Origin of the sequence: Pseudorhodobacter ferrugineus DSM 5888 (genome assembly GCF_000420745.1) — a bacterium.
GTDB classification, from domain to species: domain Bacteria; phylum Pseudomonadota; class Alphaproteobacteria; order Rhodobacterales; family Rhodobacteraceae; genus Pseudorhodobacter; species Pseudorhodobacter ferrugineus.
This window is the reverse complement of record NZ_ATVN01000022.1, coordinates 1-51,603: the sequence shown is the minus strand read 5'-3', so window position 1 is coordinate 51,603 and position 51,603 is coordinate 1. Positions and strand designations below refer to the sequence as shown.

Sequence of the window (51,603 nt, the reverse complement as noted above, 5' to 3'; positions counted from 1 at the left end):
CACGCATCAAGATGTCCCTTGGTGGTCGAAGCCCAATCGAATACGTAAAAGCCTCGGCCTAATGCCGTGAAAACAGTCCAAGTTTTTGTCCGCACACCCACTGGGTCACTTCTAAGTGGAAATAAACAGCCGTAACAGTCTTTTCGCGCATGCCGACTTGCGCGCCAGTTAACAGATCAACATTATGTTCGGCCATCTGAAAGATTGATGTTTACGCGCTCCGATAGGTGCATGAGAGGATATGGTTCTGCCAGCCACGCCGCTCCATGAAATGTTCAACATCTCCGGCGGCACAGACGGCAACCAAAAAAAGATCAAGCTGACACTTCGTCCCAACTGGAACAGATTGCCGCAAATTTTTGTGGTTGTAGCGTCCTAACCACCACTCAGGCCCAGCTTGTCGCGTTTGATGCTGAAGGCCGCGGGTTCTTGCCGAAAAGAAAGCCGTCGGCTAGGCGTTCGTGTCGAGCCAGATCGTGACTGGGCCTGCGTTGGTTAGGCTCACATCCATGTCGGCGCCAAATTCACCAGTGGCGGTTGTGATGCCTAGCGCGATCACGGCTTGGATGAAGTATTCGTACAAGCGCCGCCCGTGTTCTTGGCTGGCGGCAGGTGAAAAGCCGGGTCGGTTGCCGCGTGACGTGTCAGCGGCAAGGGTGAACTGGCTGACGATCAAGGCACTGCCACCACTGTCTTTCAGGGACAGGTTCATTTTGCCAGAATCATCCTTGAAAATCCGCAGCTTGGCGATTTTGGCGGCCAGTTGGTCTGCCGTGGCCGTGGTGTCGCCTTGCATGGCACAGATCAGGATCAGCAGGCCGGGGCCTATGTCGCCAATCTTTTTGCCATCCACCACGACCGATGCGTGATGGACCCGTTGCAGCAGGGCCCTCACAGCTCATGCGCCCAAGGTGGGTTTGCGCCTGCCCGCGACACAGTAATTGCAGCCGCTCGGTTTCCCAGCGCAAGAGCCGCATCAAGGATTTCATCGGACAAGGATGCAAGGGCGGTTTTGGACAAAGCATCTGCCGCCTGCAATGCGGCCAAGGCGCCTGCGTTAAACGTGTCACCTGCGCCAACAGTGTCGGCAACAGTGACCTTTTGCCCTGCGACAAAGCGGTTTTGCGTGGCCGTGATCGCCCGCGCGCCGCTTGCTCCTTCGGTCAGGAAAACCAGCTTGGGGCCGCGTGCTAAAAGCCTGCGCGCAAGAGCTTCCAGATCGCCAGCGCCTTCCAGCCAGTGCAGATCCTCATCACTGATTTTGATGATGTCGGCATGGGTCAGCATTGCGTTCATGCGCGCGCGGTAGCTGGCCTGATCGGTGATGAAACTGGGGCGGATGTTCGGGTCAATCATGGTCACGCGCCCCCCCGCCTCACGCGATTGCAGCGCTGCATAGGCTGAGGCTGCTGGGTCATTGACCAGTGAGATGCCGCCAAAAAACAGTGTAGTGATGTGGTTGGGCAGCGGAGGGAGGTCTTGGACCGTCAGCAATCGCCCAGCGGTGTTTTCATCGTAAAACGCATAGGTCGCTTGTCCGTTCACCAGCTTTACAAAGGCCAGGGTTGTGGGGCGGTTGGACCGTGCGGCAAAGTTTGTCTCTACATTTGATGCGGCCAATGTATCAGCCAGAATCTCGCCAAACAGATCGGTGGACAAGCCCGAGAAAAAGCTGGTTTTCACACCAAGCCGCCCAAGGGCAATTGCTGTGTTGAATACCGCCCCGCCAGCGCAAGGGGTGAAAGCGGGTTCATCGGCCAGTGTACGGCGCGGCAGCATGTCGATCAAGGCTTCGCCACAACAAAGGATCATCTGGGAAGTCCTGTTTGAAAATTTGCAGCAGTATAGCTTTGGGTTGGCGTTAGCGCAAACAGCTTTGCATGTCAGGAAAAATAGGGTGCAAGATTCGCGCGCACCCGATCCAGCGGTGTGGCGCCAGAGGTGTCGGGAACAAAGGATTGGCCTGTGATGGCCTCATAAGCGCTAATATAGGTTTGGGCCGTGGCTGCGATCATTTCGGCGGGGATTTCGGGGATGGTATCACCGTAGGGGTCACAACGAGTGGCGACCCAAGCACGGATTACGTCCTTGTCAAAAGATGGGGGGCGGGTGCCGTTTGTCAGGGCCTCTTGAAAGCCGTCAGCCAGCCAATAGCGTGAACTGTCGGGCGTATGGATTTCATCGGCGAGAAAAATGTTGCCAGCGGTATCTGTGCCAAATTCGTATTTTGTGTCGACAAGTATCAGGCCCCGTTTGGCTGCCATTTCCTGACCACGGGCAAAAAGGGCAAGGGCTATGGCCGAAACTTGGTCCCATTGGGATTGGGTGAGGAGGTTTTGGGCCACGATTTCAGCAACGGTGAGGGGTTCATCATGGCCCCCATCGAAGGCTTTTGACGTTGGCGTGATGATCGGCGCCGCCAGGACCTGATTATCGCGCAGTCCATCGGGGAGGGTGTGGCCATACATCATTCGCTGGCCCTTTTTGTAAAGGGTCAGGATAGAGGTTCCGGTCGTGCCTGCAAGATAGCCGCGCACGACGATTTCAACAGGAAGGATGGTCAGTTTTTTCCCGATCACAACGTTCGAATCCGGATAGGACAGCACGTGATTGGGGCAAATATCGGCGGTATGATCGAACCAGAATCGCGCCGTTTGGGTCAGGACCTGCCCTTTGAAAGGGATCACCGCGAGGATGCGGTCAAAGGCCGAAATCCGGTCCGAAGAAATCAGGATCCGGCGATTATCGGGCAGGTCATAGCAATCGCGGACCTTGCCGAAATAGGGGTTCGGAAGCTCGGGGATATGGGCGTGATCGAGGGTGCGGGTCAGGTCGGTCATCTGGGCCTCCTATCGGTTGGCGTCCTTTTAGGCGGGGTGGGGCGAGAGTCAATCTATGGCGTGAAATGCCCGCAGGATGTCCGCGTGCGAACATTTGTGCAAGATATTGATTTATAATAATTTTGGTATTTTTGTTAAGGAAATATCAATCTTTGCCGCAGGTGTCGCGGGGCAAAAACTGGTGCGTAAATAACGGGTCTTGGGCATGGGCGGCAGATGGCGGATGGATATTTGGACCTGATAGAAAGCAGGACGGCAGGTCTAAAGTCCATCGTGCCAAGGCCCTGCTAGCAAGGTTATGGTCAACCCCGAAAGCCGCAGCCCAAGCCGTGCGAGAGGGGGCTCGATGCCCCCCGAGCGCGGGGCCGCTGGTGCGTTTGGTCTATTGGGTTTGGCCCAAATACAGCACCACGCCAGCCAACAGGGACAGGCCTATCACCGCAAAGGCGATTTTCCATGCGGAATAGGGGCGTTCGCCTTGGACCTTGCCAGTTTGGCCGTTGACCACAAAACGAAAGGTTTTGCCGTTGTATTTATAGGCGGCCATCCAGATCGGCAGCAGGATATGCTTGAACGTCTCATCCCGATGATCCGTGCTGATTTGGCTTATGCGCTGTTCATCGCCGCCGATATCACGGCGCACATCGCGGGCGATCACTTGGGCCATTTTCTCATGCGCATCGGCATTGCCAGCGGCCAGACCCACGGTATAACCCTCGGCCACAAAGCCTGCCAGATAATCGGGGCGGTAGGGTTGCAGCGCGTTCAGATCCCACGGCTCTAACCCTTCGGTATAGCTGCGCGGCAGGCTTTGGGACGCCAGCACCAGCACGTCGTCAAAGAAGCGTGCGACGCGGCCAGACACCGATTGCCAGCGGGTTTTGCGGACCTGTTCCTGGCGTTGCTGGCGCTTGCCGTCCACCATCACCGTGACGGTCTGCGTCTCGTAATAGTAGGTGCCGCGTTGGCCGGAATAGGCGGATTGGGTTTGTGCGTCAAAGGTCCAATAGGGCACATAGATGCCCGAGAGCGCGCGCCCCTTGCGGGCGTATTCGACCAGCCCGTTCGGGGCAAACCACAAGCGGCCCAGCCATTGTGCCATCGCCGCGCGGGCGGTGCGTTCATCCAGCTGGAACGGCAAGAGGCCTTGGGGTTTTATCTGGCGGTTGGTGCCGGTGCCGATGACCACGGGGGTTGCACAAAACGGACATTGGGCGGCATGCTGTGCCCCCGCAAATTCAACCAAAGCCCCACAATTCGAACATGGCGTGGTTTGCGGTTCTTCCATCGCGGAGTGTGGCAGGTCATCACGCAAGCCGCGCCCAAGGTCGATTTCGCCCAAGGCGGTGACAAGGCTGGCTTGGGCCGCTTGCGGGATTTGCTGCACATTGCCGCAATGATCGCAGACCAATTCCGTTTGGCCCGGTGCAAAGCGCAGGTCGGCCCCGCATTGATCGCAGGGCCAGCGGTGATCGGTGGCTTGGGTCATGCCGGTTCCCGCTTAGGCCCCCGGAGGTGGGGGCGGGGCGACGGTAAACAGTTGCGCCAGTTCGGCAATTTCGCCTGCGGGTTTCCAACCATCTTGGCCCGCGGTCCAAACCAGCGTTTCGCGGGTGAACTGGCCATCGGTGATCATACGGCCAAGGTGGCTGCGCGAAAACGGGCCGTTTGTGGTGCCTGCGGTGGCTGTGTGCCACAGCTTTTCGGGCGGGGGTGGGGCGGGAGGTGTTTGGGCGGCGGCGGCGGGTGCCGCGCCCCATGGGCCTGCTTGGGCTGCGGCCATGTTTTGCGCCATGCCCATGCCCAGACCTGCGCCCATGCCGGCACCCATTGCAGCGCCCATAGCCGAGCCGGGTTGCGCCATGCCTTCGGCGGCGTTGAACTGCATATAGCGGTTCAGATCGCCGACAATGCCCATCGAGGTGCGCTTATCCAGCGCCTTTTCCACCTCTTCGGGTAGGGAGATATTTTCAATGTAGAGTTCGGGCAGCGACAGGCCGTAGTCTGCGATTTGCGGGTTGATTGCGGTGGCGACCAGTTTGCCCAGATCGGCGCTATTCGCGGCCATATCCAGCACAGGGATTTTGGACGCGGCCAAAGCGCGGCTCATTTCCTGCAAGATCACATTGCGGATTTGGAAGCTGATTTCATCGGCGGTGAATTCGCCGTCGGTGCCGACGATTTCGGTCATGAATTTGGCGGGGTCGGTCACGCGCATGGAATAGGTGCCAAAGGCGCGGATGCGGACGGGGCCGAATTCGGGGTCGCGGGTCATGATCGGGTTTTTGGTGCCCCATTTCAGGTCGTTGAAACGGGTGGTGTTGATGAAATAAATCTCGGATTTAAAAGGCGATTGGAACATGTGGTCCCAATGCTGCAGCGCCGTCATGATCGGCATGTTGTTGGTTTCCAACATATAAAGGCCGGGGCCGAACACATCGGCCATCTGCCCTTCATGCACGAACACCGCCGCTTGGCCTTCGCGGACCGTCAGCTTTGCGCCGTATTTGATTTCGTGCCCTTGGCGTTCAAAGCGCCAGACCATCGTGTCGCGGGTGTCATCGGTCCAGTGGATAACGTCGATGAATTGGCCTTTGAGAAAGTCGAAAACCATGTGCAGACTCCTTAACTGTCGCCGCCCACAAGGGCCTCGGCGAGTTGGTCGATGATGGGGCGGGCCTGTGCTGCGGTCATGCCGGGGGACAGGCGGGGATCGTACAGCATTTTCAGCATCATCTCATCCATCGGGGTGAGAAGGGCGAATTCCTGATCGTCGTTAAAGATCGAGGGGCGCGCGGCGGGGCTGTCATTGGGCAGGCCGAGGCCTTGGGTGATTTCTTCGTGCAGGCAGGAGAGGTGCAACAGGTCGGGGTGTTCGGCGCGGATCACGGCAAAGGCGCGTTCGATCAGGTTGGTGCTGTCGTCGATGGAATAGGTAACCTGGCAGTAGGTCGAGGCGGGCATATCGATGATCGAGCGCAGTTCGGCCTCGCCTATCGTGGGGTCGGCGCGGCGGACGGTGGGGGCGATGGCCTTGATCTCATCCGTGTTCAGGATTTGCAGGTGAAAGTTGATGCCTGTGTCGGCCAGTTTGATGGAATGCCCCGTGAGGCGGGAGAGACGCGCGAGGTAGGAGGCAACGCGGGCGCGTTCGATCGGGTGGCGGGCCTTGGGGACCGACGGGCCAAAGGCGAGGCCGACGCGCACGGGTTTATCCCAGCGGCGCAGGGTTTTTTCGGTGGCGCGCGCGACAAGGGTGCCCGAGGAGCTGTCGAATTCATCAAAGAACGCGATGCGGATGAAGTTATTGGCGAGCATGCGGGCGCCAAAGGGGGCATCTTTGGCACCCGTATCCGTACGCATCAGGCCTTGGGATAAAAGTTCGGCTTGGACGCCTGCGTAATAGGCGCGCAGGGCTTCGCTTGCCGCCGAAGGGGGCGTTTGGGCTGCGGGTTGTTCAATGCGGGGTTGGGGCGGAAGGGCTGCACGGCCCGTGACGGCCTGATTGGGCAAGGCACAGCCCGCCAGAAAGGCGGCAGAGGCGGCGATGGACGCCGCCCCTTTCAAGGCTTTGACTGTGGTTTGCAAAGGGCGCTTCACGGTACTTTCCTCGATTTGAATCAGGCTTTTACACCCACCGTTTCGCCCAAACCGTCCTTGCGGGCGCGGGCCGAGGCCAGCGTGTCGCGCAGATCATGTTCCATCTTGACCAGCTCTACTTCGGCCGCGGCACGTTTGGCTTTGCCTTCATCGGCAATCGCAAGGCTTTCGTTGATCGTGGCGATCAGGGTCGCGTTGGCCTTTTTCACCGCTTCGATATCAAACACGCCGCGTTCCATTTCGGTGCGCACGATGCGGTTGGTTTGTTGCAGGTTTTCGGCGTTTGAGGTCAGCAGCTCATTCGTCAGGTCATTGGCCGAACGGATGCTTTCGGCGGCCTCTCGCGACCGCTGAATGGTCACGGCTTGGGCCAACTGGGTTTCCCACAAAGGCACGGTGTTCATCAGGGTCGAGTTGATTTTCGTCACCAGACTTTTGTCGTTTTCCTGCACCAAACGGATCGAGGGCAAGGATTGCATCGTGACCTGACGGGTCAGTTTCAGGTCATGCACGCGGCGTTCCAGATCATCGCGGGCGGCGCGCACATCGCGGAGTTCCTGCGCTTTCATCACTTGCTTTTCCTCTGGCGCAGCTTTGACTTCGGCCTCTTTGGCCGGAATATCGGTCGCATCCAGATCCTTCAGCTTTGCCTCGCCAGCGGCGATATAGAGCGCGAGTTCCTCATAGAAGGTCAGGGTTTTATCATAAAGAACATCCAAGGATTTGACGTCTTTAAGCAGCGTATGTTCATGGCCCAAAAGGGTTTCGGTGATCTTGTCGATCTGGCCTTGGACGTTTTCAAACTTGGCCACAAAATTGGCAAAGGGGGCGGCGCGGCCCAGCAGTTTTTCCCACCATGTCCGCTGACGGCGTACATCAAGTTCAGACACCGAAAACCCGCGAATGGTGCTGACCATGTTGCGCAGGCTGTCACCCGCTGGCCCCACATCCTTATTCTTCACATCGGCCAGCATTTCCTGACTGATGACCTGCAATTCGGCCTGCGCCGACGACCCGAAAGAAATGATCGACTGGGTATTGCCCATATCAATTTCGGCCATGCGTTTTTGAATTTCGGCGGCATGGGCAGGCGGGGCGGCCTCGAGCGTGATCAGCTCACGCCCCGGTTCGGGCAGGACAACGGCGGTGACTTTCTCAATCTCTGCCAAGGCGGCGGCGGCTTTTTGCTGGATCGTGTCGGTCATTTGGCCCTCATCACATTTTTACTGGTTTCTGGTCGCCCCCGTTGCGAGAGCAGCTTGCAATACATCAATAGATATATCCAAAGCGACATTGTTTCTCAATCGAATAGAGTCGGCCTTTTCCTTGTAGGACTGCGCAACCTTGGACAAAAAGCCAATAAATGCCGAGTGCCGCGCGGGATCATGGCGCTGCGTCTGTAGCAGTGCAAAGCGTTGTGCCGTGTCGCAGATCGCGTGCAAATAAACCGTCAGGTGCCTTTGGCAGGTGGCAATGCCCGCTGGATAGAGCGCAAGTCCGTCGAGCAAGGCAAGCGCCTGTGTTTCGACCAGACAGACACCTTGGTCGATGTCGGGGTCGTTCAACGGCAGCAAGGTGGAGCGGATGGTGGCCAGATCAGCCTCGACCTTGGCGGCAAACCCATCGACGCGATCGGCGCTTGCGGCTGACACCAGATCATCCTTGTCTTGGCGCGGGTCCAGACCAAAGGCAAGACCTTGCAAGCCTGCTGCAAGAATGGCTGCGAGCGCTGATTCAAACAGACTGCCGCCGCGTGTGGCATAGGTCAGGCCAACGGCAAGGCCCATCAAAAGGGCGGCCAGTGTTTTTAACGGCAGTCGTGGCGCGCGGGCGGCGGGGCGGGCGTTATAGTCATCTTCGGCCCGAAGACCCTCGCCCAGCAGCCAAAGCGCCGAGATGAAGATGCCAAAAAGCCCGACACTGATCGCGATAGAGGTCACATCGGAAAGGCCGCCAGTCAACAGCACCGCCATCGATGCCATTTGCAGGCCCATCCGTTCGCGCGCGCCCCGCTGGGACGGGGTGGAGCGATGTGAAAATAAGCCCTTTTGCGGTAAAATGCGCTGGGCGATGTCGGACCGATTATGTGCCATTTAAAGACCCCCAAAGGCGGCAATAACGATTAAAATCATCAGCATGAATGAGGCGAGCAAGGGCAACAAGCCACCCGAGATGGGACCGTGTTGCATGGATTGCTGCATGGCCTGCGCAAATTTCATGCGCTCGGGCGCAATGAAGGCGGAGACCTTTCGGGTTAAGCCCCAAAATATCAGGGCCATCGACATGAAGCTGAACAAGATCATGCCGAAAACCGGCGATATGGTCGAGAGCAGGACGGCGAAGGCAAATAGGGCGACCACCAAAATCGTGAAGCCAAGAGACAGTGTACGCATGTGAAGAGCCCCAGGTTGTGGCGTGTTTTCACATCTCTCGCCGAAGAATGCGGCGGAAAAAGGGAGGAATTACGCCTCGAACTTCAATCGTTCGCGCAAGACTTCGATTTCGACATTCAGGTCGGTGTGATTGTCGGACAAAAGGGCGGTGGTGCGGCTGGCGAAATTGGTTTCCAGATCGATCAGCAGCGCCTCGTAATCGGTGCGGATTTTGGGGTCGCGGTTTTGGACGTACAGGTCGACGAATTTCACAGTGGCATCGCGGGCACCCTGCAAATAGACGCCGAGATATTTGCGCGCCGCCGTCAGGTCGCGCGGGTCGCCTTCGACGGTGCGGAAAAGCTGGCGGGCGGTGTTGGCAAAACGATCGACGCGGGTTTCAAGCTGGCGGTCGCGGGCGCGCAGAATGGCGTCTCGCATGGCCGTCAGATGGCCTTCGGCCACGTCGATTGCCTTGGCCACGCGGTCGGTTTGAAAGGCATCAATGCCTTCCGTGCCTTTATCGGCCATCGGGTCGAACCCGAAAGCGCCGAGGTGCAGAAAAGCGGCAATTGTGGATAGGACGGTTGCGATGATCGTGCCTTGGCCTGACATCAGCGCGCCGCAGCCGATGCCCGCGCCGATCAGAATGGCGCCGATCACCTTGCGCGGCAGGGCGGGGCGGCGGGCGATGGTGCGGGCCTCATATGCCTCTTGGGCGAACAGGCCTTGGCGGGTCAGCCATGCGCCCAGCAGCATCAGGCCCGCGCCGACAAGCCCGAGGATCAGGGTGATGGGATCGCCCTGAAAAGCGTTCCAGATGAAGGGGACCGGCAGAAAAAATAAAAGGTTAGAGCGAAGCCCCGCCTTTGTGGGGCGTTTGGTTTGAAAGCTGTTCTGGGCGGGTTGGGGGTCTTTGGTTGGGCCATCTGAAGGGCTGAATTTGCCGCCGAACCGTTGTGCCATCAGACCGACCCCAACCCTGCGACGTAAAACGTCAGCGCCACCAAAAGCACGAAGGACACTGTTTTTAAACTGTTTGACGACATGCAGCACCCCCGTTTTGCGCGTGATCCACCTGTGTTTGCCCCTGCGGGCGGGGAACAGGCCGATCGGCACCTTTGCGCTTAACTATAGGCAGCGCGCCCCCCGCATACCAGTGCGATATACGGGGAATGCGTGGGTTTATTCCCCCTTTGGGCGGCGGTTTGCCGGTTTGGCGCCTGTGGGCGCACGTTTGCCCGAAGGGGCTGCGTTGCGGCTGGCCGTGGGTTTGGGCGCGGATTTGGCCCAAGATTTGGTATTGGGTTTCGCGCCCAGTTTAAGGGCCGGTTTCGCAGATGGGCGCTCTGTTGCGGCGGCTGCGGCGCGAAGCGCGAATTTCGGGGCCGGTTTGGCCGCAGTATCTGGTTTGCTAGTGCCATTGCCATTGCCATTGCCATTGCCTGTGCGGCGCATGGGTTTGCCGCGTGGCATATCATCCAACGAGGTGCCGAGGTTTGGCCCACGCTTTGCTGCCGGTTTGGCGCCTGGTTTGACGGGGCGTGCGACACGCGGACCTTTGGCCCCAGCGCCTTTGGTGCGTGGCGCGGGGGCCACGGCGTCTTCGGGCAATTCGCGCTGGCCCAACTGGTCACGCAGCACGCGGCCTTTGACCTCGGTTACTTCGCCCGGGGTCAGGTCGCCAAGGCGAAACGGGCCATAGCTGACGCGGATCAGGCGGTTCACGGTTAGGTTGATCGCGGTCATGGCGCGGCGGATTTCGCGGTTTTTGCCTTCGCGCAGGCCGACGGTCAGCCAAGCGTTTGCGCCTTGGATACGGTCGAGGACGACGATCATTGGTTGGAAACGCTCACCTTCAACGGTGATGCCTTTGCGCAAGGGAGCAAGATCGGGATCGGTCGGGTTGCCGTTGACGCGGACGCGGTATTTGCGCAACCAGCCCGTTGAGGGCAGTTCAAGCTGGCGTTTGAGGCCGCCGTCATTGGTCAGCAGCAGCAGACCTTCGGAATTCAGATCGAGGCGGCCGATGGACATGACGCGGGGCAGATCTTCGGGGAGGTGATCAAAGATCGTGTCGCGGCCCTTTTCGTCGCTGTTCGAGGTCACGAGGCCATCGGGTTTGTAGTAAAGCCACAGGCGCGCCGCTTCGGGTTGGCCGACGGTGTGGCCATCGACGGTGATGCGGTCGCGGTCGGTGACGTTCAGCGCAGGGCTGGTGATGACCTTGCCGTTGACGGTGACTTGGCCAAGTTCGATCATCCGTTCGGCTTCGCGGCGCGAGGCCACGCCAGCACGGGAGAGAACTTTGGCGATGCGGTCGCCTGAGGGTGTGTTTGGGGTATCGGACATGGGTTTGGCCTTTCTGGGCGGCGTCATCGCGACGTGGCTAAGCGCCGGGGGTTTTACACCTCCGGACCCCCGTAAGGTATTTGGTCCAAGATGAAGGGGCAAGGGGAGAGTGAAATTTGGATGGGTCAGTTTGAACTATCTTTTTTGCGGAGCTTATAAGGGCCGCGAACGTCCGAGGCGGCTACGGTCTCTGCCTTTTCCACCAGCGCGACGATATCTGACACTTCTCAAGGGCGAGACACAAGGCAAGCCGCCATTGCTGGGGGCCTGCGCAGCGTTTTGTAAGAGCGGAAAAAGATGTAGTACATGAAGTGCAAGAAAACCGCATCAGCGTGGTTCTCGGCCTTCTTTGCGAAAACGTTGGTCAGGCGGGTGAAGTGGCGCATACCCATCCGCATTGTGAGGTTTTGGCGTTCAATATGGTTGGTGCCTACCTGATCCATGTCTGGCTCGCCAAAGATTGCCTCTTTCTTTGCGCACGTGCATTCGTCAGGGCTATACTTACGCGCATGGCCTTTTGGGCCCGTGAGGTCGCCGTATTGCTTGATCCGCGGGGCGTTCTATATCGCCGGAGACTGCATCAGTGATTGCTTTTAAAGAGCAGCCACGCCCGTCAGTCGTCAGTTATATGGGGCCAAGACGTCGGTGAGGTGCGTGCGTAGCGGATCATTGCTGCCGCAGGGGGACCGTTTCACCATCGCTTCTATGAGCGTGTGGTTCCGTAGGCTGGCAGGTGTTTGCCAGCAAACACCGAGAGGTGGGCCATTGGTCAACGGATAGTTTGGCTTGGTCAGGCGATGCTCAATCCCGATCGCCACGCAGATCATGTCGAACGGCATTCGCCGTGGCTATGCGATGTCCGATTGCGGGAATGCGGTCTGGGACGGTCTTAAGCAGATGTTCGAGGAACTCCCACGCGGTCTTACGCTCTGCCTTGTCCATGAGTTGGGTGACTGCGAACTTGGCTGACCGGTCAATGCCCACAAAGAGGTAAGGCCAATCGTCTGGAAAATAATTGACTGGGCTTTTGTCTGGCGCTCCTCGGAGCTCCGTCCTCTGAACTTCGGCGATGTCGATATGAAAAACGCACCCTCTTGTCTTATGGCTTTTGGTGTCTCGTGAGGCAAAAGGGCGTCACGGCCTTGTACGTCATTCATGGCGGGCAGTGGTGGTGGGGTCTGGTCATTGCCCTCTTGGTCATATTTGACCGTTCCCGAGTAAGGTCGCCCCAGCCTTTTCTTATGAGCTGAACGGATACTTGGGCTTCGGACCCGCATGACAAGACAAGGTGAGAAAAAAATGATTGATACCATTGGCATCGATATCATCCAAAGATGAACTCGATGTTCATCGCTTGGCGGATGGACAACACATACAAGTTTTAAATGGAATGAGAGGGTTTGCGGAGCTTTTCAGCTGGATTGGATCGCAACCGACAGCGCACATCATTTTTGAAGCGACCGGCCCGTATCATCGGCAATTATAACAGGCACTTGGTGCCAGCGGTATGCCGTTTATCAAAGTGAACCCAAAACAGGCGCGTAGATTTGTCCAAGCCACTGGAAAATTGGCAAAGACAGATCGTGTTTATTGCGAGATGTTGGCAAAGATGGGTGCCGCCCTGCAACTAATGCCAAAGGCAGGCAACGCAGAAAACCTGTATGATCTGAGGGATGTACTGGCTGCGCGGCGGGCGCCAATCAAAGATCGAACAGCGGCCAAGGTCCGCAACGCCACGGTGACGCCTGCTCTCGTAAAGCGGCAACTAGAAAGGCACCTAAGCCAGACTGAATCTGATATCGTTAAAATAGATGCTGCGATGTTGGAGATGACCCGCCAGGACAAGCGCATGAGCGAAAGGCTGGAAGTTATGTCCAGCATTCCAAGGATTGGGGAAACTACAGCACTCATAGTGCTCGTGGAAATGCCGGAAATAGGCACCTTAGATAGCAAACAGGTCGACAGCCTTGCCGGGTGCGCCCCTATGTCGCAAAGGTCAGGGAAATGGCAAGGAAAGGCGCGGATTCTGGGCGGGTGCCAAAATTTGGGACATGCCGTCTTCATGCCAGCGCTGGTCACAATCCGATTCAATGCGGAGCTGAAAGCAAAATACGATCAACTCATCGCGGCCGAGAAAGAGAAAAAGTCGCCATCACGGCGGTACTGCGAAAGCTGTTTGTCCTCGAAAACGCACTCCTGCGCGATCAACGAAAGTGGAGCGAAAAACGGGGTTGATCGAGACGGATACTCGGGACCTTGCTGCACGATGTCCTGACGGGCAGTGAATTGTGTACTGCTGGTCTGACGCCAAGCGTGCCCTTTTGGAAGATTTGCTTTGCAAAGCGCCTTCTGGGTCACAGGACGTGGCGCTTGTGTGACGAACCTGCCCCGTAAGGCTTCCCTCTATCCCTTCGAAAGGATCGCACCATCAAACTGTGGGATCAAGCAGCGCGTTGGCATCGCCGAGTCTTTTGAGTTTATCTGTCATGCAGTCAATATAAGGGCTAGTTTGCATCCCGACAAATGCTGCCTCGCGTGAGGGATCACTTTCTGATTTCAAACTGACCGACCGCCTTGAAATTTTCGCGGGGGCGAGGCAAAGCTGAGGAATGGTTGGATTTACATCATATATGGCGGTGGCGTTAGAGGAGGCGCGGGCGGCGGGGGCGCGGGGTGAGGTGCCTGTGGGGGCCGTGGTTGTAGGGCCTGACGGGGTGGTGGCACGGGCTGGGAACAAGGTGAGGGAATTATGTGACCCGACGGCTCATGCCGAGGTTCTGGTGATCCGTGAGGCGTGTCGTTTGATCGGGTCCGAGCGGTTGGGCGGGTATGATTTATATGTGACGTTGGAGCCGTGCCCGATGTGTGCGGCCGCGATTTCGGGGGCGCGGATTGGGCGTTTGTATTACGGGGCATCGGACCCGAAATCGGGTGGGGTGGAGGTGGGCGCGCGGGTGTTTTCGCACCCCCAGTGCCATCATGTGCCCGAGGTTTATGACGGGATTGATGCGGTGGAATCGGCCGCCGTTTTGCGGAATTTTTTCGCTGGCAAGCGACGTTAAAGCGCGGGTTTATGTGGATTGACCGCACGCGGTCAATCTTGCAATATGTTGAAAAATATGCGTAATCACATTTTTGTTAACCAAATTTTAATGCGTGCGGATGCAGCCTGCGGCCGCAGACGGTAGCGCGGGGTCAGGGCGTTTTGGGTAATGTTCGCATGGTCCCTGCTTGGCATGGAAACTTTGGACTGCATTGTTTTCGAGATGGTGCCGACGGTTAGATAGCTGGACCCAAGCGTGCGGGCGTGCGCTTGGGCGGCAATCAGCAAGGCCGCCCTTGGGCCTGTGCCGCGACGGGCGGGCCATGTAAACATGAGGCACAAATTCATACAACGCTGGCTGAATTGCATTCGGGCAATGTCGCAACAGGATGTCGCCATCCGCGATCCCTTGAGGCGTCTTTGCAACAAGGGCATGCGCCCATAGGGGTGTGCCAAACAGATCGGGGATGAGTGGAGAGCGGGGTTATGCCATCAAGCAAAGCGGGTCTATCGGCAGGTGTCGTGCCGCGGGTGGTGAGGCCGAGGGATGCCAGTTTGGGATATGGTCACCCAGAAACGCCTTGTGCGCTGCGGACCCTAGTAGGGGCACCACGCAAAAGCGGGCCGCATCAGGGGGGCATGATGGGCAGTGAGGACGGTTTGGCGCCGGACGTGCTGGATCACGGTCAATGTGCCAAGCGCAGACGGTTCCTGTCAGGGCGCGGTCGCAGCCGAGGGGTGGTGTAACCCCTCGGCTGCTTGGTCACATAGCCGACAATCGGCAACGGCGGGGCCAGCCGTGTCCCTTGTGGTTACACCGCCGCAATGTGGTGCGTGGCTTCGAATTTGCGACGACAATTCGGGCGGCGGGGTCCGTCAATGCGCGGGTTTGATAAAGGTGTCGTTGCGCAGATCGGTGAGGGCTTGACGGATTTCGGCCTGCGTGTTCATCACGATGGGGCCATGCCATGCCACGGGTTCGCGGATCGGCGCGCCCGAGATGAGCAGAAACCGCACGCCTTCGTCGCCAGCCTGGACCGTCACCTCATCGCCCGTGCCGAACTGCACCAAGGTACGGTTGCCCGACATATCACGAATGTTGACCTCGACGCCGCGCACCTCTTTTTCCAAGAGAACGCCGCGCGGGCGGCTGGCATCGCGGAAATTCCCCTTACCTTCGAACACATAGGCGAAGGCGGATTTGTGCGTGTCGATTTTGAAAGTCTTTTTGGTGCCTGCGGGGACCGAGATATCAAGGTATTGCGGATCGGCCGCGATACCGTCTACGGGGCCGGATTTGCCCCAGAATTTGCCCACGATGACCCGCACTGTGGTCCCGTCATCATCGGTGATTTCTGGGATGTCTCGGCTGGTGACATCTTGGTAACGCGGCTTTGTCATTTTCAAGTGGCCCGGCAGGTTGGCCCAAAGTTGAAAGCCGTGCATCTGGCCCGTGGCGTTTCCATGCGGCATTTCCTGGTGAAGGATGCCCGAACCGGCGGTCATCCATTGCACGTCGCCTGCGCCCAGTTTGCCAGTGTTGCCCAGGCTGTCGGCATGATCGACGCTGCCTGCCAGCACATAGGTGATGGTTTCAATGCCGCGGTGCGGGTGCCACGGAAAGCCGCGCTGGTACTGGCTGGGATGTTCGTTGCGGAAATCGTCGAACAGCAAAAACGGGTCCATTTGTTCGGGGTTATGAAAGCCGAACGCGCGGTGAAGGTGAACGCCTGCGCCTTCCATTGTGGGTTGGGCGGGGGTTTCGGATGTGACGGGCCGGATGGACATTTGGACCTCCTGTATCTGGTGCTGGGGGCAAGGTAGGCTGCCCGCGGGTTTCGTGCAATTGCACAGACATGCAGGGCGGCTGTGCGCTGTGGCACAGGATGGCTGGCCCTGCGCGCGCAACCTGCTATAGCGGGGAAACGGGATTTTGGGGGATGCAATGAAGAGCAGTAAGGCAAAAGGGAAGGCCGAGCCGGTTTTGGCGCGGTTGGATGTGTCACAGCCACGGCGCGTTATCGGGGTTGCGGTTCAGATTGCGCTGGGCGTGGTGCTGGTTAGTCTTGCGATCAGTTTCCCGCGTGAGCAGATGGCGCTGCGGCTTGCGATGTTGATCCTGGGTGGTTTGATGTTTTTCGCGGCACAATTGACGTGGCGGGCGACGACCGTGGGGTTGGTGCTGACGGCAAGCGGGGTGCGCGATGACAACGGGCGGCTGCTGGCCGAGATGGGCAATGTGCGCGAGGTGTCGCGCGGGGCATTTGCGTTAAAGCCGTCGCACGGGTTTTCGCTGGTGTTGTTTCAGGGCATGGGGTTTGCGTGGGTGCCGGGCTTGTGGTGGCGGATTGGCAAACGGGTGGGGATTGGCGGTGTTACGCCATCACAACCCGCGCGGTATATGGCGGAAACGATTGCGGCGCTGGTGGCGCAGCGGCCCGAGTAATCTGACCCGGTAAAGTCAAACCAAACGCCCGCCGAGGGGGCGGGCGTTTGGGCGTTTTGTTGCCGTCGAGCAGATCAGCACGCAAAATTCTCGTGGCACAGCTTTGGCAAGAAGCGCGGGCGGGTCACGATAAACTGTTCCATCAGATTATGGTCTAGCCCATAGTTAACAGGTGGGACGTAGAAAAATTCGGTTTCCAACAAAATCGCGCTGTCGCCATCTGCCATGATTGGCAGTTGATCTGTCAACGACGCAAGATCGGCGTTGGTGAGGACGGGCATGCCACGGCCAGGAGAGCGGGAAAAGATAACCTCATAGCGATCACGCACCCCGCTCCATGTGTAGGAGGTGAGGCGGATATTGCCCGGATTGCGGGCGTTCAGCATCCTGTTAAAGGTTGTCCGCATGCCTGCGATATAAGCGTCATTAATGCCGTCGCCATCTTGGCTACGCGAGATCAGATCCGCAATCGTGTAAGACGCCTTTTGCACCGCGTTGGTGGCGCGGTAGGCATCCCAATACACGAACATACCCATGTATCCCCACGCGAGCATGGGCATGACAATGACGGCATCGAAGACAAGCGACCCTTTTTCGTCACGGGTAAAGCGGCGCAACAGCGATGAGAGGAACGACATAATGGGATTCCTTAAGGTTCATTCACGAAGGCGGTTGTGGTGGTCAAGGCAAGGCCGCCACTTGCATCTTGCGCGAGCCGGAGGCCGATGCCTGCAAAGGGGAAAATGGCATTCTGGATCACGCAGACGCGCACCATCATGATATCTTGGACCGCGCCAGGGTTGAACGTGGTGGCCGGGCTGATGTTACTGTCGCGGTCAACGCATTCGACAGCGCCAGCGGGGAAGGCCCAATTGGTGGTGCTGACGGGGCGCAGGTCGATCGTTATGTTGGCTTGGCAGTCTTTCACGATAAGGCTGCCATCACAAATCTGGTCCTTCAGAAGCGCCACGGTTGGGTTTGGAATCTGGCCAAGCCGCAATTCGCGCATCACGTTGTCAACCGACCGTTCCAACATGATCAAACGGGTCATGAAGGCGCCAGATTCAATCGATGCCATGAAGATCATCATGATAGCAGGAACGCAGATCACAAATTCGACCGAGGCCGTCCCGACGTCGGACAGGAAGCTGCGTGCAAGCCGTGCCTTGACGCGCCTGAACAGTGACAAAGGCGTGTCCTGTTCAGCGGCGTGGGTGCCAGATGTTTCGGGGTGACGGATCATTGAGTCAACCTCAACTGACTGATGTTGTTGGCAATGGCGCGGAATGCAGACGAGATTTCAAGACCGCGCGCATCAAAATAATGGGCGTTCGAGGTTGCGCAGGCACGGACCTGGTCACGACCATTCGTAGGGGCCTCGAACCCGATCCCGTAGACGATGATATTGTCCGATTTTGCGGCGTTACAGATTTGCTGCAAGCGGGTGTCTTTGTTCCAATACACTTGGGTCATAAAGGTGTCGCGCCAGTTGTTGTAGTTTTGGTTCAGGGCCAAGCCGTAGAAGTGGTAGGCGACATAGGTCACCGAATAGTTTGCCCACACTTGTGGCCAGGTCAGTTGATTATAGTTGCTGTTGCTGCCACCACCATCGCGGCCCGAGTTCCAGGTGTTGGTGCGCGGCCACCACCAGTCATTGCTACCGCTGCGGTTAAAGTACACCGAAACACGGCCGTTGGTTCTGTGTTCATAGATGTTGGAATCGCCGGTGTTATAGGGGTCGTTGATCTTGTATTCGGTCGTGTTTTCACCATCTGTCATAACCACCAGCACCTTGAGCACGTCGGCGGTTGCCGGATCCAGCGGGCGGTTGCCGAATTTGGACTGAACGCGGTTTTGGTTGACCAGATGCTGGATAACAGGGTTTGCACTACGGCTGAGCAAATAGGCCCCCCACTTAACACCCACGTCGATAGAGGTGTTGCCACCCACAGCCAGATTGTTGATCGCTGCGTGCAAAACACCTTGGTTATCGGTCATCGGGGTAACGGTGTTACCGTTTTGAACCATCGGGACCTGTCCGTTGCCGGTGTTGGGCGGGCAGTTGAACAGCATATTGTTCCACCCCGAGGTATAGTTATAGGGGTCGAAATGGGCGTTATGCGTGAACGGCGCCGTGCGTGACATGGTATTCGATGTGAATGTGCTGTCGGGCAGTTCGATACAAGCCGAAGCGCTATGGGTGTTTGTCGTGTTCACGTTGAACGCACTTAGCATCTGTGCGCCGATGTTGACCTGGGCGTTGTAGGGAACAATCGAAATTGACACGCGGCCAGGTTCGGCGGTGCTTAGAACAGAGGTTACAAATTCACGCGCGGCCGGGCGCAGGTTGTTTATACGCGACCCCCCCATCGAGCCGGAGATATCCAGAACCATCGATACTTCGACGTTGGAAATGCGCTGTTCGGCGCCAGATGCGGCCGCAACCGCTAGGTTGTTGATGTCAACGTCGGACTCTTCCAGGAATTTGAAATTGCTGATGAAGAGCGTCGCGAGGTTGGAACTGGCACCAGCGGTGACGATGCGGTAGTTTATACCACGGTCGACGTCGACCCAATCGAGGTTTTCGGCAAGACCGGCTTTTTGAAAATAATCGTTGACCACATCTGCGGGTTCAAGGTTCTGCGTCATGGATGCGGCGGCCAGTACCGAACGGTCGAGTGTTTGTTGCAATGCGGTGCGGCGCTGTTCAAAGCGCATAACATCCACCGCAAGACCGCCCATCGTGACCATCAGCATAAACAGAACAAGGCTGAGGACGATCAAAGAGCCATCCTCGGACGCGGCAAAGCGCGTTTGTGCCAATCGGTGCTGCCTGAGGCGATTGACCAGCCTGTCAGAGCCAGATGAGCGCGCCGAAGTTTCTTTGAACTCGATTTCCATCTTCGTTTCCTTGTTCACCTGCGCCCGGAAGTCATTCAGGCGATCACATCGCCCAAAAGGTTAAGGTCCGGACACAGCACACCTTTTCCCAGAGCTTCACTTGGCCTGTCTTGTGGGGCGAAAGTGTGGCGCTTTTCGCCAGATTTGGGGATTATTCGACCGCATTGGAAACGCTGGCAGCATTAACGGCGGATTGTTAACGCAGCGCAGACAAAGACACCTGATTTGTTCATCGCGCCCGGTGAAAAATTGACTGTTGGTTAACCTATTGGGGCGAAGCTATGCCCTGCGAATCGGAGAGACTGCCCGTTTTCCCTGATTTCAGGACGTTTTGATGCATTAACATGTGGGCAAACCTAGCGGCTTGGGCGAATTGCCTTATTTGGCGGGTAAAGTTTTTTCCTAGATGAAATTTTAGGCAATCTCGTCTAGCGTTTCGAACACAAGCCCCCGAACAAATGGCGGGCATCAGGGAGAGTTGTATGCAGATTACTGGCGAGCCGAGCTTTCGCGATTCCGTTGACCTTATGTTTAACCGCGCGACGTCCCTGATGGATCTGAGCCCCGGGTTGGAGCAAAAGATCAAGGTTTGCAACTCGACGTATACTGTCCGATTTGGCGTGCGGTTGCGGGGCAAGATTGAGACATTTACCGGCTATCGATCGGTGCATTCCGAACACATGGAACCCGTTAAAGGTGGTATCCGTTACGCATTGTCGGTGAACCAGAACGAGGTTGAGGCGCTGGCGGCGTTGATGACCTATAAATGCGCCTTGGTGGAAACGCCGTTTGGCGGGTCCAAGGGTGGTTTGTGCATCGATCCCCGCGCGTGGGAGCCGCATGAGCTGGAAGCGATCACGCGGCGCTTTGCCTATGAGCTGATCAAGCGCGACCTGATCCATCCGGCGCAAAACGTACCGGCCCCCGATATGGGCACGGGCGAGCGGGAAATGGCGTGGATTGCCGACCAATACGCGCGGATGAATACGGCCGATATCAATGCCAAGGCCTGTGTAACCGGCAAACCGCCACATGCGGGTGGTATTCAAGGCCGCGTTGAGGCGACGGGCCGTGGCGTGCAATACGCGCTGCAAGAATTTTTCCGCTATGAGGAAGATAAGAAGCTGGCGGGCCTGTCGGGCCAGTTGGATGGCAAGAAGGTCATCGTGCAGGGGCTTGGCAACGTGGGCTATCATGCCGCCAAGTTTTTGTCCGAGGAAGATGGCAGTGTTGTGACCGCCGTGATCGAATGGGACGGCGCGATTATCAATGATGATGGCATCAACATCGAAGATTTGCGCCAGTGGATCGCCAAGCACGGGTCGATCAAGGGGTATCCGCAGGGCACCTATGTGGCCGAAGGGGCGGTTGTGTTGGAAAAGGAGTGCGACATCCTGATCCCCGCCGCGCTGGAAGGCGTGATTAACCTGAACAACGCCGAACGGATTAACGCCAAGCTGATCATCGAGGCGGCGAACGGCCCCGTGACCTTTGGCGCGGATGAGATTTTGCGCAAGCGGGGCATCGTGATTATCCCTGACATGTATGCCAATGCGGGCGGTGTGACGGTGTCCTATTTCGAATGGGTTAAGAACCTGTCGCATATCCGCTTTGGCCGCATGCAGCGCCGTGCCGAGGAAGCGCGGCACCTGTTGCTGGTGAACGAGCTGGAACGGTTGTCGAGTGATAAGGGTTTGGGTTGGACCATGTCGCCCAATTTCAAGGAAAAATACCTGCGCGGCGCGGGGGAATTGGAGCTGGTGCGGTCGGGGCTGGATGACACGATGCGCACGGCCTATCAGGCGATGCGCGAGGTGTGGCACGGGCGCCATGATGTCGAGGATCTGCGCGTGGCGGCCTATATCGTGTCGATCAGCCGCGTGGCAGCGACCTATCAGTCCAAAGGGCTGTAAGGGTTCGAAAATGACAAAAGGGGCCGGTTTTTCCGGCCCCTTTTGCATGGGGTTGGTTCGATCAGGCTGGGGTAAAGGTTAGCGCCAAGCCGTTCAAGCAATGCCGTTTGCCCGTAGGTTTTGGCCCGTCGCTGAAGATATGGCCGAAATGCCCGCCACACCGGCGACAATGCACCTCGGTCCGTTTGGAAAACAGGGTGTTGTCTTCTTTGGTGCGGACGGCATCAGGGATGGCATCGTAAAAGCTGGGCCAACCGGTGCCGCTGTCGTATTTGGTATCCGAACTATAGGCGGGCAGGGCACAGCCCGCGCAATCATAGGTGCCTTTGCGCGCCTCTTTCAGCAAAGGCGAGCTTTCGCCTTTCAAGCTGTTGGAAAACGGCTTTTCGGTCGCTTCCAGCCGCAGCACGGCAAATTGCGCAGGCGTCAGCAGCTTTTTCCATTCCGCAGGCGTGCGGGTGATTTCAAAGCTGGCGGCCCAAGCGGGCAGAGCGGCGGCACTGGTTGCGGCGAGCGTCGTGGTTAGAAAAATGCGGCGTGTAAGCATGATAGCCTCCTTGTTGCTGGTGAATATACGGGAGGTTGCTGCGAAAAGTTGCATCACATTCGCGGCACGGCTGTGTGAAGGGTGGAGCTGTGTTGGCCAGTTGCGACACTAATCTGTCGCAGATACGCTTGTCTTTGTGGCAAAAGGCGGGTCTTGTTTGACGCGATACCAAGGGGTGCGACGCATGCGTTATTCTGGGCTGAAGGTGATTACCGAAGGGTTGTTTGGCAACAAAGGCTGGAAACCCATGTGGCGCGATCCGGCACCCAAGGCCGAATATGATGCCATTATTATTGGCGGCGGCGGGCATGGGTTGGCGACCGCCTATTATTTGGCGAAAAACCACGGGCTGACGAATATCGCCGTTTTGGAAAAGGGTCATATCGGGTCGGGCAATATCGGGCGCAACACCACGATTGTGAGAGCGAATTATTTCCTGCCGGGCAATTCCGAGTTTTACAGCCAGTCGTTAAAGCTGTGGGAAGGGATGGAAGCCGACCTGAATTATAACGTCATGCATTCGCAGCGTGGGTTGATCAACTTGTTCCATTCGGATGGGCAGCGTGATGCGTTCGTGCGGCGTGGGAATGCGATGATTAACCAAGGCGATGACGCGATTTTGCTGGACCGCGAAGGCGTGCGCGAACATCTGCCCTATTTGGATTTTGAACAGACGCGCTTTCCGATTTATGGCGGTTTGCTGCATCCGCGTGGCGGGACGGCGCGGCACGATGCCGTGGCCTGGGGTTATGCGCGCGGGGCGGATATGCGGGGCGTGGACCTGATCCAGAACTGCGAAGTGACAGGGATAGATATAGAGGGCGGGCGCGTTGTCGGCGTGCAAACCACGCGCGGGGCCATCAAGGCGCGCAAGGTTGGCATGGTTGTGGCGGGCCGGTCGGGGCAAGTGGCGGCAATGGCAGGGATGCGCCTGCCGATTGAAAGCCATGTGTTGCAAGCGTTCGTGACCGAGGGGTTAAAGCCTGTCATTGACCACGTTGTCAGCTTTGGCATGGGGCATTTTTATATCAGCCAGTCGGACAAGGGCGGTTTGGTCTTTGGCGGCGATATTGATTTTTACGCGTCTTATGCCAGCCGCGGCAACCTGCCGATGGTCGAGCATGTGATGGAGGCGGGGATGACGTTGATGCCGATGATTGGCCGCGCCAAGGTGCTGCGGTCTTGGGGCGGGATTATGGATATGACGCCGGACGGGTCGCCCATTATCGACAAGACGCCGGTAGAGGGGCTGTTTGTCGATGCGGGTTGGAACTATGGCGGGTTCAAAGCGGTGCCGGCATCGGGTTGGTGCATGGCGCATTTGATGGCGACGGGCGAGGGGCATGAAAACGCCCGCAAGTTCCGTTTGGACCGTTTCAAGACCGGGCATCTGTTGGATGAAGAAGGCACCGGATCACAGCATAATTTGCACTGAATTTGGACTGAGAGAACATCATGCGTATCACCTGCCCCCTGTGTGGCCCCCGCGACCGGCGCGAGTTTTATTATTATGGGTCAGAGGATTATCTGACGCGGCCCGAGGGCGAGGATTGGGATGCCATCGACGCGCATTTGCACTTACGCAACAATCCGGCGGGGCGGGTGCGCGATCTTTGGTACCATGACATGGGGTGCACCAGTTGGTTGGTGGTCACGCGCGATACGGTGACGCATGAGGTGTTTGGCGCAGCGCTGGTGGCCGATGGTGGCGTGAGTATTTCGGCAAAGATGAAATCGAAGGGCGGTGCGGCATGAGGATCGACGGTAAGGGGAGTGTGGACCGCGCCGCGCCGGTTCGGTTTCGCTTTGATGGGGTGGAGTATCAGGGGTTCAAGGGCGACACTTTGGCCTCGGCGTTGATGGCCAATGGTGTGCGCGTCGTGGGGCGCAGTTTTAAGTATCACCGCCCGCGCGGGGTTTTGACGGCTGGGTCCGAAGAGCCGAACGCGCTGGTTGAAATTATTGAAGACCGCCAGCAGACACCGAATGTGCGCGCCACCGTGCAAGAGATTTATGAAGGGATGGAGGCGAAGAGCCAGAACCGCTGGCCCAGTTTGAAGTTTGACGTTTTGGCGGTGAACGATCTGGCTGCGCCGTTTTTGAGTGCGGGGTTTTATTACAAGACCTTCATGTGGCCGCGTGCATTTTGGGAGCGGATATATGAGCCGCTGATCCGCCGCGCGGCGGGGCTTGGCAGCCTGTCGGGGCGCCATGACGAAGCGGATTACGAGAAAGCCTTTGCCTTTTGTGACCTGTTGGTGATTGGTGCAGGGCCTGCGGGGTTGGCTGCGGCGTTGCAGGCGGCGCGGGCGGGGGCCGATGTGATTTTGGCCGATGAAGGCGTGGCGATGGGCGGGCGGTTGCTGGCCGACAGTGGCCAGATTGACGGCAAGCCTGCGGGCGAGTGGGTGCGGGATGTGTTGGCCGAATTGGGCGCGATGCCCAATGTGCGGTTGATGACGCGGACGAGCGTTACGGGTGTTTATGATGGCGGCACCTATTCGGCGTTGGAGCGGGTGGGGCTGCATGTGGCGGCACGCCCCGACCTGCCGCGCGAATGTTTTTGGCGCATTGTGGCGGGGCAGGCGGTTTTGGCGGCGGGTGCGCAGGAGCGTATGATTGCCTTTGCCGACAATGATCGGCCTGGAATTATGACGGCCAGCGCCATTCGGACCTATCTGAATCATTACGGAGTGAGCCTCGGAAAGCGGGTCACGATTTTTGCCAATAATGACGATGCCCGCCAAACTGCACGCGATTTGATGGCGGCAGGCGTTGAGGTTGCGGCGATTATTGATGCGCGGCCCGATGCGCCTGTGGCCGAGGATTGCCCTGTCTATGCGGGGGCCGAGGTTGTGGGCACCAAGGGGCGGCACGGGTTGACCAGCATCACCGTGCGCCACCGCGGCGGCGATATGCAGATTGAAACGGATTGTCTGGGCGTGTCTGGGGGGTGGAACCCCTTGGTGCATCTGACCTGCCATATGAACGGGCGTCCCGTTTGGGATGCGTCTTTGGCGGCGTTTTTGCCGCGTGCAGGGGCGGTGCCGGGGATGCATGTGGCGGGGGCTGCGGCGGGTGTGTTTTCGACAGCGGGGTGTTTGACCAGCGGGGCGGCGGTCGCTGTGCAGGCGCTGGGCGTTTTGGGGCGCAAGGCTGTGCCGATGGAATTGCCGCTGGCGGAAAATGCGGGCTATGACATTCTGCCCTTGTGGGAGGTGAAGGGCAAAGGCCGAGCGTGGTTGGATTTTGCCAATGATGTGACGACCAAGGATGTGCGGCTGGCGGCGCAGGAAAACTTTGCCAGCGTCGAGCATATGAAACGCTATACCACGCAAGGGATGGCGCCGGATCAGGGCAAAAATTCCAACGTGGGGGCATTGGCGGTACTGGCCGATGCCACGGGGCGCGGGATACCCGAGACGGGGACGACAACGTTTCGCCCGCCGTTCAGCCCGGTGTCGATTGCGGCGATGGGGGCCGGAGGGCGGGCCGAGGGGTTTGCGCCGCAGCGGTTTATGACCTCACATTCCGCAAGCGTGGAACGGGGGGCGCCTATGATCGAGGCGGGGATGTGGTATCGCCCCAGCTATTTCCCGCGCATGGGTGAGAGCACGTGGCGCGAGGCCTGTGACCGCGAAGTGACCATGGTGCGCGGCACGGTGGGCGTTTGCGATGTGTCGACACTTGGCAAGATTGACATTCAGGGCCGCGATGCTGCGCGGTTTTTAGACCTCGTTTACACCAACATGTTTTCGACGCTGCCTGTGGGGCGTGTGCGCTATGGTTTGATGCTGCGGGCCGATGGGCATGTGCTGGATGATGGCACGACGGCGCGGCTGGGTGAAAACCACTATTTGATGACGACGACCACGGCGGCGGCGGGCCTTGTGATGCGGCATCTGGAGTTTGTGGCACAGGCCTATTGCGCGGGATGGGATGTGCGGTTCATTTCGGTGACTGAAAACTGGGCGCAGTTTGCGGTGGCGGGGCCGATGGCCAAAGCGTTGCTGGAGACACTGGTAGAGGTGGATCTGCCGTTCATGGGCTGCGGGCCTGTGCAATTGGATCAGGTGGCCGCGCGCCTGTTCCGCATCTCGTTTTCAGGTGAGCAGGGGTATGAGATTGCGGTGCCTGCGCGCTACGGCGAGGCGTTGTTTCGGGACCTGCTGGCGCGGGCGGAAACCATGGGCGGTGGCGCTTATGGGATGGAAGCCTTGAACGTGTTGCGGATTGAAAAGGGGTTTATTACCCACGCCGAAATTCACGGCCGCACCACGGCCTTTGATATTGGCATGGAAAAGATGGTGTCAGCCAAAAAGGATTGCATCGGCAAGGGGGCTGCGGCGCGGCCCGGCATGGTTGGGGCAGAGCGGGATCAGTTGGTCGGCTTGCGCCCAGTGAATGACGTGGCGATTTCGGCGGGGGCGCATTTGTTCAACCCTGGGACCGAGGTGACGCGCGTCAATGACCAAGGCTATGTCACCTCGGTTGGGTATTCGCCCACGCTGGGTGGGTATTTGGGTATGGCATTTTTGCGTGACGGGCGGGCGCGGCACGGCGAAATGGTGCGGCTGGTGGACCATCTGCGCAAGATTGATGTGCTGTGTGAGGTGTCGGATCCGGTGTTTCATGACCCAGAGGGGGTAAAGCTGCGTGGCTGATTTGATCGCAAAGACCCCGCTGTGGGGGCAAGGGGCTGTGGTTTCGGGCGGTGTGACGCTGGCCGAAGTGGATTTGGGGCAGGTGACGTCTGTCGCGCCCTTTGTGGGGCAGGAGAAAACGCTGGCGGCAGCTTTGAAACCGCTGGTGTTTCCTGCGCCCAACATGGTGTCGGCCAAAGGTGCGGCACGGCTGGTTTGGACCGGACGGGGGCAGGCGTTTTTGATCGGGGCTGTGCCGGATGGGCTGGACGGGCTGGCGGCGCTGACAGACCAAAGCGATGGTTGGGCGGGGGTATCGCTGACGGGCGCGGGGGCTGTGGATGTGCTGGCGCGGCTGATCCCGCTGGATTTGCGCGACATGGCTGTGGGGGCGTGCGCGCGCACATCGCTGGGGCATATGGCGGTGGTTTTGATTAGGGTAAAAGATGGATTTGAGTTGCTGGTGTTCCGGTCGATGGCCCGCACCGCGTGGCATGAATTGGAGGTGGCGATGAAGATGCGCGCCGCTCGTTTGGCATGCTGACCAATTCCGACATTACGGAACTCACGGCGTTTCGCCGCGCCCTGCACCGCGTTCCCGAATTGTCGGGGTTTGAGGTGGAAACGGCGGCGCGGGTTGTGGCGGCTTTGGGGGATGCGCCAGACCGTGTTGTCGCGGGCCTTGGCGGGCACGGGGTCGCGGCGGTGTTTGACAGTGGGCTTGCTGGGCCATCGGTCCTGTTTCGCTGTGAGCTTGATGCGCTGCCGATCCAAGAGATATCAAGCGCGGCGCACCGTTCGACCATTGACGGTAAGGGCCATCTGTGTGGCCATGACGGGCATACGACCATCCTTATGGGCCTTGCACGGTTGCTGGCCCGCAAACGCCCTGCCAAGGGCCGCGTGATATTGATGTTTCAACCGGCCGAGGAAGACGGGTCCGGGGCTGCGGCCGTGATTGCCGACCCGAAGTTTGACGGGTTGCACCCTGACTGGGCGTTCTCCTTGCACAATATGCCGGGCTGCAAACTGGGCGAATGCTGGTTGGCGGAAGGGCCAGTGAATTGTGCATCGGTCGGGATGAAGATCACGCTGGAAGGCAAAACCAGCCATGCCGCACAGCCGGAACATGGGGTTTCGCCTGCGCGCGCTGTTGCGGCGCTTATTCCCGCGCTGGGCGCTTTGGGGCAGGGTGGGCCGCTGGGGCCGGAGTATCGTTTGGCCACGATAACCCATGTGACGCTGGGCGAACCGAATTTCGGGGTGTCGCCCGCGCATGGCGAGATTTGGGTCACGCTGCGCACGATGCTGGACGAACCGATGGCCGCATTGCGGGCCGAGGCCGAAGGTTTGGCCAAAGCCCAAGCCGATGCAGGCGGTTTGCGCCTGACCATCACCTATCACGATGATTTCGCGGCCTGCGCCAATAACCCTCAGGCGACCGAGGTCTTTGCAAACGTGTTGGACAGACTGGGAATTGTGCATGACCAAGGCGACTTGCCCGAACGCGCGTCCGAGGATTTTGGCCGCTTCAGCAACCTGCAAGGCACCAAGGGCGCAATGGTGTTCTTGGGCTCTGGCCTCGATCACCCGGCCTTGCACAACCCCGATTATGATTTCCCCGATGACCTGATCCCCATCGGCACAGAAATCTTTCACCGCATCACACGCCAAATTTTGGGCTAACCCCCTCTTTCCCCTTTCTTTTCGGCAAAAATATCCCGGGGGTGCGGGGGCTGGCCCCCGCCCGTCCCGCAATCGCGCCGCTTGCCTATCGCGCCCGCCCGTCCGATATATAGGCTATGAGTCTGCCACCCGGTTTCATCGACGAACTGCGCACGCGCGTCTCCTTGTCCCAAGTCGTTGGGCGCAAGGTGATTTGGGATGTGCGCAAATCCAATCAGGGCAAAGGCGATATGTGGGCGCCGTGTCCGTTCCACCAAGAAAAATCCGCCAGCTTTCATGTCGATGATCGCAAAGGGTTTTATTATTGCTTTGGCTGCCATGCTAAGGGCGATGCGCTGACCTTTATCAAGGAAACCGAAAATCTTGGGTTCATGGAGGCGGTCGAACTGCTTGCGCGTGAGGCCGGCATGCCGATGCCCGCGCGCGACCCTGTGGCCGCCCAAAAGGCCGATCGGCGCAGCCAATTGGCCGAGGTGATGGAAGAGGCGGTGAAATTCTGCCGTTTGCAGTTGAAAACCGCAGGCGGGCAGCAGGCGCGCGATTATCTTGATCGGCGCGGGCTTAAGGCCGATGCGCAAGACCGCTGGCAAATCGGTTGGTCGCCCGAGGGGCGGCAAGCGGTGTTTGCGGCAATGCAGGCTAAAGGCTTTGCGCCCGATCTGATCCTCGACAGCGGGGTCTGTGCGGTATCCGACCATAATGACGCGCCCTATGACCGCTTTCGCGCGCGGATCATCTTTCCGATCCGCGATGCGCGGGGCCGCGCCATCAGCCTTGGCGGGCGGTCACTCGACCCCAACGCGCGGGCGAAATACTTGAACGGGCCGGAAACGGATTTGTTCGACAAAGGCCGCAATCTGTTCAACCTTGGCCCCGCGCGTGAGGCGGCGGGTAAGGGTGCGCCGTTGATCGTGGCCGAAGGCTATATGGATGTGATCGCGCTGTCTGAGGCGGGGTTCACGGCGACCGTGGCCCCTTTGGGCACCGCTGTGACCGAGGATCAGCTGCGTCTGATGTGGCGTGTTAGCCCTGAACCCGTGATTGCACTGGACGGCGACACGGCCGGGGTGCGCGCCGCCTTGCGGGTGATTGATCTGGCGCTGCCGCTCTTGGAGGCGGGGCAGGGCCTGCGCTTTGCGGTGCTGCCTGCGGGGTTGGACCCCGATGATTTGCTGAAATCGCAAGGGGCAGGCGCGATGCAGGCGGTGCTGGATGCGGCCCAGCCGATGGTTAACTTGCTGTGGCAGCGCGAAACCGAAGGGCGGGTGTTTGACAGCCCCGAACGCAAGGCGGCGCTGGATAAAACCCTGCGCACCGCCCTGATGCGGATCAAGGACGCGTCCATTCGCGGCCATTACGGCGAGGAAATCAAACGCCTGCGCTGGGATTTGTTTGGCCAACGCAAGGCGGCCCCGCGCAAGGAGTGGGTGCCGAACCTAGGGGGCGCACGTGGGAAAGGCGCGCCTTGGGCGCCTGCCTTGCCACCCGTGGCGACGACGAAATCCTCGGCGTTGGCGCTGGGGGCGAGTGACGAGCGGGTATTGGAGCAGGTTATTTTGGCCACGCTGCTGACGCATCCCAGCCTGATCGCCACGTTTGAACCTGTTTTGGACCGCATGATTTTCACGGATCCCGAGGAGGACCGCTTGCGCACGGGGCTTTTGCGTTGTGACGTTGGGGCAGAGCCGATAGAAAAACTGCGCCAAGACCACCGCGCGGTGGTTGAAAGCTTGCTTCACCAGAACCATGTCATCACAGCACCACCGATACGGAAAACCGAAGACCGCGAATTTGCAGAAATCTGCCTTGGCGACATGCTGCGCAAACTGCGATCAGCACGTGGTGGGCGGCGTGAGGTGAACGAAGCGGTTGAGGATTTGGACGGGCTGGCAGATGAAGGCCTGACATGGCGGCTGGCCCAAGCAAACGAGGCCAGATTTTCGGCCGCCAAAGGGCCGGAAGCCGTGAAAGGTGAAGGGTTTGTTGCCGATAACGGGGTGGAGATGGACCGAGAAGAGCTGGAGGAGGCGCGCAGCCTGTGGGACCGCATTGATTTTGGCCGCAACGGCAGGTCGAAAACCTGAGGGCTGCGCCATAAGCGCCTTGCCTGCGCGCCCCACAATGGGGGCGAGCGGGAATTTGGCAGGAGGGGCCTTTTAATTTCGGCAAAAAAGCTGATAAACGAGCAAATTACAGGAAAATAGGGGTAAAGCCTTTTACCTCCCGTGATTCGCGCTAATGATTCGTACATTCGACCGAGTGATTCGGTTCACTAGAACAGACCACTTGGCCAAAGGAGCATCCATGGCAGCCAAAGACAATGACGACAGCAAGCAAGACGATACAGAGGGCGACGGCTCGCTGGATATGAGCCAGGCTGCCATCAAGAAGATGATCGCGGATGCGCGCGAGCGTGGCTATATCACCTATGACCAGTTGAACGCGGTGTTGCCACCCGAGCAGGTCAGTTCGGATCAGATCGAAGACGTGATGTCGATGCTGTCCGAAATGGGCATTCAGGTCACCGAAGAAGAAGAGATGGAAGACAGCTCTTCGGCCGGTGAGTTGGTCGAAACCGGCACGGGGTCGCGCGAAGTGGCATTGTCGGGGGCGGCGGCGGAAACGCTGGACCGCACCGATGACCCCGTGCGCATGTATCTGCGCGAAATGGGTTCGGTTGAATTGCTGTCGCGCGAAGGCGAGATTGCGATTGCCAAGCGCATCGAGGCCGGCCGCAACACGATGATCTTGGGCCTGTGCGAAAGCCCGCTGACCTTTCAAGCAATCACGATCTGGCGCGACGAACTTTTGTCCGAGGACATTTTGCTGCGCGACGTGATCGACCTTGAAACCACCTTTGGCCGTGGCCTTGATGGCGAAGGCGACGAGGATTTGGTCGGTGGTTTGAACGCAAGCGGCGAAGCGGCCCCCAAGCGTGATACAGGGCCCGAGCTGGATGCCGATGGCAACCCGCTGTCGAACAATGACGATGATGATGACGATGACGAAGCATCGAACATGTCGCTGGCCGCGATGGAAGCCGCGCTAAAGCCGCGCGTGCTGGAAACGCTGGAAGTTATTGCGCATGATTATGAAATGCTTGCAGAAATGCAGACATTGCGCATGTCGGCGACAATGAACAAAAAAGATCTGTTTTCCACCAAGGAAGAAGACGCCTATCAAAAACTGCGGTCCGAGATTGTGCTTTTGGTCAACGAATTGCATCTGCACAACAACCGTATCGAAGCGCTGATTGACCAGCTTTACGGCATCAACCGCCGGATCATGGCGATCAATTCGGGCATGGTAAAGCTGGCTGACCAAGCCCGCATCAACCGCCGCGAGTTTATCGAGGAATATCAGGGCTACGAGCTGGACCCGTCATGGTGCGACCGTATGGCCGCCAAGGATGGGCGCGGCTGGCAGGCCTTGATGGAGAAATCCCGCGAGAAGGTTGAAGAGCTGCGCGATGAGATGGCGCAAGTTGGTTCTTACGTTGGGGTCGATATTTCCGAATTCCGCCGCATCGTGAATCAGGTCCAGAAGGGCGAGAAAGAAGCCCGTCAGGCCAAGAAGGAAATGGTCGAAGCGAACCTTCGGCTCGTTATCTCGATCGCGAAAAAGTACACGAACCGTGGCTTGCAATTTCTTGATCTTATTCAGGAAGGCAACATCGGCCTGATGAAGGCCGTAGACAAGTTCGAATACCGTCGTGGCTATAAGTTTAGCACTTATGCAACATGGTGGATCCGTCAGGCGATTACACGGTCGATTGCCGACCAAGCCCGCACGATCCGTATTCCGGTGCATATGATCGAAACGATCAACAAGCTGGTTCGCACGGGGCGGCAGATGTTGCACGAAATTGGTCGCGAGCCGACGCCAGAAGAACTGGCTGAAAAGCTGCAAATGCCGTTGGAAAAAGTGCGCAAGGTGATGAAGATCGCCAAAGAGCCGATTTCCCTTGAAACCCCGATTGGCGATGAGGAAGACAGCCAGCTTGGCGACTTCATCGAAGACAAGAACGCGGTTTTGCCGCTGGACAGTGCCATTCAGGAAAACCTGAAGGAAACGACGACACGGGTTTTGGCATCGCTGACCCCGCGTGAGGAGCGCGTTCTGCGCATGCGCTTTGGCATCGGCATGAACACCGATCACACCTTGGAAGAAGTGGGCCAGCAGTTCAGCGTGACCCGCGAACGTATTCGCCAGATTGAGGCGAAAGCGCTGCGGAAGTTGAAGCACCCGAGCCGGAGCAGGAAATTGCGGTCGTTCTTGGATCAGTAAAGAAAAGCGCCCTGAGGGGCGCTTTTTTGTTTAGAGTTGCATGTGTTCGTTGCGGGTAAGGTGGGTATGGGCATTGCCCCCTAACCCTAACCCTCACGCCCCCGGCACCCGTTTGCGCCATTTGCGGATCGCAAACACCGTCAGCACCAGAACAATCGCCACCGGAATCCCGATCTCGACCCATTCCGGCAGATCGAACCCTTTGAAAAGGTGGGCGATGATGTGGCTTGCCTGTTGGCCGACATGGACCAGAATGAACGACCACAAAAACGCAGCGATGCCGGTCAGGATCGTATAGCGCAGCGGTGTGATCGGGGTGGCGGTGGCAAGCGCCACGGGACCAGCGGTGCGCACGCCGGGCATGAAGCGGATGGCGAGTGCCAGCAGCATGGGGTATGCCACGGCAATATTGAAGAACCGCCATTTCCGCGCCGCCGTCACCCCCCGCACCGTGCGGGGATGGTCGCGAAAGCGACGGGCGAGGTGATAGATCAGCAGGTCGGAAAACCAGCCTCCCGCCATGCCTGCAAAAATCACCGGCCACAGGGGAAGAATGCCGCGCTGCGCCAGTACGCCTGCGGTTACCACAGCCGCGTCGCCTTCGATTGCGGCCGTGCCAAAGACGGCCAACAAGCCGAATTGGGAAATAAATGAGGTTGGGTCGAACATGCAAGATCACCTTCGTTGCCCCTGTCACATAGGCTTTTGGGCCGTGACCGCAAGAGGCGCTTTTGGCGCGGGTGCGAAAGATCGCCGACGGCTTGAGGGGCGGCGGGATGGCGAGCATGACCCGCAGGTTCCGTGTGCATTGAAAACAGCGGACCTTAGCCAATTGAGTCCCACGCGCCACACCTTGGTTACTATATCTAGGCTCGGCAAAAATCCGCTACCCAAGACCTGTGCGGTTGCCTATAGTCCTATGCATAAACAGGGGGGGCCGAACCCCCGCATTTGAGGCAGTAAAAACAAGAAACGAAGGGGGATCAGCCTATGCGCTGCCCATTCTGCGGGAATATCGACACCCAAGTGAAAGACAGCCGTCCGGCCGAAGACCATGTGTCTATTCGGAGGCGGCGGTTTTGCCCAGCCTGTGGCGGGCGGTTTACGACCTATGAGCGTGTGCAGTTGCGCGACCTTGTGGTGATCAAGACCAACGGCAAACGCGAAGATTTTGACCGTGCCAAGCTGGAACGGTCTATCCGGATGGCGATGCAAAAGCGCCCCATTGATCCGGAGCGGATTGACCAGATGATCAGCGGCATCGTGCGGCGGCTGGAAAGTCTGGGCGAGACTGATATCAATTCCAAGATAATCGGTGAGATTGTCATGGAATCCCTCGCGCGGATCGATACGGTGGCATATGTACGATTTGCTAGCGTTTACAAGAACTTCCAAGCGGCGGATGACTTTGATAAGTTCGTATCCGAGCTGCGGCCTGTCAGCCCCTCTGAGGAATGACCGACCATAGCGCCCATATGCGCCACGCATTGCAGCTTGCGATGCGTGGCCTTGGGAATGTCTGGCCTAACCCTGCGGTGGGCTGCGTTCTGGTGAACGGTGGCCGGATTGTCGGGCGGGGGTGGACCCAAACCGGCGGGCGGCCACATGCAGAACGGATGGCGCTGTATCATGCCGGCGCTGCCGCAAGGGGGGCGGTGGCCTATGTGACGCTGGAACCTTGCGCGCATCACGGCATGACACCGCCTTGTGCAGCGGGTTTGATCGAGGCGGGTGTTTCCCATGTTTTCAGCGCGTTGACCGATCCTGACCCGCGCGTCGCGGGCAAGGGGCATGCGATGTTGCGTGCTGCAGGGGTTAAGGTTGATGAAGGGCTTTGCGCCGAGGAGGCGCGTGTTTTGAACCGCGGGTTCTTGAAACGTGTCACCCAAGGGCTGCCTTTGGTGACATTGAAGCTGGCCACCACTTTGGATGGGCGGATTGCCACGGCAAGCGGTGAAAGCCGTTGGATTACGGGGGCGGATGCGCGCCGCGCCGTCCACCTGATGCGGATGACGCATGATGCGGTGATGGTCGGGTCTGGCACTGTTTTGGCGGATGATCCCGATTTGACGGTTAGGGATATGGGCGTGATGCGCCAACCTGTGCGGGTTGTGGTGGATAGCGGGCTGCGTGCGGCACCGTTTGGCCGTTTGGGGCAAACGGCACGGGATGTTCCGGTTTGGATGCTGCATGGGCCGGGGGTGGATGGGCAGGATTGGGCCGCGACGGGCGCGCATTTGATCAAAGTGCCGTTGGTCGCGGGGCATTTGGACCTGCGGGCCGGTTTGGCCGCACTGGCCGCGCAAGGGATGACACGGGTGTTTTGCGAAGGTGGCGCGGGCTTGGCTGCCGCGTTGATTGGCGCAGGGCTGGTGGATGAGTTGGTGACGTTTACCGCGGGGGCTGTGATCGGGGCCGAAGGGCGCGGTGCGGTGGGGCCTATGGGCCTGCACGCGTTGGCCGATGCGCCGCGTTTGCGGTTGGTATCACAGACCGCAGTGGGCGGCGATGTGCAGACGGTTTGGCGGTTTGACTGAAGGATTTTCTGCGGTACTCTGTAACCGCGTGAGTCCTTTACCCCCCTTCTGTCGCGCGATGGTTTCCTGATCCACCGAAGGGGTTGGTTCAAACAGGGGGCCTATATGTCTGAAATCCTGATTAAAAATGCTGATGTTGTGGTGACGATGGACGGCGCACGGCGTGAGCTTGCGCGGTCAGATGTGTTGGTCCGTGGCGGGGTCATTGCTGCTGTTGGCGCGGGGCTTGTGACCACAGGCCGCGTGATTGATGCCAAGGGCTGTGTTGTGACGCCGGGATTGGTAAACACGCATCATCATTTGTACCAAACTCTGACGCGGGCGGTGCCGGGGGGGCAGGACGCGCTACTGTTTGGCTGGCTGAAAACGCTGTATCCGATCTGGGCGCGGTTCGGGCCCGAGGAGATTTTCACCTCGGCCCAAGTGGGGCTGGCGGAATTGGCGCTGACGGGGTGTAGTATGACGTCGGACCATTTGTATATGTACCCTAACGGCGCGCGGCTGGATGATACGATTGCGGCGGCGGGCGAGGTGGGGCTGCGGTTTCACCCCACGCGGGGCGCGATGAGCATTGGCGAGAGTGATGGTGGCTTGCCCCCCGATGGGCTGGTGGAAGGCGAGGCGGCGATACTGGAGGATTGTATTCGCGTGGCGGACCGGTTCCATGACGCGCGTGAGGGCGCGATGGTGCGTGTTGGAATTGCGCCCTGTTCGCCGTTTTCCGTCAGTCGCGATCTGATGCGTGATGCAGCCCTTTTGGCGCGCGACAAGGGTGTGATGCTGCACACCCATTTGGCCGAGAATGACGAAGATATCGCGTATAGTTTGGCAAAATTTGGCTGCCGCCCCGGCCAATATGCCGAAGATTTGGGTTGGGTGGGCGATGATGTTTGGCACGCGCATTGCGTGAAGCTGGACGGGCAAGAGATTGATTTATTTGCCCGAACAGGAACGGGCGTGGCGCATTGCCCATGTTCGAACTGTCGCCTTGGGTCGGGGATCGCACCTGTTCGCGCGATGCGGGACGCAGGGGTGAAGGTGGGGCTTGGCGTTGATGGATCGGCGAGCAATGACGCGGGGAATTTGGTGGCCGAGGCGCGGCAAGCGATGCTGTTGCAGCGGGTTGCACGGGGTGCCGATGCGATGAGCGCGCGTGAGGCGTTGGAGATTGCCACCTTGGGCGGGGCGCAGGTTTTGGGGCGGCATGATTGCGGGTCGTTAGAGGTTGGCAAGCGGGCCGATATCGCGATTTGGGATGTGTCGGGGGTGGAGGCGGCGGGGTCATGGGATCCTGTGGCTTTTTTGTTGGCGGGGCCTATGCGGGTGCGCGATTTAATTGTGGAAGGGCGCGAGGTAGTGCGCGGCGGGGCGATGGTGACGATTGATCTGGGGTCCGTTGTGGCGCGGCAAAACCAACTTGCCCGCCGCCTGATGGAATAGGGCTTGCACCACAGGGCCGCTTTGGGCAGGAACATAGCAGTATTTTGCAGGAGCAGACGATGACCCATGATTACAAGGCGCAGCAGGCCGAAACCTTTGACACCTTTGCCGAGATTGGCAAAATTGACAGCTTGCCCAAACGCGCCGTGGTGAACTTTCTGTTTCTGGCCGACGAGGTGGACGCTCCGTTTGCGGCCGCTGAAAAGGCGCTGAAAGCAGCGGGATTTGTGACGCGGCAGGATGAGGACGGCGAGACGCTGGAGGCGCGGACAGGCGAGATGGAGATTTCGGCCGCAGCCATTTGGGCAGAGGAAAAGCGGGCAACCGAGATTGCGCTGAAGTTCGGCTTTGATCCGGATGGGTGGGAATTGGTGGAGTAGGGGACGGGGCGCTGCCCCCCTTGGCCTGAAGGCTGTTAGTGTTCACAACAAACGATAGTACCAAGGCAAAAGGTCTGACAGCGGCCCGCTATTATCGGGATTTGCTAGGAACGTCTGGCCTTTGGCGATTGCGGCGCGCGTTTTCGCCACCATCGTTGCACCGCAGAAATGCTGGTTTGACGATCTGGCGGGAAGGTTTTTGCAACCTCGGCAACGACCTGTTTATAGGTCATCCGTTCAATTCGGTCGAGAACGAAGGCCTGCAATTCGGTGTCTGTATTAAGGCGAGACGGGACGCCCATACGGTGCTCGGCGCGGTGCCGGGCGGCCAATGAAGTGTCGTTAAACGGAGCTTCAACCACCCCTTCAAGGGTCGTTAAAAGGCGGACATTTGCAGCCTTTGCGCCGTCCAATATTTGGGCGGTTTGCCGTGCTTGGACAAGGGCCGTGCGGATGTCAGTCATTCGGGCCGTCCTCCTGTTTCACCCGTAGCATTCCGCGCACTGACACGTCCGTAGTGCGCAAGGTGCGGGCAATGTGGGCGGTGGAATGGCCTTGCCAATTGAGCATTTGGGCAAGCCATCTTTTTGCAAGCGGAACGCGGCGCTGCAACCGATGGTCTTAGGCCGCAAGGGCGCGGGCCTTCTCTAAACCAACCACGGCTTCGACTTGCCCTTGCCCGCGTGGATTATGGGCAAGGTGGAGTTCGGCACCGCCGAACGTCAAAAGAAACGTCACGGCAAGGTCAGCGCCCAGCACATCGACATAGACGGCCACTTGGGCCGTGGGCTTTGGCATTGGGGCGGCGGGTAGGTTCATGGCAGCCTTTCCAAGTGTGTCGAATAACGCCCCGGCCTAGAGGCGATCATAGGCCGGGGCGCTGTTTGCCGCGCGATCAGGAGAGAACACGCGGCTTGAGGGCAGGGCAATCACCCCCCGCCCCAACCTCAAGAATTGAGAGAGCCGGGCTTAAGGCCAAGCTGGGCGCAAATTGCCGCCGCCTCATCCGAGTCGTCATTTTGCGCGGCCACGGCGGAAAGGGGGCGTGGCATTGGCGTCAGCAAGTGCGAGAACGGGCGCGGGGCAGTTCCCAAAAACGCTTTGAAGCTGTCAGGGTCTTGACTTGCAAGGGCCGTTGCCCAGCCGCGCATTGCAGGCGTCAGATAGCCGTCATCAAAGGCCTTCTGGACCATAGCCCCCGCCGCTTGCTCGTTCATCAAGGCAATTCGGCCATTGCGATCTTCGAGCAGCTCGGCCACCGCGTCCATGGGTAGGTGCGCATCGCTGTAGACTGACTTGAATCCTTTGAATGCCAGGTCAAGAGTTTGGGCGTTAATGATCATTGAAGGGAACCTTTTCCGGGGTGAAGCGCAATCGCGCCATCTCTGGGAAAAGGTGTAACATTGCGGGAAAAGCCAAATTACCCACAAGCGTTTGCGGGTGACAGGCCCCACCCTTACGCCCGATTCGCTTCGCACTATGAATGCGACGGTGTTTGCCTGTCAGCTGCACGGGGCTGGACTCGAACCAACATCAAGTGTTCCGAAGAAAAGCTCCCTTACCAATCGGGATACACCGCGCAACGGGCAACTTGCGCCGCCCTTCACCAGCCTAGCGCAATTAGGGCCGAAAATTCCAGCAATATTGTTTTGGGGTGGCAGGCGATGCAGCCAATTCGATTTTTAAACGGTTATGCGGCGAATTTAAACGGGTTGATCAATTTTTATAGGGTCATGGGGGCCGAAGCGCTGCAAGCCGCCCCTACGGGCAAAATTCAGGGCAATGAAAAAGGGCGGCACAATCGCGCCGCCCTTTTGCCGTTTGCAGCACATTGTCAGGCCGCGCGGGTCCTCATGGCTTTCAAGGCCGTGATAACCTTTGGCGCGGTATCCTTTTTCAAAAAGCGCAGGCTGGACACCTTGAAACAACGCTCAAGCCACTTGTTGAGCTCGTCTTGCCCCGGATAAGCAGTATGGGTGTATTCGGCCCAAAGATTGCGGATCAATTCAATCTGGGCAAAGCTCGCCATGCCGGGGCGCGGCCCATAAGCTGGCCCCTTTGCTTCCATGGGCTTGAACCCGCAATATTCAAAGAAGCCTACAAGAGCTTCAAACCCTGCCTTATCCAAATCGGTTGACGTGGTAACGCCACCAATCTGGGCCAAGGCAGAACGGTAGGTTTCATCATCCCACCCCAGCTTTTTGACGGCAACCTTGATGAAACCGATTTGGCGCGCTGAAATAGTCATGCGGCTTGCTCCTCTTTAGGGTGCTGGTAGGATTTGGCTTTGCGAAGTTTCTGGGCAAGATGTGAAACGGCTTCGCCTTCATGTTCCGCCGCGCTCATCATCGCGCGCTTTGCCAAGTCCAAGACGGCCAAGGTTCCTGACCCTTCTGGGTCCAAATGCCCGGCGACGATTCCGGTATGCAAAAGCTCAAAAACGCGCGCCGCTTGAATGAAAAGGTGTTCAACTTCACCCATGGCAACTTCGGCTTGGTTCACCTCATGCTCGGTCAAGGTGAGTGTCACGTCAGCGCTGGCACCGCGCGCGGCCCTTACCGTGGCTTCATGACCATGCCGCGCATGAAGGCGCTGCGCTTCTGTCAGGCCGTGCCAGCGGCGGTTGATTGTCTCAAAAGACGGCCAATCCCACCCCTTCACTGCCTTGAGGTCGCGCACATCGCGCCACGCTTGTTTAAGCGGAAACCGTGTCCCTGCATCCCGCAGGGTTGTCATGAAAAAGGACCAAGCCTCGTCCGAAACCGCCGCTTTGGGCGCGCCTTGCAGCGTATAGTCGGCCAACAAAGCCGGGGCAAAGTTGACAGGGTCCACCCCTTTAACGGCCTTTAAAATGCGCGCTATAGAGGGTTCAGACGTGCCACTCTCGCCAAACGTCTTACGCGCCAAGGCAATCTTTTGGGACCAAGGCAGAAGCTTGCCCACCGATAGCAGAAACCGCGCGATCTCGGCCTTCCTCTCGGCCCCGTCCCGCATCGCAGGCGTCATCTTCATAAAATTGGTGTGGGCTTCCTCGTCATAGGTGCCGCCAAACAGGCCCGCCGCCTCAATTTCGCGCTCCACATAGGCAAGGCGAACAGGGGCCGGAAGGTCGGAAAGGTTGACAACAAATCTATGCCCGTGCTTGACCGCAGTTATCGAATGCCGACTCAACCATGCAGAGATAGCCGTCCTGTCATTCGGCACACCCTCTAAGCCTTTGAGTTTGTAGACATAAATGTACATTACGCTTTCATCCCCGAGTCCATTAGCACCGATTGAAACATTGCTTCAGCTTTAGGGGCTGTCAGCTTTCCCGTAATGGCAGCGGCAAGGTTTTGACGAATTAAACCCTGCTCACGACAATATCCCGCGAACGAAAGACCCCTCATTAAAAGGCGTACCCGAACCTCTTTCAGAGTTTGCTTAGATGGGGTATAGTCCATTGAGGTTTGCACTTTCCGTTTTGTGTTTACATGCAAACTATGCAAACTGCATATAGCTGTCAAGGAAAGAAAATGGACAAGACTGCAAATTTGATTGATGAACTGAAAAAGAAGCTGGGTGTCGAAACTGACGTTGATCTCGCCCGCGCATTAACAGTGGACAAGAGCACCGTTTCGTCATGGCGCAATCGCGGCAATGTTCCTGAGCGCTATTTGGCTATTCTGAAAGGTGAAAGCCATCAAACCGTTCTAACCCCGCCAATTAAGTGGGGACAGTATGAGGAGTTTGCTTTTCGGCTTGCGCTATTCAGGTTCGCAAAGGCCAAAGGGCTTGCGGCCCAAGGAACCAGTTACGGTGAAGTCTACATGCAGTTCAACAAGCATGCTGGTTTCTGGCTATTGATGCGGCAAGCTCAAAAGGACTTGGCACTCAAAATCGACGATCAAACGGGAGTTATGGATACAGCCTTTGCTCTCCTGATTCATGATGATATTGAGGCTGGGGAAGCGGCCACCGCAAGAGACCTAGAAATCTTGAACGCCCTCAAAATCTCCCAAGTTTAATGGATGGGGTGTGGGGTATTCGCCCCACACCTAAATATAAGGCCCATTGATTTCATTAGATAAATTCTTGACAAGCAATTCTGCACTAGCCGATATCAGGCCCAAAACCTTAAAACACTATCAAACCTTGTGAAATTTAAGCCTTGCAACTATCTGATTTTATTTGACTTTATTTTTGCTCACTGTCAAACCTTCTGAACGCCGTCAAAGGCCAATTTCCCCCGGGGATATTTTAGTGGAAAAAAAGCGGATTATGTAAGCTTGCCTGCCACATAGACTGCCTTTACCGCGCGGTCGTCGCCCATCATAATGGTGGGGAAGATCGACTGCCAGATGGTTTCTGCGCGGCGGGTGGATTGCTCGATCGCGGCGGTAGAGGCGAGGTCGATAACGACAAGATCGGCCTCCATGCCTGCTGTGATGTTGCCAATTTTATGATCTGCGCGCAGCGCGCGGGCCGAGCCTTGGGTGGCGAGCCACCAAAGTTGCGCGGGATGAAGCGAGGTGCCGCGCAGTTGTCCGACCTCATAGGCGGCGGCCATTGTGCGTAGCATCGAAAAGGACGAGCCGCCGCCGGTATCGGTGGCCAGCCCCACGCGCAGGCCACGTGCAACCATCGTTTCCATATCGAACAGGCCAGACCCGATGAAGGTGTTTGAGGTTGGGCAGTGGATCAGGCTTGCGCCGACCTCGACCAGCCTGTCCACTTCGCGCGGTTCCAGGTGGATGGCGTGGCCATAAAGGCCGCCCATGCCCAGAAGGCCGTGGGATTCGTAGGTGTCGAGATAATCGCGGGCCGTGGGGTAAAGGGTTTTGACCCATGCGATTTCGTCGGTTTGTTCAGACAGATGGGTTTGCATCAAGCAAGACTGGTTTTCCGCCCAAAGCGCGCCGAGGGCCGAGAGTTGATCAGGCGTGGAGGTGGGGGAAAAGCGGGGGGTGATGACATAGGACAGGCGGTCTTGCCCGTGCCATTTATCGAGCAGCCGCTTGCTGTCATCATAGGCGGATTTTGCGGTGTCTTGCAGGCCCGATGGCGCGTTGCGGTCCATGCAGGTTTTGCCCGCATAGGTGCGCAGGCCGCGGGCTTGAGCCGCCGTGAAAAACGCATCCACGCTTTCGGGGTGGATTGTCGCGTAAGAGCACACCGTTGTCGTGCCATTGGCCAAGGTCAGGTCGAAATAGCGGTTTGCGATTTCCGACGCATAGGCCGGATCTGCAAAGCGCATTTCTTCGGGGAAGGTATAGGTGTTGAGCCAATCGATCAGGCGTTTGCCCCAGCTCGCGATGATTGCGGTTTGGGGGTAATGCACATGGGGGTCGATAAAACCGGGCGATATCAGGCAGGTGCCATGATCGGTGACATTGGCCCGAGGATAGGCCTTGCGCATCGCATCGGCGGTGCCTGTGGCCACAATCTCGCCCCCCAGCATTACAACGCCGCCTTGGCGCTCAATATGCACGGCGTCGGGGCCATGGATGAACGGGTCGCCGTGATAGGAAAGGACTTGCCCGAGGATCAGTTCAGCCATGGTGATTGCCTGTTGTCATTATTGTTGGTGCCACCTTAGGCGGTTTTTGGGCCGCCGTAAATTTACCTGTCGCCCCTGTTTCTTTGAAGCACCTTATCGTAGGGTCGGGGGAATGCAGGCGAAGGGGTAGAACATGTCCGACACCATCGACGATAGGGACGAAGATGTGCTGGACGCACGGCGGGTCGAGGCTATTCAGGATGCGGTTGAGGCGCAGGATTCGGCACGGCTGGATGCCTTGTTGGACCCGATGCACGCCGCTGACATCGCCGACCTTTTGGAACAAATCAGCCCAAATGACCGGCGCGAGCTGTTGCGGCTTTGGCCGGACGGGATTGATGGGGAAATCCTGTCGGAACTGGACGAAAGTATCCGCGAAGACGTGATCGACCAGCTGTCGCCCGCCGTTCTGGCCGAAGCGGTGCGCGAGCTCGATACCGACGATGTTGTCGACATTCTGGAAGACCTTGAAGAAGAAGACCACGGCCGCATTCTGGGCGCGCTAGAGGATGCCGACAGGGTCGCTGTTGAACGCGCAATGGCCTATCCGGACTATTCCGCAGGCCGTTTGATGCAGCGCGAGGTTGTCGTGGCGCCCGAGCATTGGAATGTAGGGCAAGCCATTGATTACATGCGGTCAAACGAGAGTTTGCCGGACCAGTTCTATCATGTGATTTTGGTTGATCCGCGGATGAAACCCAAGGGATATGTGACACTTGGGCGGGTGCTTTCGTCGCGGCGCGACGTGTTGCTGCGCGAGATCGAGGAAGATAGCTTTCGCACGATTGAAGCGACGGAGCCAGAGGCCGATGTCGCCTACATTTTCAACCAGTATCACCTGATTTCCTGCCCAGTGGTCGATGAAAATGACCGGCTGGTCGGTGTAATCACCATCGATGACGCGATGAACGTGTTGGACGAAGAGCATGAGGAAGACATGCTGCGGATGGCCGGTGTGGGCGATGAAGCCAGCCTGTCGGATACGGTATGGGAAGCGGCCAAGGGCCGAGCGGTGTGGTTGTTTGTGAACCTGCTGACGGCAATTTTGGCTTCGTCCGTGATCGGTTTTTTTGCCGATGATATCAACAAGATGGTGGCATTGGCGGTGCTGATGCCGATTGTGGCCTCGATGGGTGGCAATGCGGGCACGCAAACCATGACCGTGGCGGTGCGCGCGCTTGCGACCCGTGATTTGACGTCGCAGAACGCGCTGCGGGTGGTGCGGCGCGAGGCGGCGGTGGGGGCGTTGAACGGGGTGGCATTCGGCTTGCTTATGGCGCTGATCGCGGGGGTCTGGTTCGGGATACCGATGCTGGCCTTTGTGATCGGCGTGGCGATGGTGCTGACACTGATCGCGGCGGCTGCGGGGGGGATTTTGATCCCGATGGGGCTGCAGCGTTTTGGCATCGACCCCGCGCTTGCGTCGGGGCCCTTTGTGACGACGGTGACGGATGTTGTTGGTTTCTTTGCCTTTTTGGGATTGGCGTCATGGATATTGCTGTAAAAAAAGTGGCCCGTGCGCAGGCCTTTGCCGCGCGAAAGCAGGCGTTCGACGCGGGGCAGGGCCAAGCGGCCGAAATTTTGGCTGACTTTTTAGCCGGACAGGGGAGCCGCGTTTTGGCGGGCTATATGCCGATGCGGACCGAAATTGACCCGCTGCCTGCGATGGCGGCGCATCAAGGCGTGGTCTGCGTGCCGGTGATTATGGGGGCGGGCCAGCCGTTGCGGTTTCGCGAATGGTCGCCGGGTTGCGCGACGGTGGCGGGCGATTTTGGTGCGCTGATTCCGGTTGAGGGGGCGTGGGTCGAACCGCAGGTGCTGATCGTGCCGTTGGTGGGGTTTGACGCGCGGGGCTACCGTTTGGGCTATGGCGGCGGGTTTTATGACCGCACCCTGGAAGGGTTGCGGGCGCGTGGGGAGGTTTTGGCCGTGGGGTTTGCTTTTGCGGCGCAGGAAATGGCCGAAGTGCCGATCGAGCCGACGGACCAACGGTTGGATGTGATGGTGACGGAAACGGCTGTGCGGCGGTTTTGACCAAGCGCAACCTTGGGGGGTTTTGGCCTGTTGGGGGCGAAGGCCAAGCGGTAACGCAGCAAAACGCGCTTTATACGTTTACCAAAGATCAATGCGCGCTTTGGCGGTGCAGATGCAGCAGCTTGCATCAATGCGCGATCTTTTCTTGTTTCACGAACATGTTGCCCCATGCGCGGTCAATCAGATCGGGCGACATGTGATAGGGTTGGTTTTCAAAGTCGCACACCGCCATCATCTGTTCGATCAGGAATTTCGGCATATAGTTGGCATAGTTATTCTGGATCGTGGGGAACTTCACCTTCATCAGATGCACCAAAGTGGGTTCATCCAAGGGCATCTTTTTCGCCCGTGCGACCATCGCGAAAATTTTAAGAAAGTTTTGCTGATCGGGCCCGTCGATTTTGATTTTGAAAAAGATACGCCGCAGGGCCGCGCCGTCAAAAATCTCATTCGGGTGGAAGTTAGTCGAAAAGATGACCAGCGTATCAAATGGCACGGTGAACTTTTCGCCCGACTGCAAGGCAAGGATATCCTTCGCCTCTTCCAGCGGAACGATCCAGCGGTTGACCAGCTTTTGCGGGGGTTCGGCCTGACGGCCAAGGTCGTCCACGATAAAGATGCCGCCCGTGGATTTAAGCTGCAAGGGCGCCTGATAGGTGCGCGCGACGGGATTATAGGTCAAATCCAACATATCCAGCGACAGTTCACCGCCGGTGATCACCGTTGGCCGTTCGCAGTAGACATAGCGGTTGTCAAAACGGTTCGAGGTGCGGCGCAGGGAATTGGGGTCATCGGTCGCCTCTTCGGCGGCGGAATGGACGATCGGGTCATAGACCGTGATGACCTGCCCCGCATATTCCAGCGCGCGGGGGACATAGATCTTGTCGCCCATCGCATCACGAATACCGTTTGAAATTGAGGACTTACCATTACCAGGCGGGCCATACATCAGGATCGAACGCCCCGAGGTAATGGCGGGGCCAAGGTTGCCCAACAAGTCGGGCGGCAGGATCAGATGGCCCATAGCACCGATCAACTGTTCACGGGTCAGGCGGATGTTGCGCACCGATTGGCGTTGAACCTGCACCCTGTAATCATCCAGCGGTATCGGCATTGCGCCGTAATATTCAGATTGCGACAGCGCATCCAAAGCGCGCGCCTTACCGGCATCGGTCAGCTGATAGCCCATTTCGGCGCTGGACGTGGCGTGCATGGTGCCCGTCGCCTCTAGCAGCCGCTGGGTGCGTGCAAGGTCGATCAATTCTTGCGTCAATTGCACGGGCAAGCAAACGGCGCGGGCGATCGAGGAGGTCAGATCAAGGTTGGTGCGGAACATGGTTTTGAGCAGAATGTCCCGCATCATGACCAACGACAGGCCCACCTGTGCCAGCGATTTGCACGAGGGCGGAGCAAGGACATTTGGCGGCAAGGTCTGGACGTTCATCGGGCGCACCTATGGTTATGGTCGGTTGCACTATTGCCCAAAGGGCATTTCAAAAGAATGAACCAGCGTTCAGCCAAGCCAAACGACCAGCAGCGGATAAAAAATCAACAGGCCAGCAAGGGGATAGCCCATCGGAAAGCCTTTGTGTGTCCAGCTAAGCCAATCGGGCACACGGTCCCTTATGATGCTGCTGTGCTTTGCAATGCGGTGGCTGGTCAGCGCGGCAAAAAGACAAGCGGCAAACAAAAACAGCACGGTCCGGATGTCGGCGGTGACAAAGAACGGTGCCATAGCAGCACCGAATTTGGCATCACCTGCGCCCATAAGGCGCGCGGCAGTCGCGCCAAAACCGATCAGCAGCACGATTGCCCCCAAGGCAAGACCCCACGCCCATAGTTTAAGCGGAAACACGAAAAGGCCCATGATTACGTAAACCGCAAGCAAGGCCAGAACAGCCTTGTTCGGGATTTTCATGAACTTCATATCTGACCACGCGACCCAAATGGCGATTGGCACGGTAAAGGGCAAAAACCACAGTAAAGAGTTCGTATCAGCAAGCATCAATTCGTCACTTTGGCATCTAGGGCAGCCAGCGAGCGCACGGCGGCGTCAAAATGCTGCGGGTGGGTGTCGATGGCTTCTTGCAACAGGCCTTTGCCGATCTGCACATCGCCTTGTTTGATCGCGGTCAAAGCCATTGTGTGCAGCAGTTGCGCGCGTTCGATCTGGGTCATTTTGATGACGGGGATATCATATTTGCGCTGCGCGCCACGGGCCAGAACAAGGTTGTTTTTGGCGGTGAACAGCTGCGGATCATAGGTCAGCGCGTCAAAGAACAGCTTTTCGGCGCCCGCATAATCGGTGCGCGTCAGCTTGGAATAGCCCCAGTTGTTATAGATGCTGGCGGGCGTCGTGGTTAGCCCAGCGGCGATTTCATAAAAACTGTCAGCTTTTTTCCAGTTCTTGTTGCTGTCTGCGATCATCGCTTCCAGCTTGTAGCGTTCAAAGGTTTCATGTGTGGGCGGAATTTTGTTCAGTTCGGCCTCGGCGCGCTTCCATTCGTTTGACCGGATCAGCGCATCGGCAAGGGCCACACGGTCATCATTGGTAGCGGTCGGGTCGGCTACAACGGCGGACCAGACGGATGCGGCCTCTTGCGGTTGTTGGGCGCGGACCAAGGATTTCGCCAACCCGCGTTTGATATCAATGCGGTCAGGGTTTTCATTGGCGGTTTTGCGGAAATAGGCCACGGATTCGTTGGGGTCGCCAACGGTCAGCATGATGTCATTCAGGTTTGACTCGTCAATCACGTTGACCGACTTCATGGCGCGGCTTACTTCGCCATCGGAGGCTTTTTGACAGCCCATAAGGCCAACTGTGCCGCCAAGGCACAGCGCGAGAAAGACAGGGTGGCGCATTTTGCGTCCTTTTTTACTGCTCGGTTTCCTCGGCCTTAAAGCTGCGAGAGAAGAACATATTGCCCTGCATCCCGCCGCACCAAGGCGAAGTCGTGACTTTGTGCCTGATCATCATACACAGCCGCATTGCTTCGGGCGATAGCCAAGCGAAGATTTTCGCGAATTGAGTCTGAACTGCCACTATCCAGCGCAAAGGCCTGTTGGAACACGCCGCGGGCCTCGCCCAATTTGCCGCGTTCCATCAAGACCACGCCAAGGTTGTTTTGGGCGGGCACGGAACGGGGATCTGACTTGACGGCTTGGCGCAGCAAGGTTTCGGCTTGGCCCAACCGCCCCAAGCGCAGGTTGGCAGAGCCAAGGGCCGACAGCACATCTGCCGTCATGCCTTGTTCGCCCGCAGCACGCAGATAGGCGCGCAGTGCCAGCTCATGTTCGCCAGCTTCCATCAAACGGTGGCCGACGAGCAAGCCGTCCACACCCTTTTCGCTGCCATCTGCGGCAAAAGGGGCATTGCGCGCCCTATCGGCAGCCGAAAGACCGCCCGTCGATTGACAGCCGGTCAGTAGGGCCAAAGCCACGATCAAAACAGGCGATCGTTTTATCATCTGATACAGTTAGCCCCCGCCGAGTGTTTTCGAAATACCGTGCACCGACGGCCCGATCAGAATGATCAGCAAGGGCGGAAGGGTGAACATCATTGTGCCGAGGGTCAGCTTGGTCGGCAAGGTATTTGCTTTCTCTTCCGCCCGCATGACGCGTTTATCGCGCATTTCGGCAGAATAGACACGCAAGGCCTCGGCGATTGACGTACCAAAGGTGGCCGATTGCACGAGCGTTGTCACGAATGAGGAAACATCGGCGATGCCCACGCGTTCGGACATATCTTTTAACACCATCACACGTTCTTTGCCAGCCTTCACCTCTTGGGCCACAGTGTCGAATTCATCGGCCAGCGCGGGATACCCTGCGCGGCTTTCTTTGGCGACGCGCAAGATGGATTGGTCCAGCGATTGCCCAGCCTCAACGCAGACCAACATCATGTCCAGCGCATCAGGAAAGCCGGAAACGATTTCCTCTGTGCGTTGTTGGGCGCGGCGTTGAACCCAGTATTGCGGCAGGTAATAGCCTGCAGCGCCTGGCCCAATGGTGGACAAAACGAAGATATGGGTGGGCACGTCGCCTTGGGTCTGTGCGTACAAGGTGTAGACCACGCCAATCAGCAAAAAGCCGAGGCCAAAGACCAATTGGGCAAAGTGGAACAGTTGAACCGCATTTTTCGCGCGATACCCTGCTCGTAACATTTTCATCCGCGAGGCGGACATTTCTTCGGCATTCTGGGGTTCCAGAAATGTCGAGAATTTTTGCAGCTTGTCACTGGCCCCACCTTTGCTGCTCATCCGCAAACCTTGTTTTGTGGGTGTGCTGTAGGCGTCGCGTTGGGCCTTGATCTTGTCGAACGGTTCGGGCGTTTTCTTGAGCATGACCGGTAGGGTCACCAAGATAAGCACAAGGCCGATCCCGCCGATCACCATCAGCGGACCCATTGGGCCCAACTGATCGACAATCATCTGATTGATGGATGCTAGCATTTGGCCAAGCCCTTTATACTTTGATGTTTACCATGATCTTCATGAAGATCACATTGATTACGAGGAAAGCACCCACGACCAACGCCGCCGGAATGAACGCATCCGTTTCTTTCACGTCGTCGTAATAATCGGGTTTGATCATCTGGATCGCGATCAGCGCGCCGATGGGAAAAGCCGACAGGAACATGCCGGACCATTTGGCCTCGGCTGTAATGGTTTTCACACGGCGAAACAGTTTGAACCGCGCGCGGATCACCTGCGACAGCCCGTGCAAAATCTCGGCCAGGTTGCCACCCGAGGTTTGTTGAATGGTCACGGCCACGGCCAAAAAGCGCAAATCCTGACTGTCCATCCGTTCGGCAAACTCTTTCAGGGCCTCTGAAATATCGCGACCATAAGCGGCCTCATCGGCGATCATGCCAAATTCGGTGCCTAAAGGGTCGGCCACTTCTCGCGAAACGATCGCAACGGCCGAGGTGAAGGGATGGCCGACGCGCAAGGATCGCACCATCAGTTCAACCGCATCGGGCAATTGTTCGTCCATCAGGTCCATACGCTTTTTCGCTTTGCGCGACACCCAGACATAAACGCCGCCAACCCCCATCGCGACAGCGATCAATACACGCACAGCAGGTTCTACGCTTGTCCCGATTGTGAGGCCGATGAAGGAAAAGACCGACAAACCCGCCATGATCATAAGCAACTGCGGTGGGGAAAAGGCGATGTTTGCTTTTTGCGCCTTGATCGCAAGGATCGAATACAGGGGAATCCCGTGCGACTTTAGGTGTTGGCTCATTTCCTTGCGGAGCTGCTCCAGAACCTGTTCACGGTTGCCTGATTTTTCCAACAAGGTCAAACGGCGGCTTACGCGGTTGTTCAGGCTAATCGATTTGCCAAACACCGTAAGGTACAGGCCCTCGACCAGCACCAGAACCGCCACAAAGATTAGAAGATAGATAAGGGGAGCTGCACTGAGTTCCATGGGATATCCTTAGGCGATTGGTTCATAGATCGAGGCGGGCAAATCATAGCCCCACTGGCGGAAGCGTTCAGAATAGTGCGAGCGCACGCCCGTGGCGTTAAAGCGGCCAATGATCTTGCCATCAGGGGCAAGGCCAAGGCGTTCGTAGCGGAAAATTTCCTGCATCGAGATAACTTCGCCTTCCATGCCCGTGATCTCGGTGATCGAGGTCATGCGGCGCGAACCGTCTTGCAAGCGACTGGCCTGCACGATCAGGTTCACAGCCGAAGAGATCTGGCTGCGCACCGCTTTCAGCGGCATTTCAATCCCGGCCATCGCGATCATGTTTTCCAGACGCGACACACCATCACGGGCCGAGTTGGCGTGGATGGTGGTCATGGACCCGTCGTGGCCTGTGTTCATGGCCTGCAACATGTCGATAACTTCTTCGCCACGGGTTTCCCCCACGATAATCCGGTCAGGACGCATCCGCAGCGCGTTGCGCAAACAATCCCGCTGGGTCACCGCCCCTTTGCCTTCAACGTTGGCAGGGCGGCTTTCCATCCGGCCCACGTGAATCTGTTGCAGCTGAAGTTCGGCGGTATCCTCGATCGTCAAAACCCGTTCGGTGTTGTCGATAAAGGATGATAGCGCGTTCAGCGTGGTGGTTTTACCCGAACCTGTACCACCCGACACGATGATATTCAGGCGGGTGGAAACTGCGGCTTGCAGATAGGCAGCCATTTCCTCGGTAAACGCCCCGAAATTCACCAGATCGGGGATGCCCAGCTTGTCTTTTTTGAACTTACGAATCGACACAAGACTGCCATCAACCGCAACCGGCGGCACCATACAGTTGAAACGTGATCCATCCGCCAAGCGCGCATCGCAATAGGGGTTTGATTCGTCGACGCGGCGGCCTACGGCGGATACGATCTTATCAATGATCCGAAGCAGATGGCGCTCGTCCTTAAAGGTGATGTCGGTCAGCGTCAGCTTGCCCGCGCGTTCGATAAAGATACGCTTGGGGCCGTTGACCAGAATATCGTTGACTGTTTCATCCTTAAGCAAGGTTTCCAGCGGACCAAGCCCCATCACCTCGTCATAAAGTTCTTGGTTGAGCGCGATACGGTCGTCCTTGTTCAAGGCAACCGACATTTCGTCCAGCGTTTCAGATACAATCGACGCGATTTCGGCCTTTAGGTCCGCCTCGGAGGCAGCTTCCAGCGCGGCGAGGTTCAGGTTTTCCAGCAGCTTTTTGTGCAGCTCGACCTTCAACTCCATAAGGCGGTTCTTACTGTTGATTGTCACTGAGAACTGACCCGGCATTGTCACCGCGATTTGACCCACCCATTAGTTATGTTCTCTATGTCATGATGGCGTCAATGCTGTTGCCTCCTTTCGCTTTTTCTTCGCTGTTTCGGAGCTGGCCTTGAAGCGGTAGCTGTCATTGCCAGTCTCGAGGATGTGGCAGCGATGGGTAAGACGATCGAGCAGTGCGGTGGTCATCTTGGCATCGCCGAACACGCTGGCCCATTCGCTGAAGCTCAGGTTGGTGGTGATGATGACGCTGGTGCGTTCATACAGCTTGCTCAGAAGGTGGAAGAGCAATGCACCGCCAGAGGCACTGA

Annotated in this window: 50 protein-coding genes, 1 tRNA gene and 2 pseudogenes; 19 read left to right on the top strand and 34 right to left on the bottom strand. The window is 58.0% G+C overall.

What is annotated here, in order from left to right:
• Positions 1-451: 451 nt before the first annotated feature.
• The 12 genes and pseudogenes from dtd to G560_RS21795 form a co-directional block, all read right to left on the bottom strand.
• On the bottom strand, positions 452-895 hold the full coding sequence (gene dtd / locus G560_RS0116210; RefSeq protein ID WP_022705346.1) for a D-aminoacyl-tRNA deacylase: 444 nt from the start codon (positions 893-895) through the stop codon (positions 452-454).
• The gene (locus tag G560_RS0116205; RefSeq protein WP_022705345.1) at positions 892-1,812 is read right to left on the bottom strand and encodes a carbohydrate kinase family protein; all 921 of its coding nucleotides are present in this window, start codon (positions 1,810-1,812) and stop codon (positions 892-894) included. The genes dtd and G560_RS0116205 overlap by 4 nt, the downstream gene beginning before the upstream one ends.
• A 71-nt stretch (positions 1,813-1,883) precedes the next feature.
• Positions 1,884-2,840 (bottom strand): phosphoribosylaminoimidazolesuccinocarboxamide synthase, encoded by a 957-nt coding sequence (locus G560_RS0116200; protein WP_022705344.1) that lies wholly within the window; start codon positions 2,838-2,840, stop codon positions 1,884-1,886.
• 382 nt (positions 2,841-3,222) lie between these two features.
• Positions 3,223-4,329, bottom strand: a complete 1,107-nt coding sequence (locus G560_RS0116190; protein WP_022705342.1) for a TFIIB-type zinc ribbon-containing protein — start codon at positions 4,327-4,329, stop codon at positions 3,223-3,225.
• Positions 4,330-4,341: 12 nt separating this feature from the next.
• Positions 4,342-5,454, bottom strand: a complete 1,113-nt coding sequence (locus tag G560_RS0116185; RefSeq protein ID WP_022705341.1) for an SPFH domain-containing protein — start codon at positions 5,452-5,454, stop codon at positions 4,342-4,344.
• An 11-nt stretch (positions 5,455-5,465) separates the two neighbouring features.
• Positions 5,466-6,440 carry a DUF2927 domain-containing protein gene (locus G560_RS0116180; RefSeq protein WP_022705340.1) on the bottom strand — a complete coding sequence of 325 codons (975 nt, stop codon included), beginning with the start codon at positions 6,438-6,440 and terminating at the stop codon, positions 5,466-5,468.
• A gap of 20 nt (positions 6,441-6,460) precedes the next feature.
• The gene (locus G560_RS0116175) at positions 6,461-7,645 is read right to left on the bottom strand and encodes a toxic anion resistance protein (protein ID WP_022705339.1); all 1,185 of its coding nucleotides are present in this window, start codon (positions 7,643-7,645) and stop codon (positions 6,461-6,463) included.
• Between the two features lie 18 nt (positions 7,646-7,663).
• Positions 7,664-8,533, bottom strand: coding sequence for a hypothetical protein (locus G560_RS20410; protein WP_155947343.1), 870 nt, complete (start codon positions 8,531-8,533; stop codon positions 7,664-7,666).
• Complete coding sequence (locus tag G560_RS0116165; protein WP_022705337.1) at positions 8,534-8,833, bottom strand: hypothetical protein; 300 nt, start codon at positions 8,831-8,833, stop codon at positions 8,534-8,536.
• Between the two features lie 69 nt (positions 8,834-8,902).
• The gene (locus tag G560_RS0116160) at positions 8,903-9,778 is read right to left on the bottom strand and encodes a 5-bromo-4-chloroindolyl phosphate hydrolysis family protein (protein WP_028914186.1); all 876 of its coding nucleotides are present in this window, start codon (positions 9,776-9,778) and stop codon (positions 8,903-8,905) included.
• Positions 9,779-9,997: 219 nt separating this feature from the next.
• Positions 9,998-11,164: a pseudouridine synthase gene (locus G560_RS20785; protein ID WP_081647685.1), complete on the bottom strand. Its 1,167-nt coding sequence runs from the start codon at positions 11,162-11,164 to the stop codon at positions 9,998-10,000.
• Positions 11,165-11,289: 125 nt separating this feature from the next.
• Positions 11,290-11,788, bottom strand: a pseudogene (locus G560_RS21795) (IS1 family transposase); the annotation flags it as partial.
• A 201-nt stretch (positions 11,789-11,989) separates the two neighbouring features.
• On the opposite strand from G560_RS21795, the gene G560_RS21105 reads away from it, so the two are divergent.
• From G560_RS21105 to G560_RS0116140, 3 genes are all read left to right on the top strand, one after another.
• A complete protein-coding gene (locus G560_RS21105) occupies positions 11,990-12,133 on the top strand; it encodes a hypothetical protein (protein ID WP_156205660.1) in 144 nt (47 codons plus the stop codon).
• 538 nt (positions 12,134-12,671) lie between these two features.
• On the top strand, positions 12,672-13,439 hold the full coding sequence (locus tag G560_RS20055) for a transposase (RefSeq protein WP_231575926.1): 768 nt from the start codon (positions 12,672-12,674) through the stop codon (positions 13,437-13,439).
• Between the two features lie 334 nt (positions 13,440-13,773).
• Positions 13,774-14,226, top strand: coding sequence for a nucleoside deaminase (locus G560_RS0116140; RefSeq protein ID WP_022705333.1), 453 nt, complete (start codon positions 13,774-13,776; stop codon positions 14,224-14,226).
• 857 nt (positions 14,227-15,083) lie between these two features.
• On the opposite strand, the gene G560_RS0116130 is transcribed toward G560_RS0116140, so the two are convergent.
• Positions 15,084-15,995, bottom strand: coding sequence for a pirin family protein (locus tag G560_RS0116130; RefSeq protein WP_022705331.1), 912 nt, complete (start codon positions 15,993-15,995; stop codon positions 15,084-15,086).
• A 157-nt stretch (positions 15,996-16,152) separates the two neighbouring features.
• On the opposite strand from G560_RS0116130, the gene G560_RS0116125 reads away from it, so the two are divergent.
• A complete protein-coding gene (locus tag G560_RS0116125) occupies positions 16,153-16,653 on the top strand; it encodes a hypothetical protein (RefSeq protein WP_022705330.1) in 501 nt (166 codons plus the stop codon).
• A gap of 74 nt (positions 16,654-16,727) precedes the next feature.
• Here G560_RS0116125 and G560_RS0116120 read toward each other — a convergent pair whose 3' ends face one another.
• The 3 genes from G560_RS0116120 to G560_RS0116110 are packed head-to-tail and all read right to left on the bottom strand — an operon-like array spanning position 16,728 to position 19,554.
• On the bottom strand, positions 16,728-17,291 hold the full coding sequence (locus tag G560_RS0116120; RefSeq protein WP_022705329.1) for a TadE/TadG family type IV pilus assembly protein: 564 nt from the start codon (positions 17,289-17,291) through the stop codon (positions 16,728-16,730).
• Positions 17,292-17,302: 11 nt separating this feature from the next.
• Complete coding sequence (locus tag G560_RS0116115; protein WP_022705328.1) at positions 17,303-17,896, bottom strand: TadE/TadG family type IV pilus assembly protein; 594 nt, start codon at positions 17,894-17,896, stop codon at positions 17,303-17,305.
• On the bottom strand, positions 17,893-19,554 hold the full coding sequence (locus G560_RS0116110; protein WP_022705327.1) for a pilus assembly protein: 1,662 nt from the start codon (positions 19,552-19,554) through the stop codon (positions 17,893-17,895). The genes G560_RS0116115 and G560_RS0116110 overlap by 4 nt, the downstream gene beginning before the upstream one ends.
• Before the next feature lie 482 nt (positions 19,555-20,036).
• Between G560_RS0116110 and G560_RS0116105 the strand changes: the two genes are divergently transcribed.
• Positions 20,037-21,467: a Glu/Leu/Phe/Val family dehydrogenase gene (locus tag G560_RS0116105; protein ID WP_022705326.1), complete on the top strand. Its 1,431-nt coding sequence runs from the start codon at positions 20,037-20,039 to the stop codon at positions 21,465-21,467.
• 61 nt (positions 21,468-21,528) lie between these two features.
• Here the strand turns inward: G560_RS0116105 and msrB are convergent, their stop codons facing one another.
• On the bottom strand, positions 21,529-22,014 hold the full coding sequence (gene msrB / locus G560_RS0116100) for a peptide-methionine (R)-S-oxide reductase MsrB (RefSeq protein ID WP_022705325.1): 486 nt from the start codon (positions 22,012-22,014) through the stop codon (positions 21,529-21,531).
• Positions 22,015-22,198: 184 nt separating this feature from the next.
• Between msrB and G560_RS0116095 the strand changes: the two genes are divergently transcribed.
• The 7 genes from G560_RS0116095 to rpoD all read left to right on the top strand — a co-directional run bounded on the left by G560_RS0116095 (position 22,199) and on the right by rpoD (position 32,630).
• On the top strand, positions 22,199-23,449 hold the full coding sequence (locus G560_RS0116095; protein WP_022705324.1) for a sarcosine oxidase subunit beta family protein: 1,251 nt from the start codon (positions 22,199-22,201) through the stop codon (positions 23,447-23,449).
• Between the two features lie 20 nt (positions 23,450-23,469).
• On the top strand, positions 23,470-23,769 hold the full coding sequence (locus G560_RS0116090; RefSeq protein ID WP_022705323.1) for a sarcosine oxidase subunit delta: 300 nt from the start codon (positions 23,470-23,472) through the stop codon (positions 23,767-23,769).
• Positions 23,766-26,678, top strand: coding sequence for a sarcosine oxidase subunit alpha family protein (locus tag G560_RS0116085; protein ID WP_022705322.1), 2,913 nt, complete (start codon positions 23,766-23,768; stop codon positions 26,676-26,678). Before G560_RS0116090 ends, G560_RS0116085 begins: the two co-directional genes overlap by 4 nt.
• Positions 26,671-27,201: a sarcosine oxidase subunit gamma gene (locus G560_RS0116080; protein WP_022705321.1), complete on the top strand. Its 531-nt coding sequence runs from the start codon at positions 26,671-26,673 to the stop codon at positions 27,199-27,201. The genes G560_RS0116085 and G560_RS0116080 overlap by 8 nt, the downstream gene beginning before the upstream one ends.
• Positions 27,195-28,343: an amidohydrolase gene (locus G560_RS0116075; RefSeq protein WP_022705320.1), complete on the top strand. Its 1,149-nt coding sequence runs from the start codon at positions 27,195-27,197 to the stop codon at positions 28,341-28,343. The genes G560_RS0116080 and G560_RS0116075 overlap by 7 nt, the downstream gene beginning before the upstream one ends.
• A gap of 116 nt (positions 28,344-28,459) precedes the next feature.
• A complete protein-coding gene (dnaG, locus tag G560_RS0116070) occupies positions 28,460-30,427 on the top strand; it encodes a DNA primase (protein WP_022705319.1) in 1,968 nt (655 codons plus the stop codon).
• A 220-nt stretch (positions 30,428-30,647) separates the two neighbouring features.
• Entirely contained in the window at positions 30,648-32,630 is a 1,983-nt protein-coding gene (gene rpoD / locus G560_RS0116065) for an RNA polymerase sigma factor RpoD (protein WP_022705318.1), read from the top strand.
• A gap of 93 nt (positions 32,631-32,723) precedes the next feature.
• Here the strand turns inward: rpoD and G560_RS19540 are convergent, their stop codons facing one another.
• Positions 32,724-33,299: a DedA family protein gene (locus G560_RS19540; protein WP_022705317.1), complete on the bottom strand. Its 576-nt coding sequence runs from the start codon at positions 33,297-33,299 to the stop codon at positions 32,724-32,726.
• Positions 33,300-33,620: 321 nt separating this feature from the next.
• Here G560_RS19540 and nrdR point away from each other — a divergent pair, with 321 nt between their 5' ends.
• The 4 genes from nrdR (at position 33,621) to G560_RS0116040 (ending at position 36,987) form a co-directional block, all read left to right on the top strand.
• Positions 33,621-34,088, top strand: a complete 468-nt coding sequence (gene nrdR, locus G560_RS0116055; protein WP_022705316.1) for a transcriptional regulator NrdR — start codon at positions 33,621-33,623, stop codon at positions 34,086-34,088.
• On the top strand, positions 34,085-35,167 hold the full coding sequence (ribD, locus tag G560_RS0116050) for a bifunctional diaminohydroxyphosphoribosylaminopyrimidine deaminase/5-amino-6-(5-phosphoribosylamino)uracil reductase RibD (RefSeq protein ID WP_028914182.1): 1,083 nt from the start codon (positions 34,085-34,087) through the stop codon (positions 35,165-35,167). The genes nrdR and ribD overlap by 4 nt, the downstream gene beginning before the upstream one ends.
• A 105-nt stretch (positions 35,168-35,272) precedes the next feature.
• Positions 35,273-36,607, top strand: a complete 1,335-nt coding sequence (locus G560_RS0116045) for an 8-oxoguanine deaminase (protein WP_022705314.1) — start codon at positions 35,273-35,275, stop codon at positions 36,605-36,607.
• 59 nt (positions 36,608-36,666) lie between these two features.
• The gene (locus G560_RS0116040; protein WP_022705313.1) at positions 36,667-36,987 is read left to right on the top strand and encodes a ribonuclease E inhibitor RraB; all 321 of its coding nucleotides are present in this window, start codon (positions 36,667-36,669) and stop codon (positions 36,985-36,987) included.
• A gap of 104 nt (positions 36,988-37,091) precedes the next feature.
• Here G560_RS0116040 and G560_RS0116035 read toward each other — a convergent pair whose 3' ends face one another.
• From G560_RS0116035 to G560_RS21240, 7 genes are all read right to left on the bottom strand, one after another.
• Positions 37,092-37,451 (bottom strand): hypothetical protein, encoded by a 360-nt coding sequence (locus tag G560_RS0116035; RefSeq protein WP_022705312.1) that lies wholly within the window; start codon positions 37,449-37,451, stop codon positions 37,092-37,094.
• Between the two features lie 157 nt (positions 37,452-37,608).
• Positions 37,609-37,806, bottom strand: a complete 198-nt coding sequence (locus G560_RS21535; RefSeq protein ID WP_231575925.1) for a hypothetical protein — start codon at positions 37,804-37,806, stop codon at positions 37,609-37,611.
• 128 nt (positions 37,807-37,934) lie between these two features.
• The gene (locus G560_RS0116025; protein ID WP_022705311.1) at positions 37,935-38,330 is read right to left on the bottom strand and encodes a phage protease; all 396 of its coding nucleotides are present in this window, start codon (positions 38,328-38,330) and stop codon (positions 37,935-37,937) included.
• A gap of 164 nt (positions 38,331-38,494) precedes the next feature.
• Positions 38,495-38,568: transfer RNA gene (locus G560_RS0116020), tRNA-OTHER, on the bottom strand.
• Positions 38,569-38,821: 253 nt separating this feature from the next.
• On the bottom strand, positions 38,822-39,235 hold the full coding sequence (locus G560_RS0116010; protein ID WP_022705309.1) for a regulatory protein GemA: 414 nt from the start codon (positions 39,233-39,235) through the stop codon (positions 38,822-38,824).
• The gene (locus G560_RS0116005) at positions 39,232-40,230 is read right to left on the bottom strand and encodes a DNA-binding domain-containing protein (protein WP_022705308.1); all 999 of its coding nucleotides are present in this window, start codon (positions 40,228-40,230) and stop codon (positions 39,232-39,234) included. Before G560_RS0116005 ends, G560_RS0116010 begins: the two co-directional genes overlap by 4 nt.
• A complete protein-coding gene (locus tag G560_RS21240; protein WP_022705307.1) occupies positions 40,230-40,430 on the bottom strand; it encodes a hypothetical protein in 201 nt (66 codons plus the stop codon). Before G560_RS21240 ends, G560_RS0116005 begins: the two co-directional genes overlap by 1 nt.
• Before the next feature lie 72 nt (positions 40,431-40,502).
• Here G560_RS21240 and G560_RS0115995 point away from each other — a divergent pair, with 72 nt between their 5' ends.
• Positions 40,503-40,994 (top strand): helix-turn-helix domain-containing protein, encoded by a 492-nt coding sequence (locus tag G560_RS0115995; protein WP_022705306.1) that lies wholly within the window; start codon positions 40,503-40,505, stop codon positions 40,992-40,994.
• 251 nt (positions 40,995-41,245) lie between these two features.
• On the opposite strand, the gene guaD is transcribed toward G560_RS0115995, so the two are convergent.
• The gene (gene guaD, locus G560_RS0115990) at positions 41,246-42,526 is read right to left on the bottom strand and encodes a guanine deaminase (protein WP_022705305.1); all 1,281 of its coding nucleotides are present in this window, start codon (positions 42,524-42,526) and stop codon (positions 41,246-41,248) included.
• 133 nt (positions 42,527-42,659) lie between these two features.
• On the opposite strand from guaD, the gene mgtE reads away from it, so the two are divergent.
• Positions 42,660-44,030 (top strand): magnesium transporter, encoded by a 1,371-nt coding sequence (mgtE, locus tag G560_RS0115985; protein WP_022705304.1) that lies wholly within the window; start codon positions 42,660-42,662, stop codon positions 44,028-44,030.
• Complete coding sequence (locus G560_RS0115980; protein ID WP_022705303.1) at positions 44,015-44,560, top strand: 5-formyltetrahydrofolate cyclo-ligase; 546 nt, start codon at positions 44,015-44,017, stop codon at positions 44,558-44,560. The genes mgtE and G560_RS0115980 overlap by 16 nt, the downstream gene beginning before the upstream one ends.
• A gap of 127 nt (positions 44,561-44,687) precedes the next feature.
• Here G560_RS0115980 and G560_RS0115975 read toward each other — a convergent pair whose 3' ends face one another.
• From G560_RS0115975 to G560_RS0115940, 8 genes and pseudogenes are all read right to left on the bottom strand, one after another.
• Positions 44,688-46,004: an ATPase gene (locus G560_RS0115975; protein WP_022705302.1), complete on the bottom strand. Its 1,317-nt coding sequence runs from the start codon at positions 46,002-46,004 to the stop codon at positions 44,688-44,690.
• A 69-nt stretch (positions 46,005-46,073) separates the two neighbouring features.
• Positions 46,074-46,565 carry a prepilin peptidase gene (locus tag G560_RS0115970; protein WP_022705301.1) on the bottom strand — a complete coding sequence of 164 codons (492 nt, stop codon included), beginning with the start codon at positions 46,563-46,565 and terminating at the stop codon, positions 46,074-46,076.
• The gene (locus tag G560_RS0115965; protein ID WP_022705300.1) at positions 46,565-47,422 is read right to left on the bottom strand and encodes a tetratricopeptide repeat protein; all 858 of its coding nucleotides are present in this window, start codon (positions 47,420-47,422) and stop codon (positions 46,565-46,567) included. Before G560_RS0115965 ends, G560_RS0115970 begins: the two co-directional genes overlap by 1 nt.
• Positions 47,423-47,457: 35 nt before the next feature.
• Positions 47,458-48,027 carry a tetratricopeptide repeat protein gene (locus G560_RS0115960; RefSeq protein ID WP_022705299.1) on the bottom strand — a complete coding sequence of 190 codons (570 nt, stop codon included), beginning with the start codon at positions 48,025-48,027 and terminating at the stop codon, positions 47,458-47,460.
• Between the two features lie 9 nt (positions 48,028-48,036).
• Positions 48,037-49,011: a type II secretion system F family protein gene (locus tag G560_RS0115955; RefSeq protein WP_033419471.1), complete on the bottom strand. Its 975-nt coding sequence runs from the start codon at positions 49,009-49,011 to the stop codon at positions 48,037-48,039.
• 13 nt (positions 49,012-49,024) lie between these two features.
• Entirely contained in the window at positions 49,025-49,993 is a 969-nt protein-coding gene (locus G560_RS0115950; RefSeq protein ID WP_022705297.1) for a type II secretion system F family protein, read from the bottom strand.
• A gap of 9 nt (positions 49,994-50,002) precedes the next feature.
• Positions 50,003-51,268, bottom strand: a pseudogene (locus G560_RS19530) (TadA family conjugal transfer-associated ATPase); the annotation flags it as partial.
• A 75-nt stretch (positions 51,269-51,343) separates the two neighbouring features.
• On the bottom strand, positions 51,344-51,603 hold a 260-nt coding region (locus G560_RS0115940; RefSeq protein WP_022705295.1), incomplete at its 5' end, for an ATP-binding protein.

Excerpts from the sequence above, each read along its gene's own strand:
- G560_RS0116205 (WP_022705345.1), bottom strand. The coding sequence starts at position 1,812 with ATGATCCTTTGTTGTGGCGAAGCCTTGATCGACATGCTGCCGCGCCGT.
- G560_RS0116200 (WP_022705344.1), bottom strand. The coding sequence starts at position 2,840 with ATGACCGACCTGACCCGCACCCTCGATCACGCCCATATCCCCGAGCTT.
- G560_RS0116190 (WP_022705342.1), bottom strand. The coding sequence starts at position 4,329 with ATGACCCAAGCCACCGATCACCGCTGGCCCTGCGATCAATGCGGGGCC.
- G560_RS0116185 (WP_022705341.1), bottom strand. The coding sequence starts at position 5,454 with ATGGTTTTCGACTTTCTCAAAGGCCAATTCATCGACGTTATCCACTGG.
- G560_RS0116175 (WP_022705339.1), bottom strand. The coding sequence starts at position 7,645 with ATGACCGACACGATCCAGCAAAAAGCCGCCGCCGCCTTGGCAGAGATT.
- G560_RS20410 (WP_155947343.1), bottom strand. The coding sequence starts at position 8,533 with ATGGCACATAATCGGTCCGACATCGCCCAGCGCATTTTACCGCAAAAG.
- G560_RS0116165 (WP_022705337.1), bottom strand. The coding sequence starts at position 8,833 with ATGCGTACACTGTCTCTTGGCTTCACGATTTTGGTGGTCGCCCTATTT.
- G560_RS0116160 (WP_028914186.1), bottom strand. The coding sequence starts at position 9,778 with ATGGCACAACGGTTCGGCGGCAAATTCAGCCCTTCAGATGGCCCAACC.
- G560_RS20785 (WP_081647685.1), bottom strand. The coding sequence starts at position 11,164 with ATGTCCGATACCCCAAACACACCCTCAGGCGACCGCATCGCCAAAGTT.
- G560_RS21105 (WP_156205660.1), top strand. The coding sequence starts at position 11,990 with ATGTCGAACGGCATTCGCCGTGGCTATGCGATGTCCGATTGCGGGAAT.
- G560_RS20055 (WP_231575926.1), top strand. The coding sequence starts at position 12,672 with ATGCCGTTTATCAAAGTGAACCCAAAACAGGCGCGTAGATTTGTCCAA.
- G560_RS0116140 (WP_022705333.1), top strand. The coding sequence starts at position 13,774 with ATGGTTGGATTTACATCATATATGGCGGTGGCGTTAGAGGAGGCGCGG.
- G560_RS0116130 (WP_022705331.1), bottom strand. The coding sequence starts at position 15,995 with ATGTCCATCCGGCCCGTCACATCCGAAACCCCCGCCCAACCCACAATG.
- G560_RS0116125 (WP_022705330.1), top strand. The coding sequence starts at position 16,153 with ATGAAGAGCAGTAAGGCAAAAGGGAAGGCCGAGCCGGTTTTGGCGCGG.
- G560_RS0116120 (WP_022705329.1), bottom strand. The coding sequence starts at position 17,291 with ATGTCGTTCCTCTCATCGCTGTTGCGCCGCTTTACCCGTGACGAAAAA.
- G560_RS0116115 (WP_022705328.1), bottom strand. The coding sequence starts at position 17,896 with ATGATCCGTCACCCCGAAACATCTGGCACCCACGCCGCTGAACAGGAC.
- G560_RS0116110 (WP_022705327.1), bottom strand. The coding sequence starts at position 19,554 with ATGGAAATCGAGTTCAAAGAAACTTCGGCGCGCTCATCTGGCTCTGAC.
- G560_RS0116105 (WP_022705326.1), top strand. The coding sequence starts at position 20,037 with ATGCAGATTACTGGCGAGCCGAGCTTTCGCGATTCCGTTGACCTTATG.
- msrB (WP_022705325.1), bottom strand. The coding sequence starts at position 22,014 with ATGCTTACACGCCGCATTTTTCTAACCACGACGCTCGCCGCAACCAGT.
- G560_RS0116095 (WP_022705324.1), top strand. The coding sequence starts at position 22,199 with ATGCGTTATTCTGGGCTGAAGGTGATTACCGAAGGGTTGTTTGGCAAC.
- G560_RS0116090 (WP_022705323.1), top strand. The coding sequence starts at position 23,470 with ATGCGTATCACCTGCCCCCTGTGTGGCCCCCGCGACCGGCGCGAGTTT.
- G560_RS0116085 (WP_022705322.1), top strand. The coding sequence starts at position 23,766 with ATGAGGATCGACGGTAAGGGGAGTGTGGACCGCGCCGCGCCGGTTCGG.
- G560_RS0116075 (WP_022705320.1), top strand. The coding sequence starts at position 27,195 with ATGCTGACCAATTCCGACATTACGGAACTCACGGCGTTTCGCCGCGCC.
- dnaG (WP_022705319.1), top strand. The coding sequence starts at position 28,460 with ATGAGTCTGCCACCCGGTTTCATCGACGAACTGCGCACGCGCGTCTCC.
- rpoD (WP_022705318.1), top strand. The coding sequence starts at position 30,648 with ATGGCAGCCAAAGACAATGACGACAGCAAGCAAGACGATACAGAGGGC.
- G560_RS19540 (WP_022705317.1), bottom strand. The coding sequence starts at position 33,299 with ATGTTCGACCCAACCTCATTTATTTCCCAATTCGGCTTGTTGGCCGTC.
- nrdR (WP_022705316.1), top strand. The coding sequence starts at position 33,621 with ATGCGCTGCCCATTCTGCGGGAATATCGACACCCAAGTGAAAGACAGC.
- ribD (WP_028914182.1), top strand. The coding sequence starts at position 34,085 with ATGACCGACCATAGCGCCCATATGCGCCACGCATTGCAGCTTGCGATG.
- G560_RS0116045 (WP_022705314.1), top strand. The coding sequence starts at position 35,273 with ATGTCTGAAATCCTGATTAAAAATGCTGATGTTGTGGTGACGATGGAC.
- G560_RS0116040 (WP_022705313.1), top strand. The coding sequence starts at position 36,667 with ATGACCCATGATTACAAGGCGCAGCAGGCCGAAACCTTTGACACCTTT.
- G560_RS0116035 (WP_022705312.1), bottom strand. The coding sequence starts at position 37,451 with ATGACTGACATCCGCACGGCCCTTGTCCAAGCACGGCAAACCGCCCAA.
- G560_RS21535 (WP_231575925.1), bottom strand. The coding sequence starts at position 37,806 with ATGAACCTACCCGCCGCCCCAATGCCAAAGCCCACGGCCCAAGTGGCC.
- G560_RS0116025 (WP_022705311.1), bottom strand. The coding sequence starts at position 38,330 with ATGATCATTAACGCCCAAACTCTTGACCTGGCATTCAAAGGATTCAAG.
- G560_RS0116010 (WP_022705309.1), bottom strand. The coding sequence starts at position 39,235 with ATGACTATTTCAGCGCGCCAAATCGGTTTCATCAAGGTTGCCGTCAAA.
- G560_RS0116005 (WP_022705308.1), bottom strand. The coding sequence starts at position 40,230 with ATGTACATTTATGTCTACAAACTCAAAGGCTTAGAGGGTGTGCCGAAT.
- G560_RS21240 (WP_022705307.1), bottom strand. The coding sequence starts at position 40,430 with ATGGACTATACCCCATCTAAGCAAACTCTGAAAGAGGTTCGGGTACGC.
- G560_RS0115995 (WP_022705306.1), top strand. The coding sequence starts at position 40,503 with ATGGACAAGACTGCAAATTTGATTGATGAACTGAAAAAGAAGCTGGGT.
- guaD (WP_022705305.1), bottom strand. The coding sequence starts at position 42,526 with ATGGCTGAACTGATCCTCGGGCAAGTCCTTTCCTATCACGGCGACCCG.
- mgtE (WP_022705304.1), top strand. The coding sequence starts at position 42,660 with ATGTCCGACACCATCGACGATAGGGACGAAGATGTGCTGGACGCACGG.
- G560_RS0115980 (WP_022705303.1), top strand. The coding sequence starts at position 44,015 with ATGGATATTGCTGTAAAAAAAGTGGCCCGTGCGCAGGCCTTTGCCGCG.
- G560_RS0115975 (WP_022705302.1), bottom strand. The coding sequence starts at position 46,004 with ATGAACGTCCAGACCTTGCCGCCAAATGTCCTTGCTCCGCCCTCGTGC.
- G560_RS0115970 (WP_022705301.1), bottom strand. The coding sequence starts at position 46,565 with ATGCTTGCTGATACGAACTCTTTACTGTGGTTTTTGCCCTTTACCGTG.
- G560_RS0115965 (WP_022705300.1), bottom strand. The coding sequence starts at position 47,422 with ATGCGCCACCCTGTCTTTCTCGCGCTGTGCCTTGGCGGCACAGTTGGC.
- G560_RS0115960 (WP_022705299.1), bottom strand. The coding sequence starts at position 48,027 with ATGATAAAACGATCGCCTGTTTTGATCGTGGCTTTGGCCCTACTGACC.
- G560_RS0115955 (WP_033419471.1), bottom strand. The coding sequence starts at position 49,011 with ATGCTAGCATCCATCAATCAGATGATTGTCGATCAGTTGGGCCCAATG.
- G560_RS0115950 (WP_022705297.1), bottom strand. The coding sequence starts at position 49,993 with ATGGAACTCAGTGCAGCTCCCCTTATCTATCTTCTAATCTTTGTGGCG.